Source organism: Mycobacterium sp. G7A2 (assembly GCF_041902445.1).
Taxonomy (GTDB): domain Bacteria; phylum Actinomycetota; class Actinomycetes; order Mycobacteriales; family Mycobacteriaceae; genus Mycobacterium.
In genome coordinates this window covers 3,188,258-3,245,928 of record NZ_CP169251.1, presented here as the reverse complement: position 1 = coordinate 3,245,928, position 57,671 = coordinate 3,188,258, and the positions used below count along the sequence as shown (strand labels likewise).

Genomic DNA, 57,671 nt, shown 5'->3' with positions numbered 1-57,671 from the left:
ACGAGCTCGACGCCACCCACACCCCGGTGTTCCATCAGGTGGAGGGCCTGGCAGTGGACAAGAACCTCACGATGGCCCATCTGCGGGGCACCCTCGACGCGTTCGCGCGCTCGGAGTTCGGCCCCGAGGGCCGCACCCGGTTCCGCCCGCACTTCTTCCCGTTCACCGAGCCGTCGGCCGAGGTCGACATCTGGTTCCCGAACAAAAAGGGCGGTCCGGGCTGGGTCGAGTGGGGCGGCTGCGGCATGGTCAACCCGAATGTGTTGCGCGCGTGCGGCATCGATCCCGAGGTGTACTCGGGCTTCGCATTCGGCATGGGATTGGAGCGCACCCTGCAGTTCCGCAACGGCATCCCCGACATGCGCGACATGGTCGAGGGCGACGTCCGGTTCTCGCTACCGTTCGGGGTGGGAGCCTGATGCGCCTTCCCTACAGCTGGCTGCGCGAGGTCGTGGCAGTCGGCGCCCCGGGCTGGGACGTGTCGGCCGAGGACCTCGAGCAGGCGCTGATCCGTATCGGCCACGAGGTCGAGGACATCATTGCGGTCGGCCCGGTCAGCGGACCGCTGACGGTCGGTCGCGTCGCCGAGATCGAAGAACTCACCGAGTTCAAGAAGCCGATCCGGGCGGTGAAGCTCGATGTGGGGGAGCCGCAGCTACGTGACATCGTATGCGGGGCAACGAACTTCGCGGTCGGCGACCTCGTGGTCGCGGCCCTGCCCGGGACGGTGTTGCCCGGCGACTTCCGCATCGCTGCGCGAAAGACCTACGGGCGCACCTCCGACGGCATGATCTGCTCGCCTGCCGAACTCAACCTCGGCACCGATCACTCCGGGATCTTGGTGCTGCCGCCCGGAACCGCCGAACCGGGTGCCGCGGCCGCCGACGTGCTGGGGCTCGACGACGTCGTGTTCCATCTGGCGATCACACCGGACCGCGGCTACTGCCTGTCCGTTCGGGGGATGGCCCGCGAGATCGCCAACGCCTACGACCTCGACTACGTCGACCCCGCGGAGGTGGCCCCCCTGCCCGCCGAGGGCGAGGCGCTGGCGGTGACCATCGACGCGGGCACGGGTGTGCAGCGGTTCGGGCTCCGGCCGGTGACCGGCATCGACCCTCATGCGGTGTCGCCGTGGTGGATGCAGCGCCGTCTGCTGCTGTCCGGGATCCGGGCGATCTCGCCTGCGGTGGACGTGACGAACTACGTGATGCTCGAACTGGGGCATCCGATGCACGCGCACGACCGTGGCCTCATCAGCGGTGGCTTCCGGGTGCGGTTTGCCGAGCCGGGTGAGACGGTCGTCACGCTCGACGACGTCGAACGCACACTGGATCCCGCCGACGTGCTGATCGTCGACGACGCCGCCACGGCCGCGATCGGCGGGGTGATGGGAGCGGGGACCACCGAGGTCCGCGACACCACCACGGATGTGCTGCTGGAGGCGGCGGTGTGGGATCCGGCTGCGGTGTCGCGCACGCAACGTCGGCTGCACCTGCACAGCGAGGCGGGACGTCGATACGAGCGCACGGTCGACCCCGCGGTGTCGGTCGCCGCGCTGGATCGGTGCGCCGCACTGCTCGCCGACATCGCCGGCGGCACCGTCGAGCCGCGGCTGACCGACTGGCGCGGCGACCCGCCGACCGAGGACTGGTCGCATCCGCCGGTCAGCATGCCTCTGGATCTACCCGACCGCACCGCCGGAGTCGACTATCCGGCCGGCACCGCCGAGAAACGGTTGACACAGATCGGCGCGGCGGTCCGCGTCGACGAAGGCCGGATCACCGCGACGCCGCCGAGCTGGCGGCCCGACATCCGTCAGCCCGCCGACCTGGTCGAGGAGGTCATGCGCCTCGAGGGGCTCGACGCGATCCCCTCGGTGCTGCCCACCGCCCCTGCCGGCCGGGGCCTGACACCCGGTCAGAAGCGTCGCCGGGCCGTCGGGAAATCGCTGGCGCTGAGCGGATTCGTCGAGATCCTGCCCACGCCGTTCCTGCCTGCGGGCATCTTCGACAAATGGGGCCTGGACGACGACGACCCGCGTCGGCGCACCACCTCGGTGCTCAACCCGCTCGAATCCGACCGCCCGCACCTGGCCACCACGCTGCTGCCCGGACTGTTGGAGGCGTTGAGCCGCAACGTCTCCCGCGGTGCCGTGGACGCGGCGTTGTTCGCGATCGCGCAGGTGGTCGAGCCCACCAGCGACACCCGCGCGGTCGAGCGCATCCCGAATGACCGCCGGCCCACCGACGACGAGATCGCGGTGCTGGATTCCTCGCTTCCGCACCAGCCCCAGCACGTCGCCGCGGTGTTGGCCGGTCTGCGTGAACCTGCGGGCCCCTGGGGTCCCGGGCGCCCGGTGGAAGCCGCCGACGCGTTCGAAGCCGTCCGCGTGATCGGGCGCGCCGCAGGAATCGACCTGACCCTGCGCGCCGCCGAACACCTGCCCTGGCATCCCGGCCGATGCGCGGCGGTCATGATCGGCGACGTGGTGGTCGGGTACGCCGGCCAGCTCCACCCCGCGGTCATCGAGCGGTCCGGGCTCCCGAAGGGCACCTGCGCGCTCGAGCTCGACCTCGACGCCGCGCCGATCGTGGAGTCACTGCCCGCACCCACGGTGTCGCCGTTCCCGGCGGTGTTCCAGGACGTCGCGCTCGTCGTGGCAGACGACGTGGCGGCCCAGAGCGTGGTCGACGTGGTCCGCGCCGGGGCCGGGGAGCTGCTCGAGGACGTGCGGCTCTTCGACGTCTACACCGGGCCTCAGATCGGTGCGGGCCGTAAATCGCTGGCCCTGGCTCTGCGGTTCCGCGCGCCGGACCGCACGCTGACCGAGGAGGAAGCCAGCGCCGCACGCGACGCCGCGGTGGCGGCCGCGGCCGAGAAACTCGGGGCTGAACAACGCCGCTGAGGCGACATGCGCTCAGCCGTTGCCGAGCGACACGGGCAGGTGCGCGACCCGGGAACAAACCCGAAGGGCAGCGGGCCAATAATGAGTTTGCGTGTAGGTGAATAATCATGCAACCATGGCGGCCATGGTTTCAGTCGCGGTTGCAGGGGCGAGCGGATACGCCGGTGGCGAGATCCTCCGGCTCCTGCTGGGGCATCCCGCTTTCGCCGACGGCCGTCTGCAGATCGGTGCGCTGACGGCGGCCGCCAGTGCGGGCACCGCCCTCGGTGAGCACCATCCGCACCTGGTGCCGCTGGCCGGCCACGTCCTGGAACCCACTGACATCGACACGCTCGCCGGTCACGACGTCGTGTTCCTGGCGCTGCCGCACGGACACTCCGCTGTCCTGGCCGACCAGCTGGGTGCCGACACTCTGATCATCGACTGCGGCGCCGACTTCCGGCTGACCGACTCGAGCGCCTGGCAGCGGTTCTACGGCTCAGAGCACGCCGGCAGCTGGCCCTACGGGCTGCCCGAACTGCCCGGCGCGCGGCAACGCCTCGTGGGGGCACGGCGCATCGCAGTGCCGGGCTGTTATCCGACCGCGGCGCTGCTGGCGCTGTGGCCGATGTTCGCCGAAGACCTCGCCGAACCCGCCGTCACGGTTGTCGCGGTCAGCGGCGCGTCGGGCGCCGGCCGCTCGGCCAAGGTGGAGCTGCTCGGCGCGGAGATCATCGGCTCCGCCCGCGCCTACAACGTCGGCGGCAGACATCGCCACACTCCCGAGATCGCCCAGGGGCTGCGCGCAGTCACCGGCACCGATGTCTCGGTGTCGTTCACCCCGGTGCTGATACCGACCTCGCGGGGCATCCTCGCCACGTGCACGGCCCGGACCAGTGCGTCGCTGTCCCAGCTGCGCAGTGCCTATGAAAAGGCCTATGCCGACGAACCTTTCGTCCATCTGCTGCCCGAAGGGCAGTTGCCGACCACCGGGTCGGTGATCGGCAGCAACGCCGCACAACTGGCCGTCGCACTCGACGAAGACGCCGAGACATGCGTTGTCATCGCCGCGATCGACAACCTCGTCAAAGGCACCGGGGGTGCGGCCGTGCAGTCGATGAACCTCGCCCTGGGCTGGCCCGAAACTGCCGGCCTGTCGACGGTCGGTGTGGCCCCATGACCCGGATGCTGCGCACCCAGGGCGTCACCGCACCGGCAGGATTTCGCGCCACCGGCATCTCGGCGGGCATCAAGGCCTCCGGGGCACTCGATCTGGCACTCGTGTTCAACGAAGGACCCGACCACACCGCCGCCGGGGTCTTCACCCGCAACAAGGTCAAGGCCGCGCCCGTGCTGTGGTCGCAGCAGGTCCTGACCAGCGGCCGACTCCGCGCGGTCGTCCTGAACTCCGGCGGCGCCAACGCCTGCACCGGTCCGCTGGGTTTCCAGGACACCCATGCCACCGCCGAGGCCACCGCTGCCGCGCTGTCGGACTGGGGTACCGAGACCGGCGCGATCGAGGTCGCGGTGTGTTCCACAGGCCTGATCGGTGACCGGCTGCCGATGGACAAGGTCCTGGCCGGTGTGCGGGAGGTCGTCCACGAGATGGCCGGCGGGCTCACCGGCGGGGAGGAAGCCGCCCGCGCCATCATGACCACCGATACGGTGCCCAAACAGGTTGCGCTGCACCAGGACAACTGGACGGTCGGCGCGATGGCCAAGGGTGCGGGGATGCTCGCGCCATCGCTGGCCACGATGCTCTGCGTCATCACCACCGACGCGGTGGCCAGCCCTGAAGCGTTGCGCGCCGCTTTGAACGCCGCCACCGCCACGACATTCGACCGGCTCGACGTCGACGGCAGCTGCTCGACCAACGACACGGTGCTGCTGCTGTGCTCGGGCGCCAGTGAGATCACCCCGTCCCAGCAGGAACTGACCGCGGCGGTCACGCGGGTGTGTGAGGACCTGTGCGCGCAGCTGCAGGCCGACGCCGAAGGCGTGACGAAACGCGTCGCGGTCACCGTCACCGGCGCCCAGACCGAAGACGACGCGGTCCTCGCCGCGCGGGTCATCGCCCGCGACAGCCTCGTCAAGACCGCACTGTTCGGTTCCGACCCGAACTGGGGTCGGGTGCTGGCCGCCGTCGGAATGGCCCCGGTGGCCTTGGATGCGGATCGGATCACCGTGTCGTTCAACGGGTCTCCGGTGTGTATCGACGGTGTCGGCGCGCCCGGCGCGCGCGAGGTGGACCTGTCCGGAGAGGACATCGAGGTCAGCGTCGACATCGGCGTGGGGGACGCGTCGGCGACCATCCGCACCACCGACCTGTCGCACGCCTACGTCGAAGAGAACTCGGCGTACAGCTCATGACACTGCAGACTCCGGACAAGGCGCAGGTACTGGCCGCGGCGCTGCCGTGGCTGAAGGCACTGCACGACAAGATCGTCGTGGTCAAGTACGGCGGCAATGCGATGACCGACGACACCCTCAAGGCCGCGTTCGCCGCCGACATGGTGTTCCTGCGCAACTGCGGCATCCACCCGGTCGTCGTCCACGGCGGTGGACCCCAGATCAGTGCGATGCTCAAGAAGCTCGGCATCGCCGGCGACTTCAAAGGCGGCTTCCGGGTGACCACACCCGAGGTGCTCGACGTCGCACGCATGGTGCTCTTCGGCCAGGTGGGCCGGGAACTGGTCAACCTGATCAACGCACACGGCCCGTACGCGGTGGGCATCACCGGCGAGGACGCCGGACTGTTCACCGCGGTGCGGCGCACCGTCATGGTGGAGGGGATCGCCACCGACATCGGACTGGTCGGCGACGTCGCCGACGTCAACACCGACGCGGTGCTGGACCTGATCGACGCCGGCCGCATCCCGGTGGTCTCGACGATCGCCCCCGACGGCGACGGGCTGGTCTACAACATCAACGCCGACACCGCGGCGGCCGCGCTGGCCGAAGCGCTGGGCGCGGAGAAGCTGCTGATGCTCACCGACGTGGAGGGCCTGTACACCCGATGGCCGGACCGCGGATCGCTGGTGAGCCAGATCGACGCGGCCGCGCTGACCCAACTGCTTCCGACCCTCGAGGAGGGCATGGTGCCCAAGATCGAAGCCTGCCTGCGGGCGATCCACGGCGGGGTGCCCAGCGCCCACGTCATCGACGGCCGCGTCGCGCATTGCGTGCTGGTCGAGCTGTTCACCGACGAGGGTGCGGGCACCAAGGTGGTGAGCGGGGCATGACCGAGCAGGCACCTCTGCTGCAGCGGTGGTCGGCGGTGATGATGAACAACTACGGCACCCCGCCGTTGGCACTGGCCAGCGGAGACGGCGCCGTCGTCACCGACGTGGACGGCAACGACTATGTCGATCTGCTCGGCGGCATCGCCGTCAATGTGCTCGGCCACCGCCACCCTGCGGTGATCGAGGCGGTGAACCGGCAGATGAACACGTTGGGGCACACCTCCAACCTCTACGCCACCGAACCCGGCGTCGCACTCGCCGAGGCGCTGGTGGACCTGCTCGGGGCGCCCGCGCGGGCGTTCTTCTGCAACTCCGGCACCGAAGCCAACGAGGTCGCCTTCAAGATCACCCGGCTGACCGGCCGCACCAAGCTGGTGGCAGCCGAAGGGGCGTTCCACGGCCGCACGATGGGCTCACTGGCGTTGACGGGCCAGCCGTCCAAGCAGGCGCCGTTCGCCCCGTTGCCGGGCGACGTGACGTTCGTGCCCTACGGCGACGTCGACGCGCTGCGCGCCGCTGTCGATTCCAGCACCGCGGCGCTGTTCCTGGAACCAATCATGGGGGAGGGCGGCGTCGTCGTACCGCCGGCCGGCTACCTGGCCGCCGCCCGCGACATCACCGCCGAGCACGGTGCGCTGCTGGTTCTCGACGAGGTGCAGACCGGTGTCGGGCGTACCGGCGCGTTCTTCGCCCATCAGCACGACGGCGTCACCCCTGACGTCGTCACACTGGCCAAGGGACTCGGCGGCGGGCTGCCGATCGGGGCGTGCCTGGCCATCGGGGCCACAGCTGAGCTGCTCACTCCGGGGCTGCACGGCAGCACCTTCGGCGGCAACCCGGTGTGCACGGCGGCCGCGCTCGCGGTACTGCAGGCGCTGGCTGACGAACGGCTGATCGAACGGGCCGACGTGCTGGGCAAGACGCTCAGCCACGGCATCGAGTCGCTCGGGCATCCGCTGGTCGACCACGTCCGCGGCCGCGGCCTGCTGCGCGGTGTGGTGCTGACGGCGCCCAGCGCCAAGCACGTCGAGACCGCCGCGCGCGAGGCCGGGTTCCTGGTCAACGCCGCCGCGCCCGACGTGGTGCGACTGGCGCCCCCGCTGGTCATCACCGAGACACAGATCGATTCCTTCCTGGCGGCGCTGCCCGCCGTGCTGGACAAGGCGGTGCAGTCCTGATGCGACACTTCCTGCGCGACGACGACCTGAGCCCCGACGAGCAGGCCGAGGTGCTGGCCCTGGCCGCCGAGGTCAAGGCCGACCCGTTCGGGCGCACACCGTTGGCGGGCCCGCGTGGCGTGGCGGTGATCTTCGAGAAGAACTCGACCCGCACCCGGTTCTCGTTCGAGATGGGCATCGCCCAACTGGGCGGGCACGCCGTGGTGGTCGACGGGCGGAGCACCCAGTTGGGCCGGGAGGAGACGCTGGAGGACACCGGCCGGGTGTTGTCGCGTTACGTCGACGCCGTCGTGTGGCGCACCTTCGCCCAGGAACGGCTGACCGCGATGGCATCGGGCTCCACGGTGCCCATCGTCAACGCGCTGTCCGACGAGTTCCACCCGTGCCAGGTGCTGGCCGACCTGCAGACCCTGGTGGAATGGAAGGGCGCGCTGAAAGGCCTGCGGCTGAGCTACTTCGGTGACGGCGCCAACAACATGGCGCACTCGTTGATGCTCGGCGGGGTGACCGCCGGCATCGACGTCACCATTGCTGCGCCCCGCGGCTTCGAACCGCATCCGATGTTCGTCGCGGCCGCGGCCGAACGCGCCCGCCACACCGGCGCCACCGTCACCGTCACCGACGACGCGCAGGCCGCGGCCGACGGCGCCGACGTCCTGGTGACCGACACGTGGACCTCGATGGGACAGGAGAACGACGGTCTGGACCGGGTCCGCCCGTTCCGGCCGTTCCAGGTGAACTCGGCCCTGCTCGATCGTGCCGACTCCGAAGTCGTTGTCCTGCACTGCCTTCCCGCGCACCGCGGGCATGAGATCACCGACGACGTGCTCGACGGTCCGCGCAGTGCGGTGTGGGACGAGGCCGAGAACCGGCTGCACGCCCAGAAAGCGCTGCTGGTGTGGCTGCTGGACAAGAGCACGTCGTGACGTCCACACCCTCGCAAGCCACCACCCGGGCGGGCCGCCAGGCTCGCATCGTCGCGCTGCTGTCGGCGCAGTCGGTGCACAGCCAGAGCGAGCTGGCGGCGCTGCTGGCCGCCGACGGGATCGAGGTGACGCAAGCGACGTTGTCGCGTGATCTCGAAGAGCTCGGCGCGGTGAAGCTGCGCGGAGCCGACGGGGGAACGGGTGTCTACATCGTGCCCGAGGACGGCAGCCCGGTGCGCGGCGTCACCGGCGGCACCGAACGAGTGTCGCGGTTGCTGTCGGACCTGCTGGTGTCCACCGACGCCAGCGGCAACCTGGCCGTGTTGCGCACCCCGCCGGGTGCCGCGCACTATCTGGCCAGCGCCATCGACCGCGCGGCCCTGCCGTTCGTGGTCGGCACCATCGCCGGTGACGACACCATCCTGGTCGTCGCGCGTGAACCGATGACCGGAGTGGAGCTCGCCGCCACGGTCGAAAACCTGTCCCGAGCCTGAAGCAACAACAAGAGGAGCAACAACTATGTCCGAGCGCGTCATCCTGGCGTATTCCGGCGGTCTGGACACCTCGGTGGCGATCAGCTGGATCGGCAAGGAGACCGGGCGTGAGGTGGTGGCCGTGGCCATCGACCTCGGGCAGGGCGGCGAGGACATGGACGTCGTTCGCCAGCGTGCGCTGGACTGCGGCGCGGTCGAAGCCGTCGTCGTGGACGCCCGCGACGAGTTCGCCGAGCAGTACTGCCTGCCCGCCATCAAGTCCAACGCGCTCTACATGGACCGCTACCCCCTGGTGTCGGCGCTGAGCCGGCCGCTGATCGTCCGCCACCTCGTCGACGCGGCCCGCGAGCACGGCGGCGGCATCGTCGCGCATGGGTGCACGGGCAAGGGCAACGACCAGGTGCGCTTCGAGGTCGGTTTCGCCTCGCTCGCCCCCGACCTGCAGGTGCTGGCCCCGGTCCGCGACTACGCGTGGACGCGCGAGAAGGCGATCGCGTTCGCCGAGGAGAACGCGATCCCGATCAACGTCACCAAGCGTTCGCCGTTCTCCATCGACCAGAACGTGTGGGGACGCGCGGTGGAAACCGGCTTCCTCGAGCACCTCTGGAACGCCCCGACCAAGGACGTCTACGACTACACCGAAGATCCGACGATCAACTGGAGCAGCCCGGACGAGGTCGTGGTCGGTTTCGAGAAGGGCGTCCCGGTCAGCATCGACGGCCAGCCGGTCACGGTGCTGCAGGCCATCGAGCAACTCAACCAGCGCGCCGGCGCGCAGGGGGTCGGGCGCCTGGACGTCGTCGAGGACCGCCTCGTCGGCATCAAGAGCCGCGAGATCTACGAGGCGCCCGGCGCGATGGTGCTCATCACCGCGCACACCGAGCTCGAACACGTCACGCTGGAACGCGAACTCGGCCGGTTCAAGCGCAACACCGACCAGAAGTGGGGCGAGCTGGTCTACGACGGCCTGTGGTACTCGCCGCTGAAGACCGCACTGGAAGCGTTCGTCGCGAACACCCAGGAGCACGTGACCGGCGAGATCAGGATGGTGCTGCACGGCGGTCACATCGCGGTCAACGGTCGCCGCAGCGCGGAATCGCTGTACGACTTCAACCTCGCCACCTACGACGAGGGTGACACGTTCGACCAGTCCGCGGCCAAGGGCTTCGTCCACGTCCACGGGCTGTCGTCGAGCCTGTCGGCGCGCCGGGACCTGGCCGGTCAGTGAGTACCAACGAAGGTTCTCTGTGGGGCGGCCGATTCGCCGACGGCCCCGCCGATGCCCTTGCCGCACTGAGCAAATCGACCCATTTCGATTGGGTGTTGGCGCCGTACGACATCGCCGCGTCCAAAGCTCACGCGCAGGTGTTGTTCCGGGCCGACCTGCTCACCGCCGAGCAACGCGACGGTCTGCTCGCCGGCCTTGACAGCCTGGCCGCCGACGTCGCCGACGGCAGCTTCGGGCCGCTGGTCAGTGACGAAGACGTGCACGGCGCGCTCGAGCGTGGGCTGATCGATCGGGTCGGCGCCGACCTGGGCGGCCGCCTGCGGGCGGGACGTTCGCGAAACGACCAGGTGGCCACGCTGTTTCGGATGTGGCTGCGCGACGCGATCCGCCGCGTCGCCGACGGTGTACTCGACGTGGTCAAGGCGTTGGCCACCCAGGCCGCCGCCCACCCCACCGCGATCATGCCCGGCAAGACGCACCTGCAGTCCGCTCAGCCGATTCTGCTGGCCCACCACCTGCTGGCACACGCCCACCCGTTGTTGCGCGATGTCGACCGACTCGCGGACTTCGACACACGGGCCGCGGTGTCGCCGTACGGGTCCGGCGCGTTGGCCGGGTCCTCGCTGGGGCTCGACCCCGACGCGATCGCCGACGAACTCGGCTTCGCTGCGGCGGCCGACAACTCGGTCGACGCCACCGCGTCGCGGGACTTCGCCGCCGAGGCGGCGTTCGTGCTGTCGATGATCGGCGTCGACCTGTCCCGGCTCGCCGAAGACATCATCTTGTGGAGCACCACCGAATTCGGTTACGTCACGCTGCACGACGCCTGGTCGACGGGCAGTTCGATCATGCCGCAGAAGAAGAACCCCGACATCGCCGAGCTGGCGCGGGGCAAGAGTGGACGGTTGATCGGCAACCTCACCGGGTTGCTGGCCACGCTCAAAGCCCAGCCGCTGGCCTACAACCGTGACCTGCAGGAGGACAAAGAGCCGGTGTTCGACTCGGTGGCGCAGCTGGAGATGCTGCTGCCGGCGATGGCCGGCCTGGTCGGCACTCTGCGCTTCGACACCGACCGGATGGCCGAGCTCGCACCGCTGGGGTACACGCTGGCCACCGACGTCGCCGAATGGCTCGTCCGTCGCGGGGTGCCGTTCCGGGTGGCACATGAAGCCGCCGGTGCCGCGGTGCGCGCGGCCGAAGCCCGCGGTGTCGGCCTCGAGGAACTCGAGGACGCCGAATTGGCCGGAATCCACGCCGAACTCACCCCGCAGGTGCGCGAGGTGCTCACCGTGGAGGGCTCGGTCAACTCCCGCGACGCGCGCGGCGGCACAGCCCCCATCCAGGTCGCCCGGCAGCTCGGCGCGGTGCGTGACGTCACAGACCGGTTGCGGCTGCGGCTAAACCGATAGACGAGAGCTGCCGGCCGGACCGCTAACCGGTCTCGTCGGCCAGCTCCAGCCAGTTCTCCTCGAGGGCCTGCTTGCGGTCGAGCAACTCGGCGAGCTCACCGTTGAGCTCCGCGGCGCGCACATGGTCGGCAGCGGCCTCGGCCATCGCCTCGTGCAGCGCGGTGATGCGGTCGTCGAGCTTGCCGAGCTGGTTCTCGATGCGCGTCATCTCCTTGCCGGTGCGGCGCTCGCGGGCCGCAGCGGTCTCACCGCCGGCCGGTTCGGCTCGGCCGGGCTGGGTTCGCGCCGGTTCGCGCGCCGCCGAAGTGCGTTCGGCCAGATACTGCTCGATGCCGCCGGGCAGGAGTTCGCAGCGACCGCCACCGGTCAGCGCGTAGGTGACGTCGCTGACCCGCTCGAGGAAGTAGCGGTCGTGGGTCACCGCGATCAGCGTCCCCGGCCATCCGTCGAGGTAGTCCTCGATCACCGTGAGCGTGTCGATGTCGAGGTCGTTGGTCGGCTCGTCGAGCAGCAGCACGTTGGGCTCGTCGAGCAGCATCCGCAGGAACTGCAGCCGTCGGCGTTCACCGCCGGACAACTCACCGATGCGCGCGGTCAGCTTGTCGCCGACGAAGCCGAAGTCCTTGAGCAACGTGTCCGCGGTGATCTCACGACCCCCGGCCAACTCGGTGACCCGGCGCCGGTCCTCGACCGCATCGATCACCCGTCGTGAGCCGTCCAGTTCCTTGAGCGCCTGGCTGAGATAACCGATCCGCAGCGTGAGGCCCCGCTTGACGGTGCCCGCCGTCGGCGCCAGCTCGCCGGCGAGCAGCCGCAGCACCGACGTCTTGCCCGAACCGTTCACACCCACCAGCCCGATCCGCGCCCCGGGCCCGATCGACCAGTCCACGCCGTCGAGCAGCACCCGGGGCGGCTCGCCGACCTCGAGCCGAACCCGGTGCAGATCGAAGACGTCTTTGCCCAATCTGGTCGTCGCGAACCGTTGCAGCACCAGCGAATCACGCGGCGGTGGCTCGTTGGCGATCAGCTCGTTGGCCGCCTGGATGCGGAACTTCGGTTTGGAGGTGCGCGCGGGCGGTCCGCGCCGCAACCACGCCAATTCCTTGCGCATCAGGTTCTGGCGGCGTGCTTCGGCGCCTGCGGCCAGCCTCATGCGCTCGGCGCGCGCCAGCACGTAGGCGGCATAACCGCCGTCGTAGGCGTCGACGACACCGTCGTGGACCTCCCAGGTGCTGGTGCACACCGCGTCGAGGAACCAGCGGTCGTGGCTGACCACCACCAGCGCCCGCGCCGGGCGCGAGGACAGGTGGTCGGCCAACCACCCGATCACCTCGACGTCGAGATGGTTGGTGGGTTCGTCGAGCACCAGGACGTCGTGGCCGGCCAGCAGCACCTCGGCCAGCGCGACCCGGCGGCGCTCGCCACCCGACAGCGCCGACACCTCGGCGTCCAGATCCACCCCGGACAGCAGGTTCTCCACGACGGCCCGGGTGGCGGGTTCGGCGGCCCAGATGTGGTCGGGGCGGCCACCGGTGATCACACCGCGCACGGTGGTGCCGCGGGCGAAGTCGTCGGCCTGACGCAGATAGCCCACAGACAGACCGGAGGTGTGGGTGACGCGCCCGGAATCGGGCTGCTCGGCACCGGTTAGGATCCGCAGCAGCGTCGTCTTGCCGTCACCGTTGCGGCCCACGACGCCGATCGCGTCGCCTTCCTCCACGCCCAGACTGACCGCATCGAGCAACGTGCGGGTACCGAAGCCGATCGTGGCTCGTTCGAGGTTGACCAGGTTTGCCATCAGCCGCCGATGATAGGTGGCCGCTGTGCCATGATGACGACTGCAGTACCGGGGGACCGCAACAGGCGGACGTGTTCAGAGAGGGGAGTGCCGGTGGTGGACCTCTCGGCGATCACCCGCCCCGTCGGGCGGCTGGTGGCCACCGCGCAGAACGGCCTGGAGGTGCTCAGGTACGGCGGTCTGGAAACCGGTGCGGTGCCGTCGCCGTTCCAGATCATCGAAAGCGTGCCGATGTACCGGCTGCGGCGGTACTTCCCGCCCGATGCCCGCCCTGGGGCGAAACCGGCGGGGCCACCCGTGCTGATGGTGCACCCGATGATGATGTCGGCCGACATGTGGGACGTCACCCGCGAGGACGGCGCGGTCGGCATCCTGCACCGCGCGGGCGTCGATCCGTGGGTCATCGACTTCGGCTCACCGGACAAGATCGAGGGCGGGATGCAGCGCAACCTCGCCGATCACGTGGTGGCGCTCAGCGAGGCGATCGACACGGTCAAGACGGTGACCGGTCGCGATGTGCACCTCGCCGGCTACTCGCAGGGCGGGATGTTCGCCTACCAGACGGCGGCCTACCGCCGCTCCAAGGACCTGGCCAGCATCATCGGTTTCGGATCGCCGGTCGACACATTGGCCGCGATGCCGATGAACCTGCCGGCGAGCCTGGCGCCGGCGGCCGCGGACTTCATGGCCGACCACGTGTTCAGCCGCATCGACATCCCCGGCTGGCTGGCCCGGACCGGGTTCCAGATGCTCGATCCGATCAAGACCGCACAGTCGCGACTGGATTTCCTGCGCCAGCTCCACGACCGCGAGGCGCTGCTGCCCCGCGAACAGCAGCGCAGGTTCCTGGCCTCCGAGGGGTGGATCGCCTGGTCGGGGCCGGCGATCTCCGAGCTGCTGAAACAGTTCATCGCCCACAACCGGATGATGACCGGCGGCTTCTCCATCCACGGGGATCTGGTGACGTTGTCGGACATCAGCTGTCCGGTGCTGGCCGTCATCGGTGAGGTCGACGACATCGGTCAGCCGGCCGCGGTGCGCGGCATCAAACGCGCCGCCCCCGAAGCCGATGTGTACGAATTCCTCATCCGCGCCGGTCATTTCGGGCTCGTTGTGGGCTCCAAGGCGGCGTCGCAGACGTGGCCGGCGGTGGCGGCCTGGGTGCGCTGGCTCGACGAGGGCGGCCCGATGCCCGAAGGGGTCAGCCCGATGGCCCTGCAGGCATCCGAACCCAGCGAGAGCGGGGTGACGCTGGCGTCCCGCCTGGCCCACGGCGGGGCCGCGGCCACCGAGATGGCGTTCAGCCTGGCCCGGTCGGCGGCCGACGCCCTGGTGGCGGCGAACAAGTCCGCGCGCACGCTGGCGGTGGAGACCGCCCGCACGCTGCCGCGGCTGGCCCGGCTGGGACAGGTCAACGACCACACCCGGATTTCGCTGGGCCGCATCATGACTGAGCAGGCGCACGAGGCCCCGAAGGGTGAGGCGCTGCTCTTCGACGGACGGGTGCACACCTACGAGGCGGTGGACCGCCGCATCAACAACGTGGTGCGCGGCCTCATCGAGGTGGGCGTGCGTCAGGGTGCGCGCGTCGGCGTGCTGATGGAGACCCGGCCCAGCGCGCTGGTCGCCATCGCCGCGCTGTCGCGGCTGGGCGCTGTCGCGGTGCTGATGCCGCCTGATGCTGATCTCGCCGCGGCGGCACGACTGGGCGGGGTGACCGAGGTCATCACCGATCCCAGCAACCTGGCCGCGGCCCGCGAACTGGAATCGCGGATCCTGGTGCTCGGCGGTGGTGAGTCCCGGGATCTGCACCTCGACGCCTTCGACGGCGTCGCCGAGGTCGTGGACATGGAGAAGATCGATCCCGACGTCGTCGAGCTGCCCGGCTGGTACCGGCCCAACCCGGGTCTGGCGCGCGACCTCGCCTTCATCGCGTTCAGCACGATCAGCGGTGAGCTCGTCGCGCGCCAGATCACGAACTACCGGTGGGCACTGTCGGCGTTCGGAACCGCTTCGGCGGCCAACCTGTCCCGCAGCGACACCGTGTACTGCCTCACCCCACTGCACCATCAGTCGGGGCTGCTGGTCAGTCTCGGCGGGGCAGTCGTCGGCGGTGCCCGCATCGCGCTGTCGCGCGAGGTTCGCCCCGACCGCTTCCTGCAGGAGATCCGGCAGTACGGCGTCACCGTGGTGTCCTACACGTGGGCGATGTTGCGCGAGGTGATCGACGACCCGGCGTTCTCGCTGACCGGTAACCATCCGGTGCGCGTGTTCATCGGTTCCGGAATGCCCTCCGGGTTGTGGCGGCGCGTCGTCGACGTGTTCGCGCCGGCCAATGTCGTCGAGTTCTTCGCCACCACCGACGGGCAGGCGGTGCTGGCGAACGTCGCCGGCGCCAAGGTCGGCAGCAAGGGCAGGCCCCTCCCCGGAGGCGGGGACATCGCCCTGGCGGCCTACGACGCGGAAGACAACCTGATCCTCGAAGACGAGCGCGGGTTCGTCCGCCGGGCCGAGACGAACGAGGTCGGTGTGCTGCTGGCCCGGCCGCGCGGCCCGGTCGACCCGTTGGCTTCGGTCAAGCGCGGTGTGTTCGCCCCCGCGGACACCTGGGTTTCCACCGAGTACCTGTTCCGCCGGGACGAGGACGGCGACTACTGGCTGGTGGACAACCGGGCGGCGGTCGTGCACACCGAACGGGGACCGGTGTTCGCCGGCACCGTCAACGACGCCGTCGGCAGGCTGGGTGCGGTGGACATGGCCGTCACCTACGGCGTGCCCCACGGCGACGGATGTCTCGCGGTCACCGCGCTGGCGCTGCGGCCGGGCGGCACCGTCCCGTCTGCCGACCTGTCCGAAGCGTTGGCCGACCTCGCCGTGGGCTGCCCGCCGGACATCGTCCATGTCGTCGCCGACATGACCCTGACCGCCACCTACCGCCCGCTGGCCGGGCCGCTGCAGCAGCAGGGTGTTCCCAAACCCTCCCGTAACGCCTGGTACCTGGACCCCGATAGTGATCGGTACAAGCGGTTGACCGTGGCTGTGCGGAGCGAGATCGTCGAGAGCGCGCAGTGATGCCCGTCGAGGGCCACACTGTTAGGGTCCTGGAGACGATGCCGGGTCGTGTGGTCGGGCGTGCTGTCCACGAGGAGGATTGATGTCACCACAACCTTGGCGCCGCACCGCGGTGGCCGCGCTGGCCGCATCCACGCTGGTCGGTGGCCTGGCCCTGGGTGCCACTGCGCCCACGGCGCTGGCGCAGCCGGCTGACTCGTCCTCGTCGACCGAGCAGACTCAGGCGCCGATCTCACCGGATCAGGTGCTGATGATGATCTCGCAGGAGTACCAGACCGGTAAGGGCGGCGGTCAGGTGTCCAAGCTCATCGAGCAGGTCATGACGCTGCGGATGCGCGGTATCCGACCCTCGCGCGGCAACGCCGTGGCGTTGTCCGCGGCTCTGGAGAAGCGCCCCAACCAGGTCCCGCTGATCCAGGCGCTGGAGGAGACGCTGACCTACCAGCGCAAGCAGATGATGCGCTCGCAGAACCAGGTGCCCTCCGGCGGCGGCGCGCCTCCGGTGGCGACCCCGGGGATCCCGAACGGTCCCGCATGGCAGCCGGGCAACCCGATGCAGCAGGACAGCGACACGATCTTCCCGATGCCCGGTCGCTGAGCCGATGGTGCTGGATCCGGACTTACTGGCCATCCTGGTGTGCCCCGAGGATCGCGGTCCTCTGTTGCTGGTCGATGGCGCCTTGTACAACCCGCGGCTGCACCGCAAATACCGCATCGACGACGGGATTCCGGTCCTGCTGGTCGACGAGGCGATTGCCGTCGACGACGACGAGCACCGGCGGCTGGTCGCCGCGGCAGGACAGTCCTAGCTGAGTTCGGGCAGCTCACCGGTCAGGTAGCGCTGCAGATTCGGCGCAATCGTCTCCACGACCTCGGTCACCGGCAACGATCGAAACGGCTCCAGTTCGAGGATGTAGCGGGCCATCACCACCCCGATGAGTTGCGACGCCACGAATTGGACGCGTACCCGGCCGCTGCCCGGTGGATCGTCGACCCGGCTGCCCACCTCGGCAGTGATGACGTCCTGCAGGAACGAGCGGAACATCGACAGTTCGGCGACGTTGCTGCCACCGAGCACCGATCGCAGCGTGGCGATGAACCCCTTGCCCAGCTCCGAATCCCACAGAGGCAGCAGCAGCGACGGCAGCACGTGGCCGATCTCGTCGACTGGCACTTCGCGGAGCGGGCCGATGATGCTCATCGGATCGATGGGGATCTTGATCGCCGCGGCGAACAGCTGGGTCTTGGTTCCGAAGTAGTGGTGCACCAGGGCCGGATCCACGCCCGCGTCGGTGGCGATGGCGCGGATGGATGTCTTGTCGATCCCGTTGCGCGCGAACAACTCACGCGCGCTGGACAAGATGCGATCTCGGGTGTCCGAAGCGCCCGGCGGCCGGCCGGGTCGCTTGCGGTCCTGGTGGGTGGTCAATCTGTCTAGGGTGTCCTTCGCCGTAGGGTCGCAGCTGCCAGGGCCAGCGCCGCCACTGCGAATCCGACGACGACCGCGATGTCACGAACGGCGATCGACGTCAGCTCCGGGTGCGCACCGACTTCCTGCAGTGCCTCAAGAGCGTAGCTGGCGGGTAGGGCGTTGCTGATCCACTGCAGCCAATCGGGGAGTTGTGCACGCGGAACGATGATCCCGCACAACAGCAACTGCGGGGCGATGACCAGCGGCATGAATTGGACCGCCTGGAATTCGGTGCGGGCGAAGGCACTGCACAGCAGGCCGAGCCCCACTCCGAGAACGGCGTTGATGATCGCGATGGTGAACACCCACACCGGGCTGCCTGCAGTGTCGAGGCCGAGCAACCAGAACGACACCAGGCAGGCCAGGGTGGCCTGCGCGGCCGCGGCGAGCGAGAAGGCGGTGCCGTAGGCGGCCAGCAGGTCGAGTCGGCGCAGCGGTGTGGTCAGGATCCGCTCGAGTGTTCCGGAGGACCGCTCGCGCTGCATCGTGATCGAGGTGATGAGGAACATGACGATCAGCGGGAACACGCCGAGCATGATCAGGCAGGCGTTGTTGAACGGTGACGGGGCGCCGGGTCGGACCGGCACGTCGGTGAACATGAAGTACATCAGCGCGATGATCACGCTCGGTACCAGCAGGATCATCGCGACGCTGCGGTGGTCGCCGGCCAGCTGGCGCAGAATACGGACGGTCGTCGCCGAGAATGCGCGCGGACTCAGCGGGTGGGCGCCGCCTCTGCTGCGGTGCCGCGCCGGATGATGGACAGAAACGCTTCCTCCAGGGACTGACATCCGGTGTCCTTTCGCAATCGGGTTGGCGTGGTGTGGGCGAGAATTCGACCGTCGCGCATCAACAGCAGGTCAGCGCAGTGATCGGCTTCGTCCATGACGTGGCTGGAGACCAGCAGCGTGGTGCCGCGGCGGGCCAACTCGGCGAAGCGGTCCCACAGATCGGCGCGCAGGACGGGGTCCAGGCCGACGGTCGGTTCGTCGAGCACCAGCAGATCGGGGTGGCCCACCAGCGCGCAGGCCAGTGACACTCTGGTGCGCTGACCACCGGACAGGTTCGCGGTCAGCGCCTTTCGGTGGCTGTCCAGTCCGACCGCGTCGATCGCCCGGTCGACCTCGTCGGGCTCGGAGCCGTAGAGGGCGGCGAAATAGCGCACGTTGTCCACCACCCGCAGGTCCGGGTAGATGGTCGGGTCCTGGCTGACGTAGCCGACCCGGTGGCGCAGCTCGGCTGATCCTGCCGGCTTGCCCAGCACCGTCACCGTGCCGCGCGTGACGATCTGGGTTCCCACGACGCTGCGCATCAGGGTGGTCTTGCCGCACCCCGACGGGCCGAGAAGGCCGGTGATGGTCCCCCGGGAGACCGCGACGGTGACGTCGTCGAGCGCCACGTGATGACCCCGCAACACCCGGAGCCGGTCGATCTCGATCGCAGGCGACGAGCCGACCAAGAATTCACCGTCCGATGAAGTCATCATGCAATGAATTCTGGTCCGGTGCCGCAGGCCCTGTCAAGGTCTCCGTAGCATGTCGACGGTGACTCTCGATTCGCTGCGGTGCATCCCGGCCGGCAAGGTCGACGTCACCGCCCCGGTGGAGAGCGACGGGTTGAGCTACATCGCCGCCGACGACCCGGCCATGCCGATGTACCGCGTCATCGCCAACAACAGGCAGCCCGTAGCGCTGCGGGACCTGATGATCGCGCCGGTGCGCACGGGCTACATCGGGGACGGCCATCAGCCGGATCCGGCGCTGGTGCCGCCCACCGGCGCCCAAGCGGTTCCCGACGTGGCGGTCGATCAGGTTTATCTGCCGGTGCGCGACGGTGTCGCGCGATGCCAGCTCTACCGTCCCTTGTCGCCAACCGAGACTGCGCCGCCGGTCATCGTCTACTTCCACGGCGGCGGCTTCACCGTGGGCTCGTCCGAGGACTGCGACTTCGTGGCCCGCAAGCTCGCGTTCACGAACAACGCCGTGGTGGTGTCCGCCAATTACCGGTCCGCCCCGGAGTTCGTGTTTCCGGTGCCCTTCGACGACGCCTTCGACATCTACACCTGGGTGGTCGAGCACGGGGCACAGTTGGGCGGCGACACCGCCCGCCTCGTCGTCGCCGGAGACTCGGCCGGGTCGAACTTCGCCGCCGCCATTCCGTTGCGCGCCCGCACCGACGGGGTTCGGGTTCCTGATGCCACCGTCATGCTGGGCGCCTTCGCGGACTTCCAGTTCGAGCGCTGGCCGTCGTTCCGCGAATTGGCGCCGCGAGGCATCGTCTACGACATGGCATTCGCCGGCTTCATTCGCGGCGCCTATGTCGGGACCACCGCATGGGACCACCCCTGGGTCAGCCCCATCGAAGGTGATCTCGCCGGCTATCCGTTGGCGGTCGTGGTCGCCGGCACCCACGATCCGATCGTCGACTCGGCCCGTGCGTTCGCCCGCCGGATCCGCGACGCAGGAGGCTCGACCGTCGACTACTTCCCCGAGGGCATGCCGCACGGCTTCTACTTCTTTCCCGGCGTCCATCCCGAGGAGGATGTCGCCTTCCGCGTGGTCGCCGAGGCGCTTGCCGATGTCTTCGACCGGTGAGGCCACCGGCGGACGGCTGGCGGCCGATCCGGTACTCGCCGCGCGTTCGCTGCTCGGAGCGGTCCTGGTAGGCCGTTCGGTGAGCGCGGAGATCGTCGAGGTCGAAGCCTACGGCGGGCCGGCCGACGGACCCTGGCCCGATGCGGCGTCGCATTCGTTCCGTGGTCCCGGGGTGCGCAACGCGGTGATGTTCGGCCCGCCCGGGCGCCTGTACACCTACCGCAGCCACGGAATCCACGTCTGCGCCAATGTCGTGTGCGCGACGGACGGGGTGGCCGGCGCGGTGCTGCTTCGCGCTGCGGTCATCCGCGACGGCTTCGATGTCGCCTGGGCCCGGCGGGGATCCCAGGTCCGGGAAGCAGGCCTGGCCCGCGGTCCGGGCAATCTCTGTTCGGCGCTGGGAATCACCATGGACGACAACGGTGTCGACCTCTTCGATCCACAGGCGCCGATCCGTATCACTGCACGTCGGCCGCGAAAGGGCGTCGCCGGACCGAGGGTCGGGGTGAGCAAGGCCGCCGACCGGCCCTGGCGACTGTGGCTGGACGGACACCCCGAGGTGTCGGCCTACCGCCGCAGTCCACGGGCACCGGCTCCCGGGGCCAGTGACTAGTACGGAAAGATCGACGGCGTGGGTAGCGACATCCTTGACGAACTGGAATGGCGTGGTCTGATCGCTCAGTCCACCGATCGCGCCGCCCTCGCCGAAGCCATGGCCGGCGGGCCGCTGACGGTGTACTCCGGGTTCGACCCGACGGCGCCGAGCCTGCACGCCGGGCATCTCATCCCGCTGCTGACGCTGCGCCGCTTTCAGGCGGCCGGCCACCGGCCCATCGTGCTGGCCGGCGGAGCGACCGGGATGATCGGCGATCCGCGCGACGTGGGCGAGCGCACACTGCAGACCGCCGACATCGTCGCCGAGTGGGCCGGTCGCATCCGGGGACAGCTGGAACGATTCGTGGAGTTCGACGATTCGCCGAGCGGCGCCCTGGTCGCCGACAACCTGTCGTGGACGGGTGAGTTGTCGGCGATCGAGTTCCTGCGCGACATCGGCAAGCACTTCTCGGTGAACGTCATGCTCGACCGCGACACGGTCCGGCGCCGGCTCGAGGGGGAGGGTATCTCCTACACCGAGTTCAGTTACATGCTGTTGCAGGCCAACGACTTCGTCGAACTCCATCGACGTTACGGCTGCACCCTGCAGATCGGCGGTTCGGATCAATGGGGCAACATCATCGCGGGCGTTCGGCTGGTACGGCAGAAGGCCGGCGCCACCGTGCATGCGTTGACCACCCCGCTGGTCACCGACTCCGAGGGCAAGAAGTTCGGCAAGTCCACCGGCGGCGGAAGCTTGTGGCTGGACCCCACGATGACGAGCCCGTACGCCTGGTACCAGTACTTCGTCAACACCGCCGACGCCGACGTCATCGCCTATCTGCGATGGTTCACCTTCCTCAGCGCCGAGGAGCTGGCCGAACTGGAGCAGGCGACTGCCGAGCGGCCGCACGAACGTGCCGCCCAGCGTCGGCTGGCACGTGAGCTCACCAACCTCGTGCACGGTCCGCAGGCCACGGCCTCGGTCGAGCACGCCAGCCAGGCGTTGTTCGGTCGCGGCGAGCTCACCGACATGGATGAGGACACGCTGGCCGCAGCGCTGCGCGAGGCGGGCAACAACGAGGTGGCGCAGTTGGTCCCGGGAGGGCCCGACGGCATCACCGATCTCTTGGTCGCCAGTGGTCTGTCGGCAAGCAAGGGTGCGGCTCGGCGCACCATCGCCGAGGGTGGCGTCTCGGTGAACAACGTGAAGATCACCACAGACGACTGGGTGCCGGATTCCTCGGACTTCCTGTTCGGGAAGTGGCTGGTGCTGCGCCGGGGCAAGCGGAACATCGCAGGCGTGCTGCGCGCCGAGCGAGGATGACCACGGTTCACGCTGGTCAGGCTTTGTTGCATCAGACGGGAACAATGCGTGGCGTGCGCGCGTTGAGCATCTTCGGAGTGACCGTCGGAGCGCCCTTGGGGCGATCCCGTCCGCCTGAGGTCTGGGCGGATGCTGGGATTCCGGGTCGAAAGACACGCCCTAGCAGGCGATTTGACTCGGCGTTAGCCCTGACGTAACTTATCGGAGTCGCCGCGACACGGGCCAAAACCCGGAGAGCGCGGCCGACTCCCAAGAGGATGACCACTTCGGTGGAAGTTCTCATCTGCCCGCACGAGAGATCGCGGCTTTACGCCGCGGCCTTCTTGCGCGGTCGGACGGGTGTGTTGTTTGAGAACTCAATAGTGTGTTTGGTGGTTTTTGTTTGTTGTTTTTGTTCACCTCTTTTTCCCGTTTAGGGGTGGATGTTTTTTTGATGCCAGATTTTTCTGGTTGCTTGGTCAGATTTTTCTGATTCGGATTCTGCCCGGTTTGTCCGGGGGTTTTTGTTTGGAGAGTTTGATCCTGGCTCAGGACGAACGCTGGCGGCGTGCTTAACACATGCAAGTCGAACGGAAAGGCCCTTTCGGGGGTACTCGAGTGGCGAACGGGTGAGTAACACGTGGGTGATCTGCCCTGCACTTTGGGATAAGCCTGGGAAACTGGGTCTAATACCGAATATGATCATCGGCTTCATGGTCGGTGGTGGAAAGCTTTTGCGGTGTGGGATGGGCCCGCGGCCTATCAGCTTGTTGGTGGGGTAATGGCCTACCAAGGCGACGACGGGTAGCCGGCCTGAGAGGGTGTCCGGCCACACTGGGACTGAGATACGGCCCAGACTCCTACGGGAGGCAGCAGTGGGGAATATTGCACAATGGGCGCAAGCCTGATGCAGCGACGCCGCGTGAGGGATGACGGCCTTCGGGTTGTAAACCTCTTTCGCCAGGGACGAAGCGCAAGTGACGGTACCTGGAGAAGAAGCACCGGCCAACTACGTGCCAGCAGCCGCGGTAATACGTAGGGTGCGAGCGTTGTCCGGAATTACTGGGCGTAAAGAGCTCGTAGGTGGTTTGTCGCGTTGTTCGTGAAAACTCACAGCTTAACTGTGGGCGTGCGGGCGATACGGGCAGACTGGAGTACTGCAGGGGAGACTGGAATTCCTGGTGTAGCGGTGGAATGCGCAGATATCAGGAGGAACACCGGTGGCGAAGGCGGGTCTCTGGGCAGTAACTGACGCTGAGGAGCGAAAGCGTGGGGAGCGAACAGGATTAGATACCCTGGTAGTCCACGCCGTAAACGGTGGGTACTAGGTGTGGGTTTCCTTCCTTGGGATCCGTGCCGTAGCTAACGCATTAAGTACCCCGCCTGGGGAGTACGGCCGCAAGGCTAAAACTCAAAGGAATTGACGGGGGCCCGCACAAGCGGCGGAGCATGTGGATTAATTCGATGCAACGCGAAGAACCTTACCTGGGTTTGACATGCACAGGACGCCGGCAGAGATGTCGGTTCCCTTGTGGCCTGTGTGCAGGTGGTGCATGGCTGTCGTCAGCTCGTGTCGTGAGATGTTGGGTTAAGTCCCGCAACGAGCGCAACCCTTGTCTCATGTTGCCAGCACGTTATGGTGGGGACTCGTGAGAGACTGCCGGGGTCAACTCGGAGGAAGGTGGGGATGACGTCAAGTCATCATGCCCCTTATGTCCAGGGCTTCACACATGCTACAATGGCCGGTACAAAGGGCTGCGATGCCGTGAGGTGGAGCGAATCCTTTCAAAGCCGGTCTCAGTTCGGATCGGGGTCTGCAACTCGACCCCGTGAAGTCGGAGTCGCTAGTAATCGCAGATCAGCAACGCTGCGGTGAATACGTTCCCGGGCCTTGTACACACCGCCCGTCACGTCATGAAAGTCGGTAACACCCGAAGCCGGTGGCCTAACCCTTGTGGAGGGAGCCGTCGAAGGTGGGATCGGCGATTGGGACGAAGTCGTAACAAGGTAGCCGTACCGGAAGGTGCGGCTGGATCACCTCCTTTCTAAGGAGCACCACGAGAATAGGTGTGGCAGTGGGCCATACCTGATGCCGTGAGGAACCCTTTGCCTGTAGTGGGCGGGGTTTGGTGCACAACGAACATGTCGTGTCGGTGGGGAAAGCCGGCGCGCGAAAAGACTTGCCAGACACACTATTGGGCTTTGAGACAACAAGCCCGCGGGTCTGCTGCGTTGGTGGCAGATGCCGGCTCTTGGCCTCCTCGAGTTTGTGGGGGTTGGGGGTTCTTGTTGTTGCCCCGCTTTGGTGGTGGGGTGTGGTGTTTGATTTGTGGATAGTGGTTGCGAGCATCGAAGAGGTGCCGGTGTCCGTGTTTGTGCGGGCGTGGTTCCTCTTCATGTAATGCAAATTTTTCTGATATCCGCATGCAGTCCTGCTTTTGGTGGGGGTGTGTGTGGGTGACTCATTTTTTGGTTTTGTGTTGTAAGTGTTTAAGGGCGCATGGTGGATGCCTTGGCACTGGGAGCCGATGAAGGACGTGGGAGGCTGCGTTATGCCTCGGGGAGCTGTCAACCGAGCGTGGATCCGAGGATGTCCGAATGGGGAAACCCGGCACGAGTGATGTCGTGTCACCCGGCACTGAATACATAGGTGTCGGGGGGGAACGCGGGGAAGTGAAACATCTCAGTACCCGTAGGAAGAGAAAACAAATAGTGATTCCGTTAGTAGTGGCGAGCGAACGCGGAGGATGGCTAAACCGTGTGCATGTGATACCCGGCGGGGGTTGTGTGTGCGGTGTTGTGTTTCTTCTCTCATCCGCCGATGAGGGCAGGAGTCAGAAACTGATGGGTTAGTTGAAGTGGCCTGGGATGGTCTGCCGTAGTGGGTGAGAGCCCCGTAAGCGAAAATCTGTCAGCTCCTGTGGAATGTTCCCCGAGTAGCAGCGGGCCCGTGGAATCTGCTGTGAATCTGCCGGGACCACCCGGTAAGCCTGAATACTTCTCAGTGACCGATAGCGGATTAGTACCGTGAGGGAATGGTGAAAAGTACCCCGGGAGGGGAGTGAAAGAGTACCTGAAACCGTGCGCTTACAATCCGTCAGAGCCCTCGCTTTGCGTGGGGTGATGGCGTGCCTTTTGAAGAATGAGCCTGCGAGTCAGGGACATGTCGCGAGGTTAACCCGGGTGGGGTAGCCGTAGCGAAAGCGAGTCTGAATAGGGCGTATCCACACAACAGTGTGTGGTGTAGTGGTGTGTTCTGGACCCGAAGCGGAGTGATCTACCCATGGCCAGGGTGAAGCGCGGGTAAGACCGCGTGGAGGCCCGAACCCACTTAGGTTGAAGACTGAGGGGATGAGCTGTGGGTAGGGGTGAAAGGCCAATCAAACTCCGTGATAGCTGGTTCTCCCCGAAATGCATTTAGGTGCAGCGTCGCAGTGTTCGTGTTGGAGGTAGAGCTACTGGATGGCCGATGGGCCTCACAAGGTTACTGACGTCAGCCAAACTCCGAATGCCGACACGGTGTAATGCGGCAGTGAGACGGCGGGGGATAAGCTCCGTGCGTCGAGAGGGAAACAGCCCAGATCGCCGGCTAAGGCCCCTAAGCGTGTGCTAAGTGGAAAAGGATGTGCAGTCGCGAAGACAACCAGGAGGTTGGCTTAGAAGCAGCCACCCTTGAAAGAGTGCGTAATAGCTCACTGGTCAAGTGATTGTGCGCCGATAATGTAGCGGGGCTCAAGCACACCGCCGAAGCCGCGGCAGCGTATTCATACGCTGGGTAGGGGAGCGTCCTGCATCCGGTGAAGCAGCAGCGTGAGCTAGTTGTGGAGGGTGTGGGAGTGAGAATGCAGGCATGAGTAGCGATGAGGCAAGTGAGAACCTTGCCCGCCGAAAGACCAAGGGTTCCTGGGCCAGGCCAGTCCGCCCAGGGTGAGTCGGGACCTAAGGCGAGGCCGACAGGCGTAGTCGATGGACAACGGGTTGATATTCCCGTACCCGTGTGTGAGCGTCCCTGATGAATCCGTTCTGCTAACCGCCCAAATGGTGGATCACCAATCCCTTCGGGGTGCGGGGTTCGCCGGCTGCGCGGGACCCGGACGGGTAGTAGTCAAGCGATGGGGTGACGCAGGAAGGTAGCCGTACCAGTCAGTGGTAATACTGGGGCAAGCCGGTAGGGAGAGACATAGGCAAATCCGTGTCTCATATATCCTGAGAGGTGATGCATAGCCGAGTGAGGCGAATTCGGTGATCCTATGCTGTCGAGAAAAGCCTCTAGCGAGCGCACACACGGCCCGTACCCCAAACCAACACAGGTGGTCAGGTAGAGAATACCAAGGCGTACGAGTGAACTATGGTTAAGGAACTCGGCAAAATGCCCCCGTAACTTCGGGAGAAGGGGGACCCACATGGTGTGTAAGCCCTTGCGGCCCAAGCACAAGTGGGTGGCACAAACCAGTGAGAAGCGACTGTTTACTAAAAACACAGGTCCGTGCGAAGTCGCAAGACGAGGTATACGGACTGACGCCTGCCCGGTGCTGGAAGGTTAAGAGGACCCGTTAACCCTTCGGGGTGAAGCGGAGAATTTAAGCCCCAGTAAACGGCGGTGGTAACTATAACCATCCTAAGGTAGCGAAATTCCTTGTCGGGTAAGTTCCGACCTGCACGAATGGCGTAACGACTTCTCAGCTGTCTCAACCATAGACTCGGCGAAATTGCATTACGAGTAAAGATGCTCGTTACGCGCGGCAGGACGAAAAGACCCCGGGACCTTCACTACAACTTGGTATTGGTGCTCGATACGGTTTGTGTAGGATAGGTGGGAGACTGTGAAGCAGCCACGCCAGTGGTTGTGGAGTCGTTGTTGAAATACCACTCTGGTCGTATTGGGCCTCTAACCTCGGACCGTGAAACCGGTTCAGGGACAGTGCCTGGTGGGTAGTTTAACTGGGGCGGTTGCCTCCTAAAATGTAACGGAGGCGCCCAAAGGTTCCCTCAACCTGGACGGCAATCAGGTGTTGAGTGTAAGTGCACAAGGGAGCTTGACTGCGAGACGGACATGTCAAGCAGGGACGAAAGTCGGGACTAGTGATCCGGCACCCCCGAGTGGAAGGGGTGTCGCTCAACGGATAAAAGGTACCCCGGGGATAACAGGCTGATCTTCCCCAAGAGTCCATATCGACGGGATGGTTTGGCACCTCGATGTCGGCTCGTCGCATCCTGGGGCTGGAGCAGGTCCCAAGGGTTGGGCTGTTCGCCCATTAAAGCGGCACGCGAGCTGGGTTTAGAACGTCGTGAGACAGTTCGGTCTCTATCCGCCGCGCGCGTCAGAAGCTTGAGGAAACCTGTCCCTAGTACGAGAGGACCGGGACGGACGAACCTCTGGTACACCAGTTGTCCCACCAGGGGCACCGCTGGATAGCCACGTTCGGACAGGATAACCGCTGAAAGCATCTAAGCGGGAAACCCCCTCCAAGACCAGGCTTCTCACCCTTTTAGAGGGATAAGGCCCCCCGCAGACCACGGGATCGATAGACCAGACCTACACACCTAGCAATAGGCGCAGGGAACTGGCACTAACCGGCCGAAAACTTACAACAACAACAAAACCTCGCAACCACACCACACGGTCAAACAACAACGACCACACCCCACCACCAAAACACGGGGCCCACACACCTCCCCCCACCAAAAAAAGGGGGGCACTCAAAAACGAGTGAATACAGTTACGGCGGTCCATAGCGGCAGGGAAACGCCCGGACCCATCCCGAACCCGGAAGCTAAGCCTGCCAGCGCCGATGATACTACCCACCCGGGTGGAAAAGTAGGACACCGCCGAACACACCTTAAAACCGGTGCCCCCCAACACAGTTGGGGGGCACCGGCATTCGTGCATCATGAGCGGATGTGGCAGCAGTACATTCAGCCCGCGATTTCCTTTTCCGCTTCTCATTACCACCGAAATTGCGTCGCACAATTCGTCAATTGTGAGCCCATCCGCCGAGCCCGTATCCTTTTCTCGTGCCCAATGACAATCAGGGCGGCCGCAGCGACCGCAGACCGCACCGCGGGTCCGACGGCGGCCGGCCGCGGCCCCGCCGCGATCAGCGCCCGGCGCCGCGGCATTCCGGTCCGCAGCGGGCCCGCCCCGCGCAACCCCAGCACGACGCGCAATCCGGCAGCGGCGCACCGCCGATCCCGGCCGAGATCGAGGCCAGGCAGCTCGCGCCGGAGGTGCGCCGCGAACTGACGACATTGGACCGCAGCACCGCCGACTTCGTCGCTCGGCACCTGGTGGCGGCGGGCGAGTTGCTCGACGAAGACCCCGAAGCCGCGCTGGCGCACGCACGGGCGGCTCGGGCCCGTTCGACGCGTATCGCCGCTGTCCGGGAGGCGGTGGGCATCGCCGCCTATCAGTGCGGCGACTGGTCACAGGCGCTGGCCGAGCTGCGGGCGGCACGTCGCATGGGCAGTCGCTCACCGCTGTTGGCCCTCATCGCCGACTGCGAGCGCGGGGTGGGCCGCCCGGAGCGTGCCATCGAACTCGCCCGCAGCGACGACGCCGCCCAGCTCACCGGTGACGACGCCGACGAGCTACGCATCGTCGTGGCCGGTGCCCGTTCGGATCTGGGCCAGCACGAGCAGGCGCTGGCGGTGTTGTCCACGCCGCAACTCGATCCGTCGCGCAGCGGTCAGACGGCGGCTCGGCTGTTCTACGCCTACGCCGACACGCTCCTGACTCTGGGCAGGTCCGAGGAGGCGCTTCAGTGGTTCCTGCACGCGGCGGCTGCCGACCTCGAGGGCGCCACGGATGCCGAAGAGCGCATCACGGAGCTGTCCTGAGTGAGCATCCTTGCCCAGCAGCATGATTGCCTGCTGCTCGACCTCGACGGCACCGCGTTTCGCGGCCATCAGCCGACCCCGGGGGCAGTGGAAACGCTGGCCGGTCTGGACTCTCGGATCCTGTTCGTCACGAACAACGCCTCACGGGACGCGGCCCAGGTAGCCGAGCATCTCAACGAGCTGGGGTTCACCGCCCGCTCAGAAGATGTCGTGACCAGCGCCCAGAGCGCGGCCAGGCTGCTCGCCGATCAGCTGGCTCCGAACGACCGGGTTCTGGTCGTCGGCACCGACGCGCTGGCCGGCGAGGTCAGCGGCGTCGGACTGACCCCCGTGCGTCAGTTCGCCGACGAACCCGTTGCGGTGGTGCAGGGTCACTCGACGGAGACCGGTTGGGCCCAGCTGGCCGAGGCGGCACTGGCCATCCGAGCGGGGGCGTTGTGGGTGGCCGCCAATGTCGACAAGACCCTGCCCTCGGAGCGGGGGCTGCTGCCCGGCAACGGATCGATGGTCGCCGCGCTGCGCACCGCCACCGACGCAGAACCCCAGGTGGCCGGCAAACCGTCGCCGGTGCTGATGGCAGATGCGTTGGCCCGCGGGAACTTCCAGTCGCCGTTGGTGATCGGTGACCGCCTCGACACCGACATCGCCGGCGCCAATGCCGCAGAGCTCCCCAGCCTCATGGTGCTGTGTGGAGTCAACACCGCCGCCGACGTGATCTGGGCTGTTCCGCACGAGCGGCCCGACTACCTCGGCGAAGATCTGCGCGCGCTGCCCACCGACGCCGATACGTTGCGGGTGTCGGCGCACCCCGCGTGGCGGGTCGAGCTCGACGGCTCGACGGTCACGGTTCATGCCACCGGGGAGGACCCCGGGGACAGCCTGTCGGTGGTGCGTGCCGTCGCCGCCGCGGTGTGGGCGGCCGAGGACGACCGGGGCGATCGCCGCGCTTCGATCTCCGGCGCCGACGAAACCGCCCGACAGGCCGTGCAGCGGTGGTCGCTGGCCCCGCCCACGATCGACTAGCGTGAACCCTGAGATGACCAACGATCCCGACCAGATCCGCGCCCAGGTCGCCGAACTGCTGGGTGAGTCGACTGACCCGGCTGCCTCCGATCCGGCCGCCGAGCTGGATTCCCTCGCCGTGCGCCTGGAACAGGCGCACGACCTGCTGGTGCGCGCGCTGGAATCGGTCGAGAAGGGCTGATCCGCGTGACGCGGCGCGCTCGGGTGGACGCCGAACTGGTGCGACGCGGACTGGCCCGGTCGCGTCAGCAGGCCGCCGAACTGATCGGTGCCGGCCGGGTCAGCATCGATGGGATGCGCGCCGCCAAGGCGGCGACGGCGATCCCGCTCAGTGCGAATCTGACGGTCGAAGGTTCCGACGAGCGCAGCTGGGTGTCCCGGGGTGCGCACAAGTTGATCGGCGCCTTGGAGTCCTTCTCGATCGAGGTAGGGGGGCGCCGCTGTCTGGATGCCGGAGCCTCCACCGGCGGTTTCACCGAGGTGTTGCTGGATCGGGGCGCCCGCGAGGTCGTCGCCGTCGACGTCGGTTACGGCCAGCTGGCCTGGGCGCTGCGCACCGACCCGAGGGTGACCGTCATGGAACGCACCAACGTCCGTGAACTGGCCGCCTCGGCCATCGGCGGCCCGGTCGATCTCGTCGTCGCGGACCTGTCCTTCATCTCGCTGGCCACCGTGCTCCCCGCACTGACCGCGTGCGCCGATCCGTCGGCCGATATCGTTCCCATGGTGAAACCTCAGTTCGAGGTCGGCAGGGACCGTGTCGGGCCCGGTGGCGTCGTCTCCGACCCGGCGCTGCGCGTCGACGCCGTAGTCTCGGTGGCCCGGCGCGCCGCTGAACTGGGCTGGTCCGCCGTGGCCGTGGCGGCCAGCCCGCTGCCGGGGCCTGCCGGCAACGTGGAGTACTTCCTGCGGTTGCGCAGGGACGCCGAGCAGCACGACGATGACGTGGAGGCTGCGGTGCGCCGCGCCGTCGACGAGGGGCCGCAGTGACCGGACCCGACACACCCCGCACCATTCTGCTGGTCGTGCACACCGGCCGCGAGGATGCCACCGAGGTGGCCCGCCGCGTCGAAAAGGTGCTGGGCGACAACGGGATATCTCTGCGGGTGCTCTCGGCCGAGGCGGTCGACCGCGGCCCGGTGCATCTGGCCCCCGACGACATGCGTGCGCTCGGCATCGACATCGAGGTCGTCGACGCCGAAGAGCGAGCTGCCGAAGGGTGCGAGCTGGTGCTGGTACTCGGCGGCGACGGCACGTTCCTGCGTGCCGCTGAACTCGCCCGCAACGTGGAAATCCCCGTCCTGGGCGTGAATCTGGGCCGGATCGGGTTCCTGGCCGAAGCCGAGGCCGAGGCGATCGACACGGTTCTGGATCACGTCATCAACCGTGACTACCGCATCGAAGAGCGCATGACCTTGGACATCGTCGTACGTGCCGGCGGGGAGGTGCTCGACCACGGCTGGGCGCTCAACGAGGCCAGCCTGGAGAAGGGCCCGCGTCTGGGGGTGCTCGGCGTCGTCGTGGAGGTCGACGGCCGACCCGTGTCGACGTTCGGCTGCGACGGCGTGCTGGTGTCGACGCCGACAGGGTCGACGGCCTATGCGTTCTCGGCGGGTGGTCCGGTGCTCTGGCCCGACCTGGAGGCGATTCTCGTGGTGCCCAACAACGCCCACGCGTTGTTCGCACGCCCGATGGTGACCAGCCCGGATGCGACCATCGCGATCGAGATCGAGGCCGGTGGCCACGCGGCATTGGTGTTCTGCGACGGCCGCCGCGAGATGGTGGTTCCCGCCGGCGGACGGCTGGAAGTGACCCGGTGCGCCACACCGTTGAAGTGGATCCGCCTGGACAGCGCGCCGTTCACCGATCGCCTGGTGCGCAAGTTCCGGTTGCCGGTCACGGGGTGGCGCGGGCAGTAGTGCTATCCGAGATCCGCATCGAGTCGCTGGGCGCCATCAGCGCCGCGACCGCCGAATTCGACGGTGGGCTGACCGTGCTCACCGGTGAGACCGGCGCAGGCAAGACCATGGTCGTCACCGGGCTGCACCTGCTCGGCGGATCCCGCGCCGACGCGACGAAGGTCCGGTCGGGATCAGACCGTGCCGTCGTCGAAGGCCGTTTCACCACAGCCGAACTCGGTGCGGGGGTGACCGCGCGGGTGGAAGAGATCCTCGACTCCTCGGGCGCCGACCGCGACGACGACGGCAGCGTCATCGCCGCGAGATCGGTCAACCGGGACGGGCCCTCCCGCGCCTACCTCGGAGGCCGCAGCGTCCCGGCGAAGTCGTTGAGCGGATTCACCAACGAGCTGCTGACCCTGCACGGACAGAATGACCAGCTGCGGTTGATGCGGCCCGACCAGCAACGCGCCGCGCTGGACCGTTTCGCCGATGTGACCACGCAGCTGGCTCGGTACCGCCGACTGCGCGACGACTGGCTGGCCGCGCGCCGCGACCTCGAGGACCGGCGCCGGCGTGCTCGGGAACTGGCCCAGGAGGCCGACCGTCTGCACTTCGCGCTCGACGAGATCGACGCGGTGGCCCCCCAACCGGGAGAGGACGACGCGCTGGTCGCCGACATTCGCCGGCTCTCCGAACTGGACGCGGTGCGCGACGCGGTGCAGACCGCGCGGGCCGCGTTGGCCGGCGACGGTGACGATGCGGTGGAGAGCTTCTCGGCTGCCGGCGCGGTCGGGCAGGCCCGCTCGGCGCTGGAGACGAGCAACGATGCCGAGCTCAAAGGGTTCGCCGAGCAACTCAATGCGGCGTTGACGGTCCTGGTCGACGTCTCCGCGGAACTGGGGCGCTACCTGAGTGAACTGCCCTCGGATGCGAGCGCGTTGGAGACCAAGCTGGCCCGCCAGGCTGAACTGCGCACGTTGACCAAGAAGTACGCCGCCGACATCGACGGCGTGCTCGCCTGGGCGCAGGAGTCCCGTGATCGGCTTGCCCAGCTCGATGTGTCCGAAGACGCCCTGGCCGAGCTGGCCCGCCGCGTCGACGCCTTGCAGAGCGAGGTGGCCACAGCGGCGCAGAGCCTGACCAAGGTGCGGGTCAAGGCCGCGAAAGGACTGGCCAAAGCGGTGACCGAAGAGCTGGCCGGGTTGGCGATGGCCGGCGCGCAGTTCAGCATCGCGGTCACACCGCTGCTCGCCCGCGCTGATGACAGCGCCCCGCTGGCGCTGGCGTCGGGGGAGTCGGTGCACGCCGGACGCGACGGGGTGGACGCGGTGGACTTCGGCTTCGCCGCCCACCGGGGCTCGGACCTGCTGCCGCTGAACAAGAGCGCCTCGGGCGGCGAACTGTCGCGGGTGATGTTGGCGCTGGAAGTGGTGCTGGCGGCGTCCACCGAGGGCACGACCATGGTGTTCGACGAGGTCGACGCCGGGGTGGGAGGGCGTGCCGCCGTGCAGATCGGTCGCCGGTTGGCGCGGCTGGCGCGCACTCATCAGGTCATCGTGGTGACGCATCTTCCGCAGGTCGCCGCCTACGCCGACATCCATCTGGTGGTGGATGCCGGTCTCGACGGCACAGGTGGCAGTCGCGGCGGCCGCGCAAAGTCCAGCGGTGTGAGACGCCTCGACGACGAGGACCGCGTCGCCGAGCTGGCCCGCATGCTGGCCGGACTCGGGGAGTCCGACAGCGGCCGCGCACATGCGCGGGACCTGCTCGACGCGGCACGTGCGGACCGGGAGCAACCCGCCTGACCGTGTGACTGGTGTGAAAAGAATAAACTTCTGAGGCTGCTGTTACGGCGCGCCTCCGACGCATCCCGGCTGTCACTGGCCAGAATCGCCGCATGAAGATGTCAGCGTTGCTGTCCCGTAATGCCAGCTCACGCCCGGGTATCACGGGCACCGCCCGCGTTGACCGCGACATCGACAAACTGTTGCGCCGCCTCAGCCCCGGTGACATCGCCGTGATGGACGCGCAGGACCTCGATCGCGTCACCGCCGACGCGCTCGTCGAGGCGAACGTGGCCGCCGTGGTCAACGCGTCGTCCTCGATCACCGGCCGCTACCCCAACCTCGGCCCCGAGGTCCTGGTCGCCAACGGCATCACCCTGGTCGACGAGACCGGCGACGACGTCTTCAAGAAGATCAAAGACGGCGCCCGCATCCGGATCAACGAAGGCGGGCTGTATTCCGGCGACCGCCGCCTGATCCTGGGCACCGAACGCACCGACGCTGACATCCACGAGCTGATGCAGGAAGCCAAGGGAGGCCTGGTCGCCCACCTGGAAGCTTTCGCGGGCAACACCATCGAGTTCATCCGCAGCGAGAGCCCGCTGCTGATCGACGGCATCGGCATTCCCGATATCGACGTCGACCTGACCCACCGGCACGTCGTGGTGGTAGCCGAGGAGCCCTGTGCCGCTGCCGATCTCAAAGCGCTCAAGCCGTTCATCAAGGAGTACCAGCCGGTGCTGGTCGGCGTCGGCGGCGGTGCCGACACGCTCCGCAAAGCCGGTTACCGACCCGCGCTGATCGTGGGTGATCCCGACACCATCAGCGCCGAGGTGCTGCGCTGCGGCGCCCAGGTGATCCTGCCCGCCGACGCCGACGGCCACGCCGCCGGCCTGGAACGCATCCAGGACCTCGGAGTGGGCGCGATGACGTTCCCGGCGGCCGGTTCCGCTGCCGACCTCGCCCTGTTGCTGTGCGATCACCACGGCGCCGCGCTGATCGTCACAGTCGGACACACCGCCTCGATCGAGGAGTTCTTCGACCGCACCCGCCAGCAGAGCAACCCGTCGACCTTCCTGACCCGGCTCAAGGTCGGCGAGAAACTGGTCGACGCCAAAGCCGTTGCCACGCTGTATCGCAGCCGGGTGTCGGGCGGCGCGATCGCTCTGCTGGTGCTGGCGATGCTGGTGGCCGTGATCGCCGCGCTGTGGGTCTCCCGCGCCGACGCCGCGGTGCTGGAGTGGGTCGCCGAGTACTGGAACCGCCTCACCCTCTGGGTGCAGAGCCTGGTCGCCTAGGAGTCCACCGTGATCTCGTTGCGTTCGCATGCCATCTCCCTGGCCGCGGTGTTCCTGGCGCTGGCCATCGGGGTCGCGCTGGGGTCGGGGCTGCTGTCGAACACCGTGCTCTCGGGACTGCGCGACGACAAGAACGAGATGCAGAACCAGATCGACACGCTCACCGACGAGCGCAACGCGCTCACCGAAAAGCTCAGCGCAGCCAACGATTTCGATGCACAGATGGCTCCGCGCATCGTCAGTGGTGCGCTGGCGGACAAATCGGTGGTGGTCTTCCGCACCCCCGACGCCGCAGACGACGACGTCGACGCGGTGTCACGTCTGGTCACCGACGCCGGCGGCCGGGTGACGGGCACGATCGGACTGACCCAGGAGTTCGTCGACGCCAACTCCGCGGAGAAGCTGCTGTCGGTGGTCAATTCGCCGATCGTGCCGGCCGGCGCGCAACTGAACTCCGCGACGGTCGACCAGGGCTCCCAAGCCGGGGATCTGCTGGGCATCGCCCTGCTGACCGCGGGTCCTGACGCCCCGCCGGTCGATGACACCCAACGGGACACCGTGCTCGCCGCGCTGCGCGACACCGGCTTCATCAGCTACGGCCCCGAGCGGGTCGGCGCGGCCGACACCGCGTTGGTCGTCACCGGCGGCGCCCTCGGGGAGGACGCGGGCAATCAGGGTGCCACCGTGGCCCGATTCTCCGGCGGCCTGGCCCAACATGGGTCCGGCACCGTGCTGGCCGGCCGGGACGGTTCGGCCTCGGGCACCTCCGCCATCGCGGTGACCCGCTCGGATGAGGCTCTGACCAGCACCGTCAGCACCGTCGACGACGTCGGCAGCAGCGCGGGCCGCATCACCTCCGTGCTCGCCCTGAGCGCTCTGATCAATGGTCGCGAACCGGGCCAGTTCGGCATCGGCCCGGGCGCCGAAGCCGTCACGGTGCCCCGCTGAGCGTGCTCGCCCGCGTGTCAACAACGCGGTGTCGCGGTCGGTGTTAGGGTGGGGTTCCGTGGGTCGGCAGGCCCCAACCGGGCTTGATCTCGACGGAAGCCCAACCCCAGTAAGCCCTGCCCGTCGTCACGGAGGTCGCACTTGCCCGCGCTACGCAAGCACCCGCAAACCGCGACAAAGCATCTCTTCGTCACCGGTGGCGTGGTCTCCTCGCTGGGCAAGGGTCTGACCGCTTCCAGCCTCGGTCAGCTGCTCACCGCGCGCGGCCTGCAGGTGACGATGCAGAAGCTCGATCCCTACCTCAACGTCGACCCCGGCACCATGAACCCGTTCCAGCACGGTGAGGTGTTCGTCACCGAGGACGGCGCCGAAACCGACCTCGATGTCGGTCACTACGAGCGTTTTCTGGACCGCAACCTGTCGGGCTCGGCCAATGTGACCACCGGGCAGGTGTATTCGTCGGTCATCGCCAAGGAGCGCCGCGGCGAGTACCTCGGCGACACCGTGCAGGTCATCCCGCACATCACCGACGCGATCAAGGAACGCGTGCTGGCCATGGCCGAGGCCGACAGCGACGGCAACCGCCCGGACGTGGTGATCACCGAGATCGGTGGCACCGTCGGTGACATCGAGTCGCTGCCGTTCCTGGAGGCGGCCCGCCAGGTGCGCCACGAGGTGGGGCGGGAGAACTGCTTTTTCCTGCACTGCTCGCTGGTGCCCTACATGGCGCCGTCCGGCGAGCTGAAGACCAAGCCGACGCAGCATTCGGTGGCCGCGCTGCGCAGCATCGGTATCACTCCGGATGCGTTGATCCTGCGCTGTGACCGTGACGTCCCCGAACCGCTGAAGAACAAGATCGCACTGATGTGCGACGTCGATGTGGACGGATGTATCTCCACCCCGGACGCGCCGTCGATCTACGACATCCCCAAGGTACTGCACCGAGAAGAGCTCGACGCCTACGTGGTGCGACGGCTCAACCTGCCGTTCCGCGACGTCGACTGGACGCAGTGGAACGACCTGCTGCGCCGAGTGCACGAGCCTCGCGAAACGGTGCGGGTGGCTCTGGTCGGCAAGTACATCGACCTGTCCGACGCCTACCTGTCGGTGGCCGAGGCGCTGCGCGCCGGCGGGTTCGCCCACCACGCGCGGGTGGAGATGCGCTGGGTGGCCTCTGATGACTGCGAGACCGACGCCGGGGCGGCGGCGGCACTGGCCGACGTCGACGGGGTACTGATTCCCGGCGGTTTCGGCATTCGCGGCATCGAGGGCAAGATCGGCGCGATCCGGTACGCCCGCCGGCGCAAGCTGCCCGTCCTCGGCCTGTGCCTGGGGCTGCAGTGCATCGTGATCGAAGCCGCCCGCTCGGTGGGTCTGACCGAAGCCAACTCGGCGGAGTTCGACCCCGCCACGCCGGACCCGGTGATCTCGACGATGGCCGACCAGCGCGACGCCGTGGCCGGTGAAGCCGACCTGGGTGGCACCATGCGCCTGGGTGCCTACCCGGCCATGCTGGACGAGGGCTCGGTGGTCGCCAAGGCCTACGACGCGACCGAAGTGTCCGAACGGCACCGTCACCGCTATGAGGTCAACAACCTCTACCGCGAGAAGATCGCCGAGAGCGGGCTGCGCTTCTCCGGCACGTCGCCCGACGGTCACCTCGTCGAGTTCGTCGAATACCCGCCGGAGGTGAACCCGTTCCTGGTGGGCACCCAGGCCCACCCGGAGCTCAAGAGCCGGCCCACCCGCCCGCACCCGCTGTTCGTCGCGTTCATCGGCGCGGCGGTGGACTACAAGAACGAAGAACGTCTGCCTGTGGAGATGCCGGAGATGCCCGCCCACGGCTCCAACGGCGCCGAGCACGCTCTCGAGGACGCGCCGACCCGTGGCTGAGGAGAACCCGCCGGGCTCGGCTCGCGAGCCCGGCGCCCACGAGTTCTCCACGGCCGCATCGGAAACCCTGTACGTGGGCAAGATCTTCGCGTTGCGCGCCGACGAGGTCCGGATGCCCGGCGGCGGCACCGCCCGCCGGGAGGTCGTCGAGCACTTCGGCGCGGTCGCCGTCCTCGCCCTCGACGACGACGGCAGCGTCGTGCTGATCCATCAGTACCGCCACCCGTTCGGCCGCAGGTTGTGGGAGTTGCCCGCGGGGCTGCTCGACTTCAGCGGCGAGCCGCCACATCAGACCGCGGCACGCGAGCTGGCTGAGGAGGTCGGCCTGGCCGCCGAGCAGTGGCACACCCTCGTCGACCTCGACTCCGCACCGGGGTTCTGCGACGAGAGTGTTCGGGTCTTCCTGGCCACCGGCCTGAGCGAGGTCGACCGGCCGCAGGCCCACGACGAGGAAGCCGACCTCGTCGTGCGCAGGGTCCCGCTGTCGGAAGCGGTGCAGATGGTGTTCTCCGGCGAGATCGTCAACGCCATCTCGGTGGCCGGCATCCTGGCCGCACAGGTGATGCCCGACGTGACGTCGCTGCGCCCGGTGGACGCCCCGTGGACCGACCGGCCGACGGCGTTCTCGACCCGGATGGGGCATCGGTGAGCGACGCCTCGCTGACGGTGGGTGCGGCGCTCGAGGACCAGTTCCAGGGCTATCTCGACCACCTCGCGATCGAGCGGGGCGTGGCGGCCAACACGTTGAGCTCGTACCGGCGCGATCTGCGCCGCTACCGCGAGCACCTCAGCGGCCGTGGCATCGGCGACCTGGCTGCCGTCACCGAAGCCGACGTCAGCGACTTCCTCGTCGCGTTGCGGCGCGGCGACCCCGACAACGGAGTGGTGCCCCTGTCCGCGGTGTCCGCCGCCCGGGCCGTCATCGCCGTGCGCGGCCTGCACCGCTTCGCTGCGGCCGAGGGTATCGCCACGATCGACGTCGCCCGCGAGGTCAAGCCTCCGACACCGAGCCGGCGCCTGCCCAAGAGCCTGACGCTGGACGAGGTGCTGGCGCTGCTCGAGGCCGCGGGCGGGGACAGCGACGCCGACGGGCCGCTGACGTTGCGCAACCGGGCGCTGCTGGAGCTGCTGTATTCGACCGGCGCCCGTATCTCCGAGGCGGTCGGCCTGGATCTCGACGATGTGGACACCTCGGCGCGGTCGGTGCTGCTGGCGGGCAAGGGCGGCAAGCAGCGGTTGATCCCGATCGGGCGCCCCGCCGTGGCGGCGCTGGACGCCTATCTGGTGCGCGGTCGCCCCGACTTGGTGCGACGTGGCCGGGGCACCCCCGCGATCTTCCTCAACGCCCGCGGCGGGCGGCTGTCCCGGCAGAGTGCGTGGCAGGTGCTGCAGGATGCCGCCGAGCGCGCCGGCATCACCGCCACGGTGTCGCCCCACGTGCTGCGGCACTCGTTCGCCACCCACCTGCTCGACGGCGGGGCCGACGTGCGCGTCGTGCAGGAGCTGCTGGGCCACGCGTCGGTGACGACGACGCAGATCTACACGATGGTGACGGTCAACGCGATGCGGGAGGTGTGGGCCGGCGCCCACCCTCGGGCTCGCTGATATAGGTCGAGTTGGTCCTTCTCAAATGCCTCCGGAGGTGTCAGGAAGGGATCTGTAACTGATTCCTGTTGGGGTCCGTGTGTTGGCGCACGTGGACCTCCTGACACGCCCCGGAGGTGTTGTTGTGTCTGTGCAGATTGCTCCAGTCACGTCGTCCACGATCGTCGTTGCCGTCGATGTCGGCAAGACTTCAGCACTATTTTCGGTGACGGACGCGGCTCGCCATCGGCTGGTTGGTCCGTCGGAATTCGTGATGACCGGGTCGGGCCTGACCGCCGCGGTGGAGTGGGCGAAGGCTGTGGTGCCGCCGACCGGACGGGTCAAGGTCGGCGTTGAGGCTGCTGGTCACTATCACCGCCCAGTGCTCGACTATCGATGGCCGGATGGATGGGAGGTGTTGGAACTCAACCCTGCTCATGTCGCCGAGCAGCGTCGCGTGCAGGGCCGGCGCCGGGTCAAGACCGACGTGATCGATTTGGAGGCGATCACCGAGCTGGTGCTGGCCGGGCACGGTCGCCCGGTCACCGACTGTGATGTTGTGGTCAGTGAGATGAGCGCGTGGGCCTCCCATCGGAGTCGGCGGGTCGCCACGCGTACCGCGACGAAGAATCAACTGCTCGGGCAGCTGGACCGAACGTTTCCTGGACTGACCCTGGCGCTGCCCGACGTGCTGGGTACCAGGATCGGCCGACTGGTCGCCGCTGAGTTCACCGACCCGGCCCGGCTGGCAGGGCTTGGAGTCAGCCGGTTGATCCGGTTCGCCGCGACCCGCGACCTGCAGCTGCGCCGCCCGGTCGCCGAGCGTCTGGTCGCCGCCGCGCGCGATGCACTGCCGACTCGCGACGCCGTGATCGCCCGTCGGATACTGGCCAACGACCTGGCGTTGCTGGCCGATCTGGACGATCAGATCCAGGGCGCTGAGACCGCGTTGGCGTTATTGCTGCCGCGCAGCCCGTACGAGACCTTGACCACGGTGCCGGGCTGGGGTGTGGTGAGGGTGTCGAATTACGCTGCTGCCCTTGGCGATCCGCAACGGTGGCCAGGACCGCGGCAAATCTATCGTGCGGCTGGGCTGTCTCCAATGCAGTACGAATCGGCCCACAAACGCCGCGACGGCGCCATCAGCCGTGAAGGCAGCGTGGCGTTACGCCGCGCCCTGATCGACCTCGGCATCGGAATGTGGCACGCCGAGCCGGCGGCCAAGGCCTACGCCCACGCACTCAAGCAACGCGGCAAACACGGCGGCATCATCGCCTGCGCGCTGGCCCATCGCGCCAACCGCATCGCTTATGCACTCGTGCGCGATCGCGCCACTTACGAGTCGACCCGCTGGGCCTGAACTCCCAACACACACCTGAAAGGACTCGATAGACCCCCTTCACAACTCCCGTCGGTAGTGCCACGCTAAACGGATGGGACGAAGGGCCGGATCAGATGCCGTACGCGCTATGGCGGACCCTTACCGAGTTACGCCGTAACTAGCTTGGCACCCGGCCCTTCGCCTCCACGGCAGCCCGAACGACGCCAGATAACCCACCGAGGTTGCATACGTCAGCGTGGGCGCCAGGCACCCGCCCGACCCAGCACCACCACCGACCGCGCGCATTGACACCCCGCCCAGGGGTGGCGACCCACTACGGCCTCCACCTCACTTGACTCGACCTACAGCCAGCTAGTTCGACAGCAGTCGCTAGCCGCCGAGGTACTCCGACTCCAGCACCAGGTCGGGCAGCAGCGATTGATACTCGACGTGGGTCTTGTGCTCGACAGTGCGCCAGGACCGGCCCTCCTGCTCCCGCAGGAATCGCCGGTAGCCCGGGGCCCCGGGAACCCTCACGTTGTCGGCGACGACGATCGAACCGGGGTGCAGCCAGCCCCGAGCGATGATGCTGCGCAGGTCCGACAGGTACGCGTTCTTGTCGTGGTCGATGAACAGCAGGTCCACGGCGCCGTCGCCGAACCCGTGGTCGCGGGACAACGCGTCGAGAGTGCGGCCGCCGTCCCCGATCGTGCCCACCACGCAGGTGATCCGGTCGGCGACACCCGCATGAGTCCAGATCCGCCGGGCGACCTCAGCGTTGGCGGGGGAGAACTCCACCGAATACACCCGAGCCGCGGGAGCTGCACGCGCGATCCGCAACGCGCTGTAGCCGCAATACGTGCCGAGTTCGAGGACAATCGCCGGCTTCGCCCGGTGGACCGCCGCGTCGAGCAGCTCGCCTTTCTCGTCACCGATGTTGACCAGCATGGCCTGGTCGCGGGCGAACGTGTCGATGGCCGCCAGGGCTGCGTCGATGTCGCCGGGCGGCACCGCGTTCTCGACATGGGCGGCGCAGGCGGCCTCGCGTCCGTCGCCGATCTGCCCGGTTTTCAGGAACGAGGGCATACCGAGCATCAGCCGCCCCCACGACTGCAGTTTCTTCCTCACACCCACGCTGCCAGCGTAGGCGGGTGGGCAGCGGTCGCGTAAGCGCGCGGGCATCGTTCGCCGGGTGTGAGCGTGGGCATCGTTCGCCGAGTCTGAGCGTGGGCATCGTTGGCCGAGTGTGAGCTCTGTGCGATCCGTTCGCCGAGTGTGAGCTCTGTGCGATCTGCGGGCCGCTTTTTCGCACAGGGTTCACGCTCGGTGGCGCATCCATCGAGATCTCGCCTGCGGGTCTGCCTCACCGGCGCGACGCGCACCGTTAAACTTGCCCGGATGTCCGCGATGCCTGTGGGTTGCCTGACCAGCGACGGTCCGGCATGACCGACCCCACCGGCGGCGAAGCGCCCGAACCGGTCATCGGGTTGACCGGCCGGATCCCGCGGCAGATTCCCGAACCGCCACCGCGCACGACGCACGGACCCGCCAAGGTCATCGCGATGTGCAATCAGAAGGGCGGGGTCGGGAAGACCACCTCCACCATCAATCTGGGCGCCAGCCTGGCCGAGTACGGCCGCCGGGTGCTGCTGGTGGACCTCGACCCCCAGGGAGCGCTGTCCGCCGGGCTGGGGGTGCCGCACTACGAACTCGACAACACCGTGCACAACCTCCTGGTGGAGCCGCGGGTGTCCATCGACGACGTGCTGCTGACCACCCGGGTGCCGGGACTGGACCTGGTGCCCAGCAACATCGACCTGTCGGCCGCCGAGATCCAGCTGGTCAACGAGGTCGGTCGCGAACAGTCACTGGCCCGCGCGCTGTATCCGGTACTCGATCGCTACGACTACGTGCTGATCGACTGCCAGCCGTCGCTGGGCCTGCTGACCGTCAACGGGCTGGCCTGCGCCGACGGTGTGGTCATCCCGACCGAATGCGAGTACTTCTCGCTGCGCGGGCTGGCACTGCTCACCGACACCGTCGACAAGGTGCACGACCGCCTCAATCCCAAGCTGTCGATCAGCGGCATCTTGATCACCCGCTATGACCCACGCACCGTGAACTCGCGGGAGGTGATGGCGCGCGTCGTCGAGCGATTCGGCGACCTGGTGTTCGACACTGTCATCACCCGCACCGTGCGTTTCCCGGAGACCAGCGTGGCCGGCGAGCCGATCACCACCTGGGCGCCCAAGTCCGCGGGAGCCGAGGCCTACCGGGCGCTGGCGCGTGAGGTCATCCACCGGTTCGGCGCGTGAGCGAGACAACACCGGACAACGAAGCGACCCCCACCGGCTTCCAGGTCCGGCTGGCCAATTTCGAGGGGCCGTTCGACCTGCTGTTGCAGCTGATCTTCGCGCACCGACTCGACGTCACCGAGGTCGCGTTGCACCAGGTCACCGACGAGTTCATCGGCTACACCAAGATGATCGGCGCTCAGCTGGGTCTAGACGAGACGACGTCCTTTTTGGTGGTGGCCGCGACCCTGCTCGACTTGAAGGCGGCGCGTCTGCTGCCTGCCGGGGAAGTCCACGACGAAGACGACCTGGCGCTGCTGGAGGTCCGTGACCTGCTGTTCGCCCGGCTTCTGCAGTACCGGGCGTTCAAGCATGTCGCCGAGATGTTCGCCGAGCTGGAGGCCGCGGCGCTGCGCAGTTATCCACGTGCGGTGTCGCTCGAGGACCGCTTCTCCGATCTGCTGCCCGAGGTGATGCTCGGCGTCGACGCCGGGCGATTCGCCGAGATCGCCGCGACAGCGTTCACGCCCCGTCCGGTGCCCACTGTCGGCACCGATCACCTGCATCAGGTCTCGGTGTCAGTGCCTGAGCAGGCCGCGCACCTGTTGGGTCAGCTCGAGGGCCGCGGAGTGGGGCAGTGGGCGTCGTTTTCCGAGCTGGTCGCCGACTGCCAGGTGCCGATGGAGATCGTCGGCAGGTTCCTGGCGCTGCTCGAACTGTACCGCGCCCGGGCGGTAGCATTCGACCAATCAGAACCGCTTGGTGTGCTCCAGATTTCGTGGACCGGAGAGCGGCCCGACAGCGAGCAGCTGGCCACCGCCGACGCCGAGTGACACAGAACAGAAAGACGATGACTGACGACTTCGCGCCGGAACCGGCGAGCGCACCCGAACTGGAGTCCGACTCCGCAGAACCGGCCGGCGAAACCGAACTGCAGTCGGGCTCCGTGGAACCGGCGGGCGAACCCGAACTGCAGTCCGACCGCCCGGAACCGGCGAGCGAACCGGACTTCGAGTCCGACTTTCCCGAAGCGGACTCCCCGCTGGACGACGCCGAACTGGACGCGGTGCTCGAAGCGCTTCTGCTGGTCGTCGACACACCGGTGACGGTGGACGCGTTGGCCACCGCCACCGACCAGCCGCCGGCCCGGATCGCCGAGCGGCTGCAGCTTCTCGCCGGCGCGCTGGCGGACCGGGACAGCGGTATCGACCTGCGGGAGGCCGGCGGGGGCTGGCGCATGTACACCCGCGCGAGGTACGCCCCCTACGTGGAGAAGCTCCTGCTCGACGGGGCCCGTTCGAAGCTGACCCGGGCCGCTCTGGAGACCTTGGCCGTGGTGGCCTACCGGCAGCCGGTGACCCGGGCGCGGGTCAGCGCGGTGCGCGGGGTCAACGTCGACGCGGTGATGCGTACGCTGCTGGCGCGCGGGTTGATCACCGAAGCGGGGACCGACGTCGACTCCGGTGCGGTGACGTTCACCACCACCGAACTGTTTCTCGAGCGTCTCGGGCTCAGTTCGCTGGCCGACCTGCCCGACATCGCGCCGCTGTTGCCCGATGTGGATGTGATTGACGATCTGTCCGAAACACTCAGCGAGGAACCGCGATTCATGAAGCTCAACGGAGCGCCCGCTGTGCCGTCCGAGGCGTCGTTCGACGTGGACAAGGAATGACGATGTCCGACGAGACCGGTGTGCGCCTGCAGAAAGTGTTATCGCAGGCGGGAATCGCCTCCCGGCGGGTGGCCGAGAAGATGATCCGCGACGGCCGCGTCGAGGTCGACGGGGTGGTCATCACCGAACTGGGCACTCGCGTCGATCCCGCGGTCTCGGTGATCAGGGTCGACGGTGCCCGGATCTCGATCGACGACACTCTGGTGCACCTGGCGATCAACAAGCCGCGCGGGATGCACTCCACGATGTCCGACGATCGCGGCAGGCCCTGCGTCGGCGATCTGGTGGAGCACCGAGTTCGCGGCAACGCCAAGCTGTTTCACGTCGGCCGGTTGGACGCCGACACCGAGGGCCTGCTGTTGTTGACCAACGACGGAGAGCTCGCTCACCGCCTCATGCATCCCTCCTACGAAGTGCCCAAGACCTACCTGGCCACCGTCATGGGCGCGGTGCCGAAGGGGCTGGGCCGAAAGCTGCGCGACGGCATCGAACTCGACGACGGACCGGTGCGCGTGGACGACTTCGCCGTCGTCGACGCGGTGCCGGGCAAATCGCTGGTGCGGGTCACGCTGCATGAAGGCCGCAAACGCATCGTGCGCCGACTGCTGGCCGAAGTCGGTTTCCCGGTCCAGGAACTGGTGCGCACCGACATCGGCGCGGTCACCCTCGGCGACCAGCGCCCGGGCAGCATCCGGGTACTGACGCAGAAGGAAATCGGCGACCTCTACAAGGCGGTGGGCTTGTGAGCCGGGCACGGGTGATCGCCATCGACGGGCCGGCAGGCACCGGAAAATCCACGGTGGCAAGGGGTTTGGCGTCCGTCCTGGGTGCCAGTTATCTCGACACCGGAGCGATGTACCGCATCGTCACACTGGCCGCGCTGCGCCGGGGCGTGGATCTGGGCGATGCCGATGCGATCGCCGGCGCGGTCGCCGACGTCGAGCTCTCCGTCGGTCACGACCCCGGTGAGGATCGGTCCTTTCTGGCAGGGGAGGACGTGTCGACCGAGATCCGGGGCGACGCCGTCACGAAGGCGGTGTCAGCGGTCTCTGCGGTGCCCGCGGTGCGGACGCGACTGGTCGAACTGCAGCGGACGTTGGCGGGCGGCGCCGACGACGTCGTGGTCGAAGGCCGCGACATCGGAACCGTGGTGCTGCCCGACGCCGATGTGAAGATCTTTCTGACCGCGTCCGCCGAGGAGCGGGCGCGTCGCCGCAACGATCAGAACGTCGCCAACGGTCTGCCCGACGACTACGAGGCGGTGCTCGCCGATGTGAAGCGCCGCGACCACCTTGATTCCACGCGCCCGGTGTCGCCGTTGCGCGCCGCCGACGATGCCGCCGTGGTCGACACCAGCGACATGACGCAGTCCGAGGTGATCGCGTTCTTGACAGATCTCGTGGAGCGCACCGCACAAATGGGCGAGAAGCGGGTGCGCGAAGAACAGAGAGCAGAGCGATGACCGAATCCGACGGCACGTGGGTCGACGAGCGTGACTGGGAACTGGGCGCCGAAGAGGTAGCCGAGGCGATCGAGGAAACGTCGGCGCCGCCGCCCGTCGTGGCGGTGGTCGGGCGCCCCAATGTCGGTAAATCGACGCTGGTCAACCGCATTCTGGGCCGACGTGAGGCCGTGGTGCAGGACGTGCCGGGCGTGACCCGGGACCGGGTGTCCTACGACGCGCTGTGGTCCGGTCAGCGGTTCGTCGTGCAGGACACCGGCGGCTGGGAGCCCGACGCGAAAGGCCTGCAGCAACTGGTCGCCGAGCAGGCCTCGGTCGCGATGCGCACTGCCGACGCGATCATCTTCGTCGTCGACGCCACGGTCGGGGCCACCTCTGCCGACGAGGCTGCCGCCAAGATCCTGCAACGTTCGGGCAAGCCGGTGTTCCTGGCGGCCAACAAGGTCGACAGCGAGCGCGGTGAATCGGACGCCGCCGAGCTGTGGTCGCTGGGGCTGGGGGAGCCGCACGCGGTCAGCGCCATCCATGGTCGCGGCGTCGCCGATCTGCTCGACGTCGTCGTCGATGCGTTACCCACCGTCTCCGAGATGGTCGGCGGTGGTGGCGGGCCACGCCGTGTGGCGCTGGTGGGCAAACCGAACGTCGGCAAGTCCTCGCTGCTCAACCGGCTGTCCGGCGACGAGCGGTCGGTGGTCCACGACGCCGCCGGCACCACCGTCGATCCCGTCGACTCGTTGATCGAGATGGATGGCAAGTTGTGGCGGTTCGTCGACACGGCGGGTCTGCGCCGCAAAGTGGGTCAGGCCAGCGGCCATGAGTTCTATGCCTCGGTGCGCACCCACGGAGCGATCGACGCTGCCGAGGTGGCCATCGTGCTGATCGACGCGTCGCAGCCGCTGACCGAACAGGACCAGCGTGTGTTGTCGATGGTGATCGAAGCCGGGCGGGCGTTGGTGCTGGCGTTCAACAAGTGGGATCTGGTCGACGAGGACCGCCGTTATCTGTTGGACCGTGAGATCGACCTGGATCTGGCACAGCTGCCGTGGGCGCCGCGGGTCAACATCTCGGCCAAGACCGGGCGCGCGGTGCAGAAGCTGGTTCCGGCGCTGGAAACGGCGTTGGCCTCGTGGGACAAGCGCATCACGACGGGCCAGTTGAACTCGTTCCTCAAAGAGGTGGTTGCGGCGACGCCCCCACCGGTGCGCGGAGGCAAGCAGCCCCGGATCCTGTTCGCCACCCAGGCCGCCGCGCGGCCACCGACGTTCGTGCTGTTCACCACAGGTTTCCTGGAGGCCGGTTACCGCCGGTTCCTGGAGCGGCGCCTGCGCGAGACGTTCGGCTTCGAGGGCAGCCCGATCCGGATCAATGTCAGGGTCCGCGAGAAGCGAGCGAAGCGCTAGCGGCCCGCTCTGACGCCGAGTCTGCGGCCAGATCGCGCGTCGGGCCCGATCGGCGATCTCCCAGCAGACTCGAGCCGGTGGGCAGGCGATAGGGTTCTCCGAGTGCCCGTCGTCGACATGATCCTCATTGCATTGGCGGGTGTGGGAGCCGGCGCGATCAACGCGCTGGTCGGCTCCGGAACGCTGATCACCTTCCCGACGCTGGTGGCGCTGGGGTTGCCGCCGGTGACGGCGACAATGTCCAACGCCGTCGGCCTCGTCGCCGGCGGGGTGTCGGGCACCTGGGGGTACCGCCGGGAGCTGCGCGGTCAGGGCCGGCGGCTGGCGTGGCAGATCCCCGCCTCGTTCATCGGGGCGGGCTGCGGGGCGTGGCTGCTGCTACACCTGCCGGAAAAGGTGTTCGTCACCGTGGTCCCGGTTCTGCTGGTTATCGCCTTGGCGCTGGTGGTGATCGGGCCCAAGATCCAGAGCTGGGCACGTCAACGCGCCGAGAAGACCGGCCGCTCCGTCGACCACATCTCGGGACGGCGGATGGCGGCGCTGGTGGTGGCCACCTTCGCCGTCGGGGTGTACGGCGGCTACTTCACCGCAGCCCAGGGCATCATGCTGATCGCCGCGATGGGCGCTCTGCTGCCCGAAGACATGCAGCGGATGAATGCGGCGAAGAATCTGCTGTCGCTGGTGGTCAACGTCGTCGCCGCGGTGGCCTACACGGTGGTGGCATTCGACCGGATCAGCTGGGTGGCCGCGGGGCTGATCGCGGCGGGTTCGCTGATCGGCGGCTTCCTCGGTGCGCATTACGGACGTCGACTGTCACCGAACGTGCTGCGGGCGGTGATCGTGGTGGTGGGATTGATTGGGTTGTATCGGTTGTTGACCGTGTAGTCTGACCGAAGCTCGGAATTGGTTGACCGGACGATGGAGATGTCGATGACGGAACGCGTGCTCGCGCCCGCGCCGTCCGACGTGTCCGCGCTGGAGCCGTTCTGGCCTTCACGCCGCCTCATGGCTTTCGACGAGTGGTGTTGTCCGCGTCCCTGACGCGCACCCATCCGTCCATCGCGGTCGCCGCACGGTGACCCCACCCCCTGAAAGAAGCCATGCGTTCGCTTCTGATCTTCACGCTTGTCGGTGCCGGCGCCCAACTCGTCGACGGCGCTCTGGGCATGGCGTTCGGCGTCACCGCCACCACGCTGCTGGTGCTCTCCGGCGTCGGCGCCGCCCAGGCCAGCGCCGCGGTGCACCTGGCCGAGGTGGGCACCACGTTCGCCTCCGGTCTGTCGCACTGGAAGTTCAAGAACATCGACTGGGCCCTGGTGCTCAAGCTCGGGGCGCCCGGTGCGATCGGTGCGTTCGTCGGGGCGACGGTGCTGTCGTCGCTGGCCACCGAACACGCCGCACCGCTGATGGCCGCCATCCTCGTCGCGATCGGCACCTATGTGCTGCTTCGGTTTTCGCTGCGCACCCCGCTGACTTTCGGCACCCGCGGTACCAGTCACAGTGCGAAGTTCCTTGCGCCGCTGGGATTGTTCGGCGGCTTCATCGACGCCTCCGGTGGCGGCGGTTGGGGTCCGGTCACCACCAGCACGCTGCTCTCCCAAGGCAAGACCGCGCCGCGGACGGTGATCGGTTCGGTCAGCGCGTCGGAGTTCCTCGTGTCGGTGTCGGCGTCGCTGGGCTTCCTGATCGGGCTGCGTGAGGAATTCCTGGCCAATTGGCCGGTCGTGGTCGGTTTGATGGTGGGCGGCGTGATCGCCGCACCGTTCGCGGCGTGGTTGGTCAGCCGGGTCAGCCCCGCGCTGCTCGGCACCGCGGTGGGCGGCGTCATCGTGTTGACCAACAGCCAGAAGTTGGTGCACTTCTTCGGTATCGACTGGCCGTGGTCGTCGGTGATCTACGGCGTCATCGTCGTGGTGTGGGCGTCGCTGGTGTTCTACGCCTGGCGGGTCTCGCGGGCACCCCGGTACGCCCCGCAGGCGGGTGCAGAAGCCGCCACGGCGGCGGGGGACACCGACTCAGAATCGGTCACGCGCTGATTCCTGCTCGAGCACCGCGTCGAGATCGTTGAGGCGTTCCATCGTCGACACCGCCCGTCGGGTGCGGTTGTTGCGGGCCAGCAGGTCCCGGTGGCGGTGGGTGAACGCCCAGTAGCCCGCGGTGAACGGGCACGCGTCGTCGCCGACGCGCTTCTTCGGGTCGAAGGCGCAGTCGCGGCAGTGATCGCTCATCTTGTTGATGTAGGCGCCACCGGAGGCATAGGGCTTGGTGGCCAGCAGACCCCCGTCGGCGTGCTGGCTCATCCCGACGACGTTGGTGGGCATCACCCAGCGGTAGCCGTCGACGAACGCGGTGGCGAACCATTCGGTCAGTTGATCGGGCCGGTAGCTGCGCTGTAGGGCGTGGTTGCCGAGCACCATGAGGCGCTGGATGTGATGCACCCAGCCGCGGTCGCGGACCCCGGCCAGCGCTTCATGTAGGCAGCGGGCGGTGACGGCGTCGGCGTCCACGTCGGCCCACCATGTCGGCAGCCCCTTGCGGGCGTTGAGCTTGTTGTTGGTGGTGTAGTCCGGGCCGAAGTGCCAGTACAGGTGCCACATGTACTCCCGCCAGCCGAGGATCTGGCGGATGAAGCCCTCCACGGCCGCCAGCGGGGCCTTCTTGGTGCGGTACGCGCGCTCTGCGGCTTCGACGGCGTCGAGCGGATGCAGCACGCCGAGGTTCAGCGGGACGGACAGCAGGGAGTGCGACATCGCCCAGTCGTCGGCCATGATGGCGTCCTCATAGCGGCCGAAGGTGCCCAAGCGGTGGTCGATGAACCGGCTCAGGGCTCGTTTGGCTTCGGCGGGGGTCACGGCAAACAAGCGCGGCCCGTCGGCTCCGACGGTGTCGAGGTCCATGCCGTCGAGGTCGGCGCGGACCTTCTCGTCGATGTCGTCCTCCCGGGGGCGGTACGGTGCCGGCACGTCGAGGGTGGATTGATTCTTCGGTGGCGACTCACGGTTCTCTTCGTCGTAATTCCACCGGTTGCCGACGGGGTCGTCGCCGTCCATCAGCACACCGAAGCGGCGCCGCTGGTCGCGGTAGAAGTCCTCCATCCGGAAGCGTTGCCGGTTGCCGGCCCACTCGGCGAAGCCGTTGCGCGACAGCGCGAACGTCGGGTTGGGCAACACATCGGCGACCAAACCCTCGTCTTTGAGTCGGTACACGAATCGCTCGGCGGCGTGCGACGTGGGTTCGTGCACCAGGACCGGCCTGTTGAACCGGCGCAGTGCGTCGGTGTAGGTGTCGGCGTGCAGCAGGGTGGCGCGGTCACCCAGGTCGCGCTCGGCGTGGCGCAGCGCCGACAGCGTGAGGTGCAGTTTCTGACGGTGGTAGCGGCGTTTGCGCAGGGCCGCACTCGACTCGACGAGCAGAACTTCCCGGTGGGCGTGCTCCCCGCCGTACACGGCCGGCCCGAGCTGGTCGGCGAACAGCCAGAGGGGAGAGTCGTCACGCGCCATCAATCCGAGGGTAGGCGCGGGGGGTGCTGCGAAGTGTGACGATTCGGTGGCCGATGAGGCGGTTGGGATCTGGCCGGGTGGCTGAGGTAGGCTTTCGACCGCCTACCGGCGATCCCGGAGGCACCGCGGGCTGTGGCGCAGCTTGGTAGCGCACTTGACTGGGGGTCAAGTGGTCGCAGGTTCAAATCCTGTCAGCCCGACCATTGAAAACCCGCTCTGACCTGTGTCGGAGCGGGTTTCTTGGTTCTGCGGCTCGGCGGAGACCTGGCCGGGGCCTGCATCGCCCGAAGCGGGTGACTTTGCCACGTCGCCCCGACTCTGTTCGTCCTTCACATGGGCGTCGCCGACCACGAACCAGTCCGTCACGAGTCGCCATCGTCGAGAACGGCCCCCGGGATTGTGGTCCCCCGGCACGTCACCCGCTCCCGCGCTGTTGGTGCACTCGCCGCAACCGCCGCCGACAGATTTCTTCGATATCAGCACGGTTTGATCTCGGTCGTGTAACAAATTTCTATGGCGTCACGACAACACCACTGGTAACTGCAGGCACGGCAAGAGGCAACATCATGACGAAAGCCAAGGTCGTCGGGGTTCTCGCTCTCTGCACTGTCCTCACGACGGCGCTCGACACCACTGCGGGTTTCCGGGCGCAGGCCGACGGCCGCGCGGCCGGCATATACGTCGGGGTGAACCAGCAGCGTCAGAGCTGCGGGGCGATCGGCGAGGACCCCCGGTTGACGTCGGCCGCCCAGCGACACGCCGACGACATGCTGCACAACCGCGCCTACAGCCACATCGGTACCGACGGCTCCTCACCGCGGGCCCGCATGGCCGAGTCGGGTTACGGCGCCCTCGGGTCCACCGGAGAGATCGTCTACTGGGCCACGGGGTCTGCTGCGACAGCCGAAAGCGCCATCGCGTTCTGGATGCAGAGTCCCGGGCACCGCGCGATCATCCTGAACTGCGGGTTCACCTCCGGTGGCTTCGCCACGGCGTGGGACGGTCACACGATGACCGCCGTCGGCGACTTCGCCGGCCCGTAGACCCCCGGGCACCCAAAGGATCTCGCCTTGCGAGACGCCGAAGTGAGCCGATTGGCTCCAGGCTGAGACACGCGAACACGAAAGTCTCGAAATCGTCTCTTTTGCAGTCGATTTCAGACACGAACTGGTGTCAACCCATGTCCAACGTCACCATTCGGAAACGGCGTGGTGCGGCGTGTTCCACCAGCGCTCTGTGTGTCGATAAATTGACGGCGTCGTTCTGGGGATCGTCATGAATGGGTGTGGCAGACATGCTGCCGCATCACCCGGAACGAGAAGACTGTGGAGTGTAGATGAAGGAGTTGGTGGATGATGGCGGTCTTTGATCGACTCAGCATCAGAGTGGCTGCCGTCGGTGCCGGGCTGTGCGGCATCGCCCTGGCGTTGAGCCCCGGCGTGGCGCAGGCAGGCGGATACGACTGCCTGCAAACCACCGCGGGTGAAGCGCCTGCGGCGGCAGGAGCAGGCGCGGGAGGGGCGGGAGCCGGTGCTGCGGCATGCGCTCCGATCTCTGAAATGTCCGGTGTGCCAATCCTGCCCGGTCCGCCGGTGGCGCCGCCTCCGGTGATTCCGCCCGTGGCCCCGCCACCGGTGGTACCCCCGCTGCTGCCGCCGCCGGTGCCGCCAGTGGTGCCCCCGCTGCTGCCGCCTCCGGTGGTGCCGCCGGTTGTTCCGCCGGTGGCGCCGCCTCCGGTCATCCCGCCGGTGGCCCCGCTGGTTCCGGCTGCCGGCGCTGTCGGCGGTCTTCCGACCAGCACGATGGGTGGTCTTGCCGGCAAGGGAGATATGACTGGTCCGGCACCGAGCGGAGCCCCGGCACCCGGCCAACCGATCGCACCCGGCCCAGCAGCCTGATTCGAAACGACACTCGCGGCTGGCGGCCCGTCCCGAAAGGGGCGGGCCGCCAGTCTTTTCGAGCGTTGTAGGCCAGTGTTCGACGCCATGCCGGAGGCCGGTCCTGGGCGACACCAGGATCTAGGGCACGACGCCAAGACCCACCGTGACAACGATGATGGTGGCGCGACGGAACGTGTTGGGCGCAAACCCTGTTGCGGGCCATCGGCGGCCGGATGCGGCGTACCTGACTGGCACCGGGACCTCGCGACACCAATGCCGAACCCGGGAAACGCAACCCGACATCACATCACCGTTCATCGCACCGCACCGGTTGTCCGGAGCCCAGCCATCCTGATGGCCTCTAGCAGCGCGCCGGTCACACAGGCGCGAGCGACGAGAGCGCCGCCGCCGGGCTCGGGGCTTGTGCCGGTCACACCGACGCAAGCGGGGCGCTCCGAGGCGTCGGCCGATTCGCGGCGTCCTATCGAGGCGCAGCCGCCACCGCGGATGCGCCATTCACGAAGGGATTCAGCTTGATACGGTCCGGGGGACCTCGACGCCGTTCTCCCGAATGATGATCGGGTCGCCGACGTTGACGGTGTTCAGGTACCACTCGGCGTCCTCGGTACTCAGTCCGATGCAGCCGTGGCTGGTGTTCTCGTAACCCATCTGATTGATCGCCCACGGCGCCGAGTGCACGAAGAGGCCTCGATGAGTGAACCGCACGGCGTACTCCACGTCGAGCAGATAGCCATCGGGGGAGTTGACGGGGATGCCGACGCTGCTCGAATCCATCGTCACATCCCGCTCCTTGGCCAGAACGGAGTAAATCCCGACGGGCGTGGGGTATTCCGGACGTCCCATGGAGGCGGGGAAGACGCCGTTCTGCCCCCAGTTGGGCCGGTGGTGGGGCGCCGGAAGTTCTGACGGCGGCTTACCGTCGATGGTCACGGTGAACGTGTGCTTGGACAGGTCAGCGACGCCGATGACGGCCGGTCCCGTGTCGAAGTTTCGTGTGGGCAGGTTGCTCACCGACAAGGCCACCGTGCTGTGAGCCGGCCAGAACTCGTCGGGAACCCACTGCACGACATTGCTTTCCACCCATTCGAACCTGCCTGTCATCGGCGGTTCGGATTTCACCTGCAACGCGCGTTCGGTGGCCCGCCGGTTGACCACCGGCCCGTCGAAGGTGACCACCAGGGGATGAGCGACGCCCACGACCGCGCCCTCGGCGGGTAGTAGTGATTCGACATCGAGCTGGGGTGACCAACTCGCTGCGCTACTGGTATTGGCCGGCCCCGCAACCGCACTCGCGGCCATGATGCCCATGACGAGGACACTCCGAACTGCCACGCGCATGGGTCTCCGCATCCTTCCGAAATTTCAAGATCGTCAATGTCTGATGGTATGCGTCAATTCGGGTTTGCCGAAAGCCGTTGAGCCCCTTCGATTCGGTCAAGTGTTCGTCACGCTTCGGCAACGGCGCCGTCGGGAGCCGCAGCGGAGTCCCCGGGAATCCCGTCTGACCTCTCTGAGCGAAGGGATGGGCCCCTCGCGTCGAGACCGACGTGAAGGTTGCGCGGTACAGCTCGGTCGGTGGTGGCGGGAGCCCTGGGGTCGATCTCGCCTCGAGCAACGGCTGGGGGCCGGGAGACCGACAACCGCCGACGGGCCAGCCGAAATTGCCGCGCGAGTCGACACAGGCTTTGCACAGGAAGGGCACAGCCACGGTGACTGGCGCGGCGAGATCACTCTGGGGGAGGCTTGATCGAACGCGGCCACCCGTTCACATATCCAGGAGGTGCAGCATGGCCCACGACAACCGATGCACCAGTTGCCGCCGTCGACCGCAGCTTGCCGATTCCGTCCTGTGCGTGGCCTGCGGTCGTCGCAGCCTGCAAGCGTCGCTCACACGCCTTCAGCAGCACAACGGCCGGCAGGCCGACACTGTCGGAGCTCGACAGGACCAGGAGCACCTTCGGCGCCACGCGGCCGGCTGACCACCGCCATCGACCCGCTCAGCGGTTGGCGTGCCAGCGCCAGATCACAAATCCGAGAGCGAACATCACGAAGCTGATGAGCAGCCCGAGGGTGACGTAGTCATACCAGCTGTGTAGCCCGTACCGATCCATCGGATCCTCCTTGCCCGGCGTTGCTGAGCGGTCCTGATCTCAGGTTTCCCGGCCGGGCGCACCACGTACGCGACCTTGACGGTTTCTTGACACCCTGAACTCAGGGGGCGCGCCGGATCCTGCTCACCTGGCGGCCGACGCGTCCACGCCGGGCGCGCCGGGGGCAGGCTTCCGCAGCCGCGCGGTGACGACCCCGCGCCGGGGATTGAACAGATAGACCAGCGTGAACACGATGCCGTTGACCAGGACCACCATCGGCCCGGACGCCGTGTCGAGGTAATAGCTGGCGTAGAGACCGACCATCGCGCACAGTACGGCGAGGCCGGGCGCGATGAGCAGCATCCTGGCGAATCGGTCGGTGAGCAGATAGGCGGTCGCTCCCGGGGTGATCAACAGCGCGACGACGAGCACCACCCCCACCGCCTGCAGCGCGACCACGGCCGTCAGCGCCAGCAGGCCGAGTAGCACCGCACCCAGCCGTCGCGGGTTCAGACCGATGGCGTGGGCGTGAATGGGGTCGAAGGCGTAGAGGGTGAAGTCGCGGCGCTTGGCGACCAGCACGGTCAGCACCCCCGCGCCGATGACCACCACCTGGATCAGATCCGAGCGCGAGGCCCCCAGCAGGTTGCCGAAGATGATGTGGTTGAGGTCGACGTGGCTCGGCGTCACCGACACCAGCGTGAGCCCGAGAGCGAAGAACGTCGTGAACACCACCCCGATGGCGGCGTCCTCCTTGACCCGACTGGTGTCGCGCACCACGCCGATGAGGGCCACCGCCAGGAATCCGCAGATCACCGCGCCCACCGCGAACGGGACGCCGGCGACGTAGGCCAGCACCACCCCGGGCAGGACCGAGTGCGAGACCGCGTCACCCATCAGGGACCAGCCGATGAGGACCAGCCAGCACGACAACGTGGCGCACACCACCGACGCGGTGAGGGTGATCAGCGTGGCCCGCACCATGAAGTCCAACTGCATCGGCTCGACCAGGAAATCGACGACACCCATCAGCTCTCCCGGCTTTCGCCCAACACGTCGATCCCGAACGCCCGGGCGAGATTCTGCGGCTGCAGCACCTCACCGGGCGCGGCGTGCATCAGCACCGTACGCATCAACAGCACGGCTTCGTCGGCCAACCCGGGCAGGGCCTGCAGGTCGTGCGTGGACACCAGGATCGTCGCGCCGCCGGAGGCGAGGTCACGCAGCAGTCGGCTGATCGTGGCTTCGGTGCGCTTGTCGACACCGGCGAAGGGTTCGTCGAGCAGCAGAACCGAGGCGCCCTGGGCGATGCACCGGGCCAGGAACGCTCGTTTGCGCTGTCCACCGGACAGCTGACCGATCTGGCGGTCCCGGTAATCGGTGAGTTCCACCCGCTCGAGCGCATCCGCGACCGCGGCCCGATCCGCCGGGCGGGTCCGCCGAGTGGGGCCCATGTGGCCGTACCGCCCGGTCAGCACGACATCGCGCACCGACAACGGAAACTGCCAGTCGACGTCCTCGCTTTGCGGCATGTAGCCGATGAGCCCGGCCCGCCGCGCCGCGGCGGGGCTGCCGCCGTTGATCGCCACCGTGCCGGCGATGGGCCGCACGATGCCCATGATCGTCTTGAGCAGGGTCGACTTGCCCGAGCCGTTCATGCCGACCAGGCCACACACCCGGCCCGAGCCGATGTGGACCGTGGCGACGTCGAGGGCGGGGACCGAGCCGTACCGGACCGTGACGGAATCGACGGCGATCGCCGGCGTCACGGTGTGCGGCTGGCCGTCAGCGCCGCGGCGATGGTGTCGGCGTCGTGGCGGATCAACTCGAGGTAGGTGGGCACCGGGCCGTCGGCGGCCGACAGGGAGTCGACGTACAGGGTGCCGCCGTAGCGAGCGCCGGTGGCCTCCACCACCCGCTGCATCGGCGCGTCGGACACCGTCGACTCGCAGAACACGGCGGGCACCGTGTTCTCGGCGACGAAGTCGATGGTCGAGGCGATCTGCTGCGGCGTCGCCTGCTGTTCGGCGTTCACCGGCCAGATGTATTTCTCCGTCAATCCGGTGTCACGCGCCAGGTAGGAAAATGCGCCCTCACAGGTCACCAGCGCGCGTTGCGAGGTCGGCACCGCGCGCAACTGGTCGACCAGATCGTCCTGGACCCGCTGCAGCTCCGCGCGGTACCGCGCGGCGTTGGCCTGGTAGTCCGCGGCGTGTTCAGGGTCGAGGTCGGCGAACGCCGCCGCGGCGTTGTCGGCGTAGATCTGCACGTTCAGCGGCGACATCCAGGCATGCGGATTGGGTGAGCCGGCATAGGCGTCCGCGCTGATGCTGATGGGCTCGATACCGTCGCTGAGCACCACATGCGGCACGTCGATGTCGTCGACGAACTGGGCGAACCACGCCTCCAGATTCAAACCGTTGTCGAGGATCAGATCCGCCCTGGCAGCCTTCTTGATGTCGCCGGGCGTCGGTTCGTAGCCGTGGATCTCGGCACCGGGTTTGGTGATGGACTCGACCTTCAGATGCTCCCCGGCGACGTTGGCGGCGATGTCGGCCAGCACCGTG

Annotated in this window: 49 protein-coding genes, 1 tRNA gene and 3 rRNA genes (2 of these 53 running past the window's edge); 42 read left to right on the top strand and 11 right to left on the bottom strand. The window is 67.7% G+C overall.

Going from position 1 to position 57,671, the window contains the following annotated elements; translation table 11 throughout:
* The 10 genes from pheS to argH form a co-directional block, all read left to right on the top strand.
* A protein-coding gene (pheS, locus tag ACEWX3_RS15445; protein WP_207064786.1) for a phenylalanine--tRNA ligase subunit alpha crosses the window boundary here: on the top strand, positions 1–419 show its end. The gene continues 625 nt to the left of window position 1, outside the view; only the last 419 of its 1,044 coding nucleotides appear in the window; its start codon lies beyond the left edge, outside the window; its stop codon occupies positions 417–419.
* A complete protein-coding gene (pheT, locus tag ACEWX3_RS15440) occupies positions 419–2,905 on the top strand; it encodes a phenylalanine--tRNA ligase subunit beta (RefSeq protein WP_374157008.1) in 2,487 nt (828 codons plus the stop codon). Before pheS ends, pheT begins: the two co-directional genes overlap by 1 nt.
* Positions 2,906–3,020: 115 nt before the next feature.
* Complete coding sequence (argC, locus tag ACEWX3_RS15435; protein ID WP_221363064.1) at positions 3,021–4,064, top strand: N-acetyl-gamma-glutamyl-phosphate reductase; 1,044 nt, start codon at positions 3,021–3,023, stop codon at positions 4,062–4,064.
* The gene (argJ, locus tag ACEWX3_RS15430; RefSeq protein WP_374157007.1) at positions 4,061–5,254 is read left to right on the top strand and encodes a bifunctional glutamate N-acetyltransferase/amino-acid acetyltransferase ArgJ; all 1,194 of its coding nucleotides are present in this window, start codon (positions 4,061–4,063) and stop codon (positions 5,252–5,254) included. Before argC ends, argJ begins: the two co-directional genes overlap by 4 nt.
* Positions 5,251–6,126 carry an acetylglutamate kinase gene (argB, locus tag ACEWX3_RS15425; protein WP_221363066.1) on the top strand — a complete coding sequence of 292 codons (876 nt, stop codon included), beginning with the start codon at positions 5,251–5,253 and terminating at the stop codon, positions 6,124–6,126. The genes argJ and argB overlap by 4 nt, the downstream gene beginning before the upstream one ends.
* Positions 6,123–7,304, top strand: a complete 1,182-nt coding sequence (locus ACEWX3_RS15420) for an acetylornithine transaminase (protein WP_374157006.1) — start codon at positions 6,123–6,125, stop codon at positions 7,302–7,304. The genes argB and ACEWX3_RS15420 overlap by 4 nt, the downstream gene beginning before the upstream one ends.
* On the top strand, positions 7,301–8,230 hold the full coding sequence (argF, locus tag ACEWX3_RS15415; RefSeq protein ID WP_207064819.1) for an ornithine carbamoyltransferase: 930 nt from the start codon (positions 7,301–7,303) through the stop codon (positions 8,228–8,230). The genes ACEWX3_RS15420 and argF overlap by 4 nt, the downstream gene beginning before the upstream one ends.
* Positions 8,227–8,724 carry an arginine repressor gene (locus ACEWX3_RS15410; RefSeq protein WP_207064781.1) on the top strand — a complete coding sequence of 166 codons (498 nt, stop codon included), beginning with the start codon at positions 8,227–8,229 and terminating at the stop codon, positions 8,722–8,724. Before argF ends, ACEWX3_RS15410 begins: the two co-directional genes overlap by 4 nt.
* Positions 8,725–8,749: 25 nt before the next feature.
* Positions 8,750–9,952 carry an argininosuccinate synthase gene (locus ACEWX3_RS15405; protein WP_207064780.1) on the top strand — a complete coding sequence of 401 codons (1,203 nt, stop codon included), beginning with the start codon at positions 8,750–8,752 and terminating at the stop codon, positions 9,950–9,952.
* Positions 9,949–11,361 (top strand): argininosuccinate lyase, encoded by a 1,413-nt coding sequence (gene argH, locus ACEWX3_RS15400; RefSeq protein ID WP_374157005.1) that lies wholly within the window; start codon positions 9,949–9,951, stop codon positions 11,359–11,361. Before ACEWX3_RS15405 ends, argH begins: the two co-directional genes overlap by 4 nt.
* Before the next feature lie 22 nt (positions 11,362–11,383).
* Here argH and ACEWX3_RS15395 read toward each other — a convergent pair whose 3' ends face one another.
* A complete protein-coding gene (locus ACEWX3_RS15395) occupies positions 11,384–13,159 on the bottom strand; it encodes an ABC-F family ATP-binding cassette domain-containing protein (protein ID WP_221363069.1) in 1,776 nt (591 codons plus the stop codon).
* A gap of 93 nt (positions 13,160–13,252) precedes the next feature.
* On the opposite strand from ACEWX3_RS15395, the gene ACEWX3_RS15390 reads away from it, so the two are divergent.
* The 3 genes from ACEWX3_RS15390 to ACEWX3_RS15380 all read left to right on the top strand — a co-directional run bounded on the left by ACEWX3_RS15390 (position 13,253) and on the right by ACEWX3_RS15380 (position 17,040).
* Positions 13,253–16,231, top strand: coding sequence for an acyl-CoA synthetase (locus tag ACEWX3_RS15390; protein WP_374157004.1), 2,979 nt, complete (start codon positions 13,253–13,255; stop codon positions 16,229–16,231).
* Between the two features lie 82 nt (positions 16,232–16,313).
* Entirely contained in the window at positions 16,314–16,829 is a 516-nt protein-coding gene (locus ACEWX3_RS15385) for a hypothetical protein (protein WP_207064777.1), read from the top strand.
* Positions 16,830–16,836: 7 nt separating this feature from the next.
* Positions 16,837–17,040, top strand: a complete 204-nt coding sequence (locus ACEWX3_RS15380; protein ID WP_173012213.1) for a Trm112 family protein — start codon at positions 16,837–16,839, stop codon at positions 17,038–17,040.
* Here the strand turns inward: ACEWX3_RS15380 and ACEWX3_RS15375 are convergent.
* The 3 genes from ACEWX3_RS15375 to ACEWX3_RS15365 are packed head-to-tail and all read right to left on the bottom strand — an operon-like array spanning position 17,037 to position 19,188.
* Complete coding sequence (locus ACEWX3_RS15375; protein WP_347221451.1) at positions 17,037–17,660, bottom strand: TetR family transcriptional regulator; 624 nt, start codon at positions 17,658–17,660, stop codon at positions 17,037–17,039. The genes ACEWX3_RS15380 and ACEWX3_RS15375 overlap by 4 nt on opposite strands.
* 5 nt (positions 17,661–17,665) lie before the next feature.
* Entirely contained in the window at positions 17,666–18,493 is an 828-nt protein-coding gene (locus ACEWX3_RS15370) for an ABC transporter permease (protein WP_374157003.1), read from the bottom strand.
* Entirely contained in the window at positions 18,418–19,188 is a 771-nt protein-coding gene (locus ACEWX3_RS15365; RefSeq protein WP_374157002.1) for an ABC transporter ATP-binding protein, read from the bottom strand. Before ACEWX3_RS15365 ends, ACEWX3_RS15370 begins: the two co-directional genes overlap by 76 nt.
* Before the next feature lie 58 nt (positions 19,189–19,246).
* Between ACEWX3_RS15365 and ACEWX3_RS15360 the strand changes: the two genes are divergently transcribed.
* The 18 genes from ACEWX3_RS15360 (at position 19,247) to ACEWX3_RS15275 (ending at position 40,824) form a co-directional block, all read left to right on the top strand.
* Positions 19,247–20,296, top strand: coding sequence for an alpha/beta hydrolase (locus ACEWX3_RS15360; RefSeq protein WP_374157001.1), 1,050 nt, complete (start codon positions 19,247–19,249; stop codon positions 20,294–20,296).
* Positions 20,280–20,909 (top strand): DNA-3-methyladenine glycosylase, encoded by a 630-nt coding sequence (locus tag ACEWX3_RS15355; protein ID WP_221363074.1) that lies wholly within the window; start codon positions 20,280–20,282, stop codon positions 20,907–20,909. Before ACEWX3_RS15360 ends, ACEWX3_RS15355 begins: the two co-directional genes overlap by 17 nt.
* 18 nt (positions 20,910–20,927) lie before the next feature.
* Positions 20,928–22,217 (top strand): tyrosine--tRNA ligase, encoded by a 1,290-nt coding sequence (gene tyrS / locus ACEWX3_RS15350; protein ID WP_207064771.1) that lies wholly within the window; start codon positions 20,928–20,930, stop codon positions 22,215–22,217.
* A gap of 504 nt (positions 22,218–22,721) precedes the next feature.
* Positions 22,722–24,241, top strand: a 16S ribosomal RNA gene (locus ACEWX3_RS15345).
* 435 nt (positions 24,242–24,676) lie between these two features.
* Positions 24,677–27,790: ribosomal RNA gene (locus ACEWX3_RS15340) — 23S ribosomal RNA — on the top strand.
* Positions 27,791–27,917: 127 nt separating this feature from the next.
* A 5S ribosomal RNA gene (gene rrf / locus ACEWX3_RS15335) occupies positions 27,918–28,031 on the top strand.
* The 16S, 23S and 5S rRNA genes sit together here, the layout of an rRNA operon.
* Before the next feature lie 180 nt (positions 28,032–28,211).
* Positions 28,212–29,033: a tetratricopeptide repeat protein gene (locus ACEWX3_RS15330; RefSeq protein ID WP_221357808.1), complete on the top strand. Its 822-nt coding sequence runs from the start codon at positions 28,212–28,214 to the stop codon at positions 29,031–29,033.
* Positions 29,034–30,056, top strand: a complete 1,023-nt coding sequence (locus ACEWX3_RS15325; RefSeq protein ID WP_207067138.1) for an HAD-IIA family hydrolase — start codon at positions 29,034–29,036, stop codon at positions 30,054–30,056. It abuts the gene before it with no gap.
* 13 nt (positions 30,057–30,069) lie between these two features.
* A complete protein-coding gene (locus ACEWX3_RS15320) occupies positions 30,070–30,237 on the top strand; it encodes a hypothetical protein (RefSeq protein WP_286183054.1) in 168 nt (55 codons plus the stop codon).
* 5 nt (positions 30,238–30,242) lie between these two features.
* Positions 30,243–31,046 carry a TlyA family RNA methyltransferase gene (locus tag ACEWX3_RS15315; protein ID WP_221357806.1) on the top strand — a complete coding sequence of 268 codons (804 nt, stop codon included), beginning with the start codon at positions 30,243–30,245 and terminating at the stop codon, positions 31,044–31,046.
* Positions 31,043–31,975 carry an NAD kinase gene (locus ACEWX3_RS15310; protein ID WP_207067136.1) on the top strand — a complete coding sequence of 311 codons (933 nt, stop codon included), beginning with the start codon at positions 31,043–31,045 and terminating at the stop codon, positions 31,973–31,975. Before ACEWX3_RS15315 ends, ACEWX3_RS15310 begins: the two co-directional genes overlap by 4 nt.
* Positions 31,975–33,762, top strand: coding sequence for a DNA repair protein RecN (gene recN / locus ACEWX3_RS15305; RefSeq protein WP_374159867.1), 1,788 nt, complete (start codon positions 31,975–31,977; stop codon positions 33,760–33,762). The genes ACEWX3_RS15310 and recN overlap by 1 nt, the downstream gene beginning before the upstream one ends.
* A 92-nt stretch (positions 33,763–33,854) precedes the next feature.
* Positions 33,855–35,039 carry a putative cytokinetic ring protein SteA gene (gene steA / locus ACEWX3_RS15300; RefSeq protein WP_221357804.1) on the top strand — a complete coding sequence of 395 codons (1,185 nt, stop codon included), beginning with the start codon at positions 33,855–33,857 and terminating at the stop codon, positions 35,037–35,039.
* A 9-nt stretch (positions 35,040–35,048) separates the two neighbouring features.
* Positions 35,049–35,987: a copper transporter gene (locus tag ACEWX3_RS15295; protein ID WP_374157000.1), complete on the top strand. Its 939-nt coding sequence runs from the start codon at positions 35,049–35,051 to the stop codon at positions 35,985–35,987.
* A 141-nt stretch (positions 35,988–36,128) separates the two neighbouring features.
* Entirely contained in the window at positions 36,129–37,880 is a 1,752-nt protein-coding gene (locus ACEWX3_RS15290) for a CTP synthase (protein WP_207067133.1), read from the top strand.
* Positions 37,873–38,529 (top strand): NUDIX domain-containing protein, encoded by a 657-nt coding sequence (locus ACEWX3_RS15285; RefSeq protein WP_374156999.1) that lies wholly within the window; start codon positions 37,873–37,875, stop codon positions 38,527–38,529. The genes ACEWX3_RS15290 and ACEWX3_RS15285 overlap by 8 nt, the downstream gene beginning before the upstream one ends.
* A 17-nt stretch (positions 38,530–38,546) precedes the next feature.
* Positions 38,547–39,485, top strand: coding sequence for a site-specific tyrosine recombinase XerD (gene xerD / locus ACEWX3_RS15280; protein ID WP_374159866.1), 939 nt, complete (start codon positions 38,547–38,549; stop codon positions 39,483–39,485).
* 124 nt (positions 39,486–39,609) lie between these two features.
* A complete protein-coding gene (locus ACEWX3_RS15275) occupies positions 39,610–40,824 on the top strand; it encodes an IS110 family transposase (protein ID WP_374159865.1) in 1,215 nt (404 codons plus the stop codon).
* A 351-nt stretch (positions 40,825–41,175) separates the two neighbouring features.
* Here ACEWX3_RS15275 and ACEWX3_RS15270 read toward each other — a convergent pair whose 3' ends face one another.
* The gene (locus tag ACEWX3_RS15270; protein ID WP_374159864.1) at positions 41,176–41,880 is read right to left on the bottom strand and encodes an O-methyltransferase; all 705 of its coding nucleotides are present in this window, start codon (positions 41,878–41,880) and stop codon (positions 41,176–41,178) included.
* A 347-nt stretch (positions 41,881–42,227) separates the two neighbouring features.
* Between ACEWX3_RS15270 and ACEWX3_RS15265 the strand changes: the two genes are divergently transcribed.
* The 8 genes from ACEWX3_RS15265 (at position 42,228) to ACEWX3_RS15230 (ending at position 49,649) form a co-directional block, all read left to right on the top strand.
* Positions 42,228–43,100 carry a ParA family protein gene (locus ACEWX3_RS15265; RefSeq protein ID WP_207067131.1) on the top strand — a complete coding sequence of 291 codons (873 nt, stop codon included), beginning with the start codon at positions 42,228–42,230 and terminating at the stop codon, positions 43,098–43,100.
* Positions 43,097–43,912: a segregation/condensation protein A gene (locus tag ACEWX3_RS15260; RefSeq protein WP_207067130.1), complete on the top strand. Its 816-nt coding sequence runs from the start codon at positions 43,097–43,099 to the stop codon at positions 43,910–43,912. The genes ACEWX3_RS15265 and ACEWX3_RS15260 overlap by 4 nt, the downstream gene beginning before the upstream one ends.
* Before the next feature lie 17 nt (positions 43,913–43,929).
* A complete protein-coding gene (gene scpB, locus ACEWX3_RS15255; RefSeq protein WP_374156998.1) occupies positions 43,930–44,751 on the top strand; it encodes an SMC-Scp complex subunit ScpB in 822 nt (273 codons plus the stop codon).
* Between the two features lie 2 nt (positions 44,752–44,753).
* A complete protein-coding gene (locus tag ACEWX3_RS15250; protein ID WP_207067128.1) occupies positions 44,754–45,497 on the top strand; it encodes a pseudouridine synthase in 744 nt (247 codons plus the stop codon).
* Positions 45,494–46,213: a (d)CMP kinase gene (gene cmk / locus ACEWX3_RS15245; RefSeq protein WP_374156997.1), complete on the top strand. Its 720-nt coding sequence runs from the start codon at positions 45,494–45,496 to the stop codon at positions 46,211–46,213. The genes ACEWX3_RS15250 and cmk overlap by 4 nt, the downstream gene beginning before the upstream one ends.
* Positions 46,210–47,613 (top strand): ribosome biogenesis GTPase Der, encoded by a 1,404-nt coding sequence (gene der, locus ACEWX3_RS15240; protein ID WP_374156996.1) that lies wholly within the window; start codon positions 46,210–46,212, stop codon positions 47,611–47,613. The genes cmk and der overlap by 4 nt, the downstream gene beginning before the upstream one ends.
* Before the next feature lie 117 nt (positions 47,614–47,730).
* Positions 47,731–48,498 (top strand): sulfite exporter TauE/SafE family protein, encoded by a 768-nt coding sequence (locus tag ACEWX3_RS15235; RefSeq protein ID WP_152519710.1) that lies wholly within the window; start codon positions 47,731–47,733, stop codon positions 48,496–48,498.
* 215 nt (positions 48,499–48,713) lie between these two features.
* Entirely contained in the window at positions 48,714–49,649 is a 936-nt protein-coding gene (locus ACEWX3_RS15230; RefSeq protein WP_374156995.1) for a sulfite exporter TauE/SafE family protein, read from the top strand.
* On the opposite strand, the gene ACEWX3_RS15225 is transcribed toward ACEWX3_RS15230, so the two are convergent.
* The gene (locus ACEWX3_RS15225) at positions 49,629–51,113 is read right to left on the bottom strand and encodes a cryptochrome/photolyase family protein (protein ID WP_374156994.1); all 1,485 of its coding nucleotides are present in this window, start codon (positions 51,111–51,113) and stop codon (positions 49,629–49,631) included. The genes ACEWX3_RS15230 and ACEWX3_RS15225 overlap by 21 nt on opposite strands.
* Positions 51,114–51,239: 126 nt before the next feature.
* Here ACEWX3_RS15225 and ACEWX3_RS15220 point away from each other — a divergent pair.
* Positions 51,240–51,316, top strand: a tRNA-Pro gene (locus tag ACEWX3_RS15220).
* Here the strand turns inward: ACEWX3_RS15220 and ACEWX3_RS15215 are convergent.
* Positions 51,279–51,479, bottom strand: coding sequence for a hypothetical protein (locus ACEWX3_RS15215; protein WP_374159997.1), 201 nt, complete (start codon positions 51,477–51,479; stop codon positions 51,279–51,281). The genes ACEWX3_RS15220 and ACEWX3_RS15215 overlap by 38 nt on opposite strands.
* Before the next feature lie 197 nt (positions 51,480–51,676).
* Between ACEWX3_RS15215 and ACEWX3_RS15210 the strand changes: the two genes are divergently transcribed.
* Together ACEWX3_RS15210 and ACEWX3_RS15205 are read left to right on the top strand one after the other, a co-directional pair.
* Positions 51,677–52,156: a CAP domain-containing protein gene (locus ACEWX3_RS15210; protein WP_374159863.1), complete on the top strand. Its 480-nt coding sequence runs from the start codon at positions 51,677–51,679 to the stop codon at positions 52,154–52,156.
* 312 nt (positions 52,157–52,468) lie between these two features.
* Positions 52,469–53,011 (top strand): hypothetical protein, encoded by a 543-nt coding sequence (locus tag ACEWX3_RS15205; protein ID WP_221357726.1) that lies wholly within the window; start codon positions 52,469–52,471, stop codon positions 53,009–53,011.
* 510 nt (positions 53,012–53,521) lie between these two features.
* Here the strand turns inward: ACEWX3_RS15205 and ACEWX3_RS15200 are convergent.
* The 4 genes from ACEWX3_RS15200 to ACEWX3_RS15185 all read right to left on the bottom strand — a co-directional run.
* Positions 53,522–54,352 (bottom strand): L,D-transpeptidase, encoded by an 831-nt coding sequence (locus ACEWX3_RS15200; RefSeq protein WP_374156993.1) that lies wholly within the window; start codon positions 54,350–54,352, stop codon positions 53,522–53,524.
* 896 nt (positions 54,353–55,248) lie between these two features.
* Complete coding sequence (locus ACEWX3_RS15195) at positions 55,249–56,133, bottom strand: metal ABC transporter permease (protein ID WP_221357721.1); 885 nt, start codon at positions 56,131–56,133, stop codon at positions 55,249–55,251.
* Entirely contained in the window at positions 56,133–56,873 is a 741-nt protein-coding gene (locus ACEWX3_RS15190; RefSeq protein ID WP_374156992.1) for a metal ABC transporter ATP-binding protein, read from the bottom strand. Before ACEWX3_RS15190 ends, ACEWX3_RS15195 begins: the two co-directional genes overlap by 1 nt.
* Positions 56,870–57,671 carry the 3' portion of a metal ABC transporter substrate-binding protein gene (locus ACEWX3_RS15185; RefSeq protein ID WP_374156991.1) on the bottom strand. The gene runs 134 nt beyond the window's last position, so only the last 802 of its 936 coding nucleotides appear in the window; its start codon lies beyond the right edge, outside the window — the gene reads right to left on this strand; it ends in the stop codon at positions 56,870–56,872. Before ACEWX3_RS15185 ends, ACEWX3_RS15190 begins: the two co-directional genes overlap by 4 nt.

Bases quoted from the DNA above. Each gene is read 5' to 3' on its own strand.
- ACEWX3_RS15405 (WP_207064780.1), top strand. From the start codon at position 8,750: ATGTCCGAGCGCGTCATCCTGGCGTATTCCGGCGGTCTGGACACCTCG.
- ACEWX3_RS15235 (WP_152519710.1), top strand. From the start codon at position 47,731: ATGATCCTCATTGCATTGGCGGGTGTGGGAGCCGGCGCGATCAACGCG.
- ACEWX3_RS15270 (WP_374159864.1), bottom strand. From the start codon at position 41,880: ATGCTCGGTATGCCCTCGTTCCTGAAAACCGGGCAGATCGGCGACGGA.
- ACEWX3_RS15265 (WP_207067131.1), top strand. From the start codon at position 42,228: ATGACCGACCCCACCGGCGGCGAAGCGCCCGAACCGGTCATCGGGTTG.
- ACEWX3_RS15395 (WP_221363069.1), bottom strand. From the start codon at position 13,159: ATGGCAAACCTGGTCAACCTCGAACGAGCCACGATCGGCTTCGGTACC.
- ACEWX3_RS15420 (WP_374157006.1), top strand. From the start codon at position 6,123: ATGACCGAGCAGGCACCTCTGCTGCAGCGGTGGTCGGCGGTGATGATG.
- ACEWX3_RS15370 (WP_374157003.1), bottom strand. From the start codon at position 18,493: ATGTCAGTCCCTGGAGGAAGCGTTTCTGTCCATCATCCGGCGCGGCAC.
- argB (WP_221363066.1), top strand. From the start codon at position 5,251: ATGACACTGCAGACTCCGGACAAGGCGCAGGTACTGGCCGCGGCGCTG.
- ACEWX3_RS15195 (WP_221357721.1), bottom strand. From the start codon at position 56,133: ATGGGTGTCGTCGATTTCCTGGTCGAGCCGATGCAGTTGGACTTCATG.
- argC (WP_221363064.1), top strand. From the start codon at position 3,021: ATGGCGGCCATGGTTTCAGTCGCGGTTGCAGGGGCGAGCGGATACGCC.
- scpB (WP_374156998.1), top strand. From the start codon at position 43,930: ATGACTGACGACTTCGCGCCGGAACCGGCGAGCGCACCCGAACTGGAG.
- steA (WP_221357804.1), top strand. From the start codon at position 33,855: ATGAAGATGTCAGCGTTGCTGTCCCGTAATGCCAGCTCACGCCCGGGT.
- ACEWX3_RS15200 (WP_374156993.1), bottom strand. From the start codon at position 54,352: ATGCGCGTGGCAGTTCGGAGTGTCCTCGTCATGGGCATCATGGCCGCG.
- der (WP_374156996.1), top strand. From the start codon at position 46,210: ATGACCGAATCCGACGGCACGTGGGTCGACGAGCGTGACTGGGAACTG.
- ACEWX3_RS15355 (WP_221363074.1), top strand. From the start codon at position 20,280: ATGTCTTCGACCGGTGAGGCCACCGGCGGACGGCTGGCGGCCGATCCG.
- ACEWX3_RS15320 (WP_286183054.1), top strand. From the start codon at position 30,070: ATGACCAACGATCCCGACCAGATCCGCGCCCAGGTCGCCGAACTGCTG.
- ACEWX3_RS15225 (WP_374156994.1), bottom strand. From the start codon at position 51,113: ATGGCGCGTGACGACTCTCCCCTCTGGCTGTTCGCCGACCAGCTCGGG.
- ACEWX3_RS15385 (WP_207064777.1), top strand. From the start codon at position 16,314: ATGTCACCACAACCTTGGCGCCGCACCGCGGTGGCCGCGCTGGCCGCA.
- ACEWX3_RS15250 (WP_207067128.1), top strand. From the start codon at position 44,754: ATGTCCGACGAGACCGGTGTGCGCCTGCAGAAAGTGTTATCGCAGGCG.
- pheT (WP_374157008.1), top strand. From the start codon at position 419: ATGCGCCTTCCCTACAGCTGGCTGCGCGAGGTCGTGGCAGTCGGCGCC.
- argJ (WP_374157007.1), top strand. From the start codon at position 4,061: ATGACCCGGATGCTGCGCACCCAGGGCGTCACCGCACCGGCAGGATTT.
- ACEWX3_RS15205 (WP_221357726.1), top strand. From the start codon at position 52,469: ATGGCGGTCTTTGATCGACTCAGCATCAGAGTGGCTGCCGTCGGTGCC.
- ACEWX3_RS15365 (WP_374157002.1), bottom strand. From the start codon at position 19,188: ATGATGACTTCATCGGACGGTGAATTCTTGGTCGGCTCGTCGCCTGCG.
- ACEWX3_RS15230 (WP_374156995.1), top strand. From the start codon at position 48,714: ATGCGTTCGCTTCTGATCTTCACGCTTGTCGGTGCCGGCGCCCAACTC.